General features: G+C 69.3%; 48 protein-coding genes (1 of these 48 cut by a window edge). 22 read left to right on the forward strand and 26 right to left on the reverse strand.

The features are described from left to right. Positions 1–128 precede the first annotated feature (128 nt). Complete coding sequence (locus ACEN2M_RS09330) at positions 129–1,361, forward strand: DUF4192 family protein (RefSeq protein ID WP_441647841.1); 1,233 nt, start codon at positions 129–131, stop codon at positions 1,359–1,361. Here the strand turns inward: ACEN2M_RS09330 and ACEN2M_RS09335 are convergent. From ACEN2M_RS09335 to ACEN2M_RS09355, 5 genes are all read right to left on the reverse strand, one after another. Continuing rightward, entirely contained in the window at positions 1,358–1,816 is a 459-nt protein-coding gene (locus ACEN2M_RS09335) for a hypothetical protein (protein WP_441647842.1), read from the reverse strand. The two genes, ACEN2M_RS09330 and ACEN2M_RS09335, sit on opposite strands and share 4 nt — an antisense overlap. Positions 1,817–2,356: 540 nt before the next feature. After that, the gene (locus tag ACEN2M_RS09340; protein ID WP_441647843.1) at positions 2,357–2,773 is read right to left on the reverse strand and encodes a VOC family protein; all 417 of its coding nucleotides are present in this window, start codon (positions 2,771–2,773) and stop codon (positions 2,357–2,359) included. A gap of 10 nt (positions 2,774–2,783) precedes the next feature. Beyond that, positions 2,784–3,224 carry a helix-turn-helix transcriptional regulator gene (locus ACEN2M_RS09345; RefSeq protein WP_441647844.1) on the reverse strand — a complete coding sequence of 147 codons (441 nt, stop codon included), beginning with the start codon at positions 3,222–3,224 and terminating at the stop codon, positions 2,784–2,786. 32 nt (positions 3,225–3,256) lie between these two features. Then, complete coding sequence (locus ACEN2M_RS09350; RefSeq protein WP_441647845.1) at positions 3,257–4,681, reverse strand: aspartate aminotransferase family protein; 1,425 nt, start codon at positions 4,679–4,681, stop codon at positions 3,257–3,259. Positions 4,682–4,686: 5 nt separating this feature from the next. Beyond that, a complete protein-coding gene (locus ACEN2M_RS09355) occupies positions 4,687–5,169 on the reverse strand; it encodes an Lrp/AsnC family transcriptional regulator (RefSeq protein ID WP_441647846.1) in 483 nt (160 codons plus the stop codon). A gap of 123 nt (positions 5,170–5,292) precedes the next feature. Between ACEN2M_RS09355 and ACEN2M_RS09360 the strand changes: the two genes are divergently transcribed. The 10 genes from ACEN2M_RS09360 (at position 5,293) to ACEN2M_RS09405 (ending at position 24,383) form a co-directional block, all read left to right on the forward strand. After that, positions 5,293–6,720, forward strand: a complete 1,428-nt coding sequence (locus ACEN2M_RS09360; RefSeq protein ID WP_441647847.1) for a gamma-aminobutyraldehyde dehydrogenase — start codon at positions 5,293–5,295, stop codon at positions 6,718–6,720. A 65-nt stretch (positions 6,721–6,785) separates the two neighbouring features. Next, entirely contained in the window at positions 6,786–7,784 is a 999-nt protein-coding gene (locus tag ACEN2M_RS09365; protein WP_441647848.1) for an FHA domain-containing protein, read from the forward strand. A gap of 48 nt (positions 7,785–7,832) precedes the next feature. Beyond that, on the forward strand, positions 7,833–8,627 hold the full coding sequence (locus ACEN2M_RS09370) for a PP2C family protein-serine/threonine phosphatase (RefSeq protein ID WP_441647849.1): 795 nt from the start codon (positions 7,833–7,835) through the stop codon (positions 8,625–8,627). Between the two features lie 115 nt (positions 8,628–8,742). Next, the gene (locus tag ACEN2M_RS09375) at positions 8,743–10,191 is read left to right on the forward strand and encodes a serine/threonine-protein kinase (protein WP_441647850.1); all 1,449 of its coding nucleotides are present in this window, start codon (positions 8,743–8,745) and stop codon (positions 10,189–10,191) included. 32 nt (positions 10,192–10,223) lie between these two features. Next, positions 10,224–16,097, forward strand: a complete 5,874-nt coding sequence (locus ACEN2M_RS09380; protein WP_441647851.1) for an Ig-like domain-containing protein — start codon at positions 10,224–10,226, stop codon at positions 16,095–16,097. A 59-nt stretch (positions 16,098–16,156) separates the two neighbouring features. Then, positions 16,157–17,137 (forward strand): AAA family ATPase, encoded by a 981-nt coding sequence (locus ACEN2M_RS09385; RefSeq protein WP_441647940.1) that lies wholly within the window; start codon positions 16,157–16,159, stop codon positions 17,135–17,137. Then, entirely contained in the window at positions 17,127–18,314 is a 1,188-nt protein-coding gene (locus ACEN2M_RS09390; protein WP_441647852.1) for a DUF58 domain-containing protein, read from the forward strand. The genes ACEN2M_RS09385 and ACEN2M_RS09390 overlap by 11 nt, the downstream gene beginning before the upstream one ends. Further along, positions 18,311–20,677 (forward strand): transglutaminase-like domain-containing protein, encoded by a 2,367-nt coding sequence (locus ACEN2M_RS09395; protein WP_441647853.1) that lies wholly within the window; start codon positions 18,311–18,313, stop codon positions 20,675–20,677. The genes ACEN2M_RS09390 and ACEN2M_RS09395 overlap by 4 nt, the downstream gene beginning before the upstream one ends. Further along, positions 20,674–21,315 (forward strand): FHA domain-containing protein, encoded by a 642-nt coding sequence (locus tag ACEN2M_RS09400; RefSeq protein WP_441647854.1) that lies wholly within the window; start codon positions 20,674–20,676, stop codon positions 21,313–21,315. The genes ACEN2M_RS09395 and ACEN2M_RS09400 overlap by 4 nt, the downstream gene beginning before the upstream one ends. A gap of 92 nt (positions 21,316–21,407) precedes the next feature. After that, positions 21,408–24,383: an FtsK/SpoIIIE domain-containing protein gene (locus ACEN2M_RS09405; RefSeq protein ID WP_441647855.1), complete on the forward strand. Its 2,976-nt coding sequence runs from the start codon at positions 21,408–21,410 to the stop codon at positions 24,381–24,383. A 9-nt stretch (positions 24,384–24,392) separates the two neighbouring features. On the opposite strand, the gene ACEN2M_RS09410 is transcribed toward ACEN2M_RS09405, so the two are convergent. Together ACEN2M_RS09410 and ald are read right to left on the reverse strand one after the other, a co-directional pair. Continuing rightward, positions 24,393–24,791, reverse strand: coding sequence for a hypothetical protein (locus ACEN2M_RS09410; RefSeq protein WP_441647856.1), 399 nt, complete (start codon positions 24,789–24,791; stop codon positions 24,393–24,395). Positions 24,792–24,821: 30 nt separating this feature from the next. Continuing rightward, positions 24,822–25,937, reverse strand: a complete 1,116-nt coding sequence (gene ald / locus ACEN2M_RS09415; protein WP_441647857.1) for an alanine dehydrogenase — start codon at positions 25,935–25,937, stop codon at positions 24,822–24,824. Between the two features lie 241 nt (positions 25,938–26,178). On the opposite strand from ald, the gene ACEN2M_RS09420 reads away from it, so the two are divergent. From ACEN2M_RS09420 to ACEN2M_RS09435, 4 genes are read left to right on the forward strand one after another with little or no spacing between them, the layout of a single operon-like run. Then, a complete protein-coding gene (locus ACEN2M_RS09420; protein ID WP_441647858.1) occupies positions 26,179–27,393 on the forward strand; it encodes an ABC transporter substrate-binding protein in 1,215 nt (404 codons plus the stop codon). 3 nt (positions 27,394–27,396) lie between these two features. Then, complete coding sequence (locus ACEN2M_RS09425) at positions 27,397–28,599, forward strand: ABC transporter ATP-binding protein (RefSeq protein WP_441647859.1); 1,203 nt, start codon at positions 27,397–27,399, stop codon at positions 28,597–28,599. A 2-nt stretch (positions 28,600–28,601) separates the two neighbouring features. Beyond that, positions 28,602–29,519, forward strand: a complete 918-nt coding sequence (locus ACEN2M_RS09430) for an ABC transporter permease (protein ID WP_441647860.1) — start codon at positions 28,602–28,604, stop codon at positions 29,517–29,519. After that, positions 29,516–30,325 carry an ABC transporter permease gene (locus ACEN2M_RS09435; protein ID WP_441647861.1) on the forward strand — a complete coding sequence of 270 codons (810 nt, stop codon included), beginning with the start codon at positions 29,516–29,518 and terminating at the stop codon, positions 30,323–30,325. Before ACEN2M_RS09430 ends, ACEN2M_RS09435 begins: the two co-directional genes overlap by 4 nt. Here ACEN2M_RS09435 and ACEN2M_RS09440 read toward each other — a convergent pair. After that, complete coding sequence (locus ACEN2M_RS09440; protein ID WP_441647862.1) at positions 30,322–32,031, reverse strand: BCCT family transporter; 1,710 nt, start codon at positions 32,029–32,031, stop codon at positions 30,322–30,324. The two genes, ACEN2M_RS09435 and ACEN2M_RS09440, sit on opposite strands and share 4 nt — an antisense overlap. Positions 32,032–32,164: 133 nt before the next feature. On the opposite strand from ACEN2M_RS09440, the gene ACEN2M_RS09445 reads away from it, so the two are divergent. Beyond that, the gene (locus tag ACEN2M_RS09445; RefSeq protein WP_441647863.1) at positions 32,165–32,812 is read left to right on the forward strand and encodes a cob(I)yrinic acid a,c-diamide adenosyltransferase; all 648 of its coding nucleotides are present in this window, start codon (positions 32,165–32,167) and stop codon (positions 32,810–32,812) included. Positions 32,813–32,844: 32 nt separating this feature from the next. Here the strand turns inward: ACEN2M_RS09445 and ACEN2M_RS09450 are convergent, their stop codons facing one another. Further along, positions 32,845–33,882 carry an asparaginase gene (locus ACEN2M_RS09450; protein WP_441647864.1) on the reverse strand — a complete coding sequence of 346 codons (1,038 nt, stop codon included), beginning with the start codon at positions 33,880–33,882 and terminating at the stop codon, positions 32,845–32,847. A 2-nt stretch (positions 33,883–33,884) separates the two neighbouring features. Continuing rightward, on the reverse strand, positions 33,885–35,267 hold the full coding sequence (gene gabT, locus ACEN2M_RS09455; RefSeq protein ID WP_441647865.1) for a 4-aminobutyrate--2-oxoglutarate transaminase: 1,383 nt from the start codon (positions 35,265–35,267) through the stop codon (positions 33,885–33,887). An 89-nt stretch (positions 35,268–35,356) separates the two neighbouring features. Between gabT and ACEN2M_RS09460 the strand changes: the two genes are divergently transcribed. After that, positions 35,357–35,845, forward strand: coding sequence for an OsmC family protein (locus ACEN2M_RS09460; protein WP_441647866.1), 489 nt, complete (start codon positions 35,357–35,359; stop codon positions 35,843–35,845). Positions 35,846–35,932: 87 nt separating this feature from the next. On the opposite strand, the gene ACEN2M_RS09465 is transcribed toward ACEN2M_RS09460, so the two are convergent. The 5 genes from ACEN2M_RS09465 to ACEN2M_RS09485 all read right to left on the reverse strand — a co-directional run bounded on the left by ACEN2M_RS09465 (position 35,933) and on the right by ACEN2M_RS09485 (position 40,861). Next, positions 35,933–37,276 carry an aminotransferase class III-fold pyridoxal phosphate-dependent enzyme gene (locus tag ACEN2M_RS09465; protein ID WP_441647867.1) on the reverse strand — a complete coding sequence of 448 codons (1,344 nt, stop codon included), beginning with the start codon at positions 37,274–37,276 and terminating at the stop codon, positions 35,933–35,935. Positions 37,277–37,359: 83 nt separating this feature from the next. Then, on the reverse strand, positions 37,360–38,160 hold the full coding sequence (locus ACEN2M_RS09470) for a hypothetical protein (RefSeq protein ID WP_441647868.1): 801 nt from the start codon (positions 38,158–38,160) through the stop codon (positions 37,360–37,362). Beyond that, positions 38,150–38,716: an RNA polymerase sigma factor gene (locus ACEN2M_RS09475; protein WP_441647869.1), complete on the reverse strand. Its 567-nt coding sequence runs from the start codon at positions 38,714–38,716 to the stop codon at positions 38,150–38,152. The genes ACEN2M_RS09470 and ACEN2M_RS09475 overlap by 11 nt, the downstream gene beginning before the upstream one ends. A 49-nt stretch (positions 38,717–38,765) precedes the next feature. Continuing rightward, positions 38,766–39,842, reverse strand: a complete 1,077-nt coding sequence (locus tag ACEN2M_RS09480) for a hypothetical protein (RefSeq protein ID WP_441647870.1) — start codon at positions 39,840–39,842, stop codon at positions 38,766–38,768. Positions 39,843–39,922: 80 nt separating this feature from the next. Further along, entirely contained in the window at positions 39,923–40,861 is a 939-nt protein-coding gene (locus ACEN2M_RS09485) for a DMT family transporter (protein WP_441647871.1), read from the reverse strand. A 72-nt stretch (positions 40,862–40,933) separates the two neighbouring features. Between ACEN2M_RS09485 and ACEN2M_RS09490 the strand changes: the two genes are divergently transcribed. Beyond that, positions 40,934–41,836, forward strand: coding sequence for a LysR family transcriptional regulator (locus ACEN2M_RS09490; protein ID WP_441647872.1), 903 nt, complete (start codon positions 40,934–40,936; stop codon positions 41,834–41,836). A gap of 18 nt (positions 41,837–41,854) precedes the next feature. Here the strand turns inward: ACEN2M_RS09490 and ACEN2M_RS09495 are convergent, their stop codons facing one another. Together ACEN2M_RS09495 and ACEN2M_RS09500 are read right to left on the reverse strand one after the other, a co-directional pair. Then, positions 41,855–42,322, reverse strand: coding sequence for an SRPBCC family protein (locus tag ACEN2M_RS09495; RefSeq protein WP_441647873.1), 468 nt, complete (start codon positions 42,320–42,322; stop codon positions 41,855–41,857). After that, a complete protein-coding gene (locus ACEN2M_RS09500) occupies positions 42,319–42,678 on the reverse strand; it encodes an ArsR/SmtB family transcription factor (RefSeq protein ID WP_441647874.1) in 360 nt (119 codons plus the stop codon). The genes ACEN2M_RS09495 and ACEN2M_RS09500 overlap by 4 nt, the downstream gene beginning before the upstream one ends. 141 nt (positions 42,679–42,819) lie before the next feature. On the opposite strand from ACEN2M_RS09500, the gene ACEN2M_RS09505 reads away from it, so the two are divergent. Continuing rightward, positions 42,820–43,080, forward strand: a complete 261-nt coding sequence (locus ACEN2M_RS09505; RefSeq protein ID WP_441647875.1) for a hypothetical protein — start codon at positions 42,820–42,822, stop codon at positions 43,078–43,080. 96 nt (positions 43,081–43,176) lie between these two features. Here ACEN2M_RS09505 and ACEN2M_RS09510 read toward each other — a convergent pair whose 3' ends face one another. Next, positions 43,177–43,860 (reverse strand): lysophospholipid acyltransferase family protein, encoded by a 684-nt coding sequence (locus tag ACEN2M_RS09510; protein ID WP_441647941.1) that lies wholly within the window; start codon positions 43,858–43,860, stop codon positions 43,177–43,179. 214 nt (positions 43,861–44,074) lie between these two features. Here ACEN2M_RS09510 and dxr point away from each other — a divergent pair, with 214 nt between their 5' ends. Further along, positions 44,075–45,163, forward strand: a complete 1,089-nt coding sequence (gene dxr, locus ACEN2M_RS09515) for a 1-deoxy-D-xylulose-5-phosphate reductoisomerase (RefSeq protein ID WP_441647876.1) — start codon at positions 44,075–44,077, stop codon at positions 45,161–45,163. A 13-nt stretch (positions 45,164–45,176) separates the two neighbouring features. On the opposite strand, the gene ACEN2M_RS09520 is transcribed toward dxr, so the two are convergent. From ACEN2M_RS09520 to ACEN2M_RS09540, 5 genes are all read right to left on the reverse strand, one after another. After that, the gene (locus ACEN2M_RS09520) at positions 45,177–46,091 is read right to left on the reverse strand and encodes an NAD(P)-binding domain-containing protein (RefSeq protein ID WP_441647877.1); all 915 of its coding nucleotides are present in this window, start codon (positions 46,089–46,091) and stop codon (positions 45,177–45,179) included. Between the two features lie 60 nt (positions 46,092–46,151). After that, a complete protein-coding gene (locus tag ACEN2M_RS09525; protein WP_441647878.1) occupies positions 46,152–46,784 on the reverse strand; it encodes a hypothetical protein in 633 nt (210 codons plus the stop codon). Continuing rightward, complete coding sequence (locus ACEN2M_RS09530; protein ID WP_441647879.1) at positions 46,781–48,124, reverse strand: protein kinase domain-containing protein; 1,344 nt, start codon at positions 48,122–48,124, stop codon at positions 46,781–46,783. Before ACEN2M_RS09530 ends, ACEN2M_RS09525 begins: the two co-directional genes overlap by 4 nt. A 76-nt stretch (positions 48,125–48,200) precedes the next feature. Continuing rightward, on the reverse strand, positions 48,201–48,680 hold the full coding sequence (locus ACEN2M_RS09535; protein WP_441647880.1) for a hypothetical protein: 480 nt from the start codon (positions 48,678–48,680) through the stop codon (positions 48,201–48,203). Continuing rightward, a complete protein-coding gene (locus tag ACEN2M_RS09540; RefSeq protein ID WP_441647881.1) occupies positions 48,677–50,026 on the reverse strand; it encodes a serine/threonine-protein kinase in 1,350 nt (449 codons plus the stop codon). The genes ACEN2M_RS09535 and ACEN2M_RS09540 overlap by 4 nt, the downstream gene beginning before the upstream one ends. A gap of 103 nt (positions 50,027–50,129) precedes the next feature. On the opposite strand from ACEN2M_RS09540, the gene ACEN2M_RS09545 reads away from it, so the two are divergent. Together ACEN2M_RS09545 and ispG are read left to right on the forward strand one after the other, a co-directional pair. After that, positions 50,130–51,497, forward strand: a complete 1,368-nt coding sequence (locus ACEN2M_RS09545) for a M50 family metallopeptidase (RefSeq protein ID WP_441647882.1) — start codon at positions 50,130–50,132, stop codon at positions 51,495–51,497. 69 nt (positions 51,498–51,566) lie between these two features. Beyond that, positions 51,567–52,727, forward strand: a complete 1,161-nt coding sequence (gene ispG, locus ACEN2M_RS09550; RefSeq protein ID WP_441647883.1) for a flavodoxin-dependent (E)-4-hydroxy-3-methylbut-2-enyl-diphosphate synthase — start codon at positions 51,567–51,569, stop codon at positions 52,725–52,727. A gap of 97 nt (positions 52,728–52,824) precedes the next feature. On the opposite strand, the gene ACEN2M_RS09555 is transcribed toward ispG, so the two are convergent. The 3 genes in view from ACEN2M_RS09555 to ACEN2M_RS09565 are tightly spaced (at most 4 nt apart) and all read right to left on the reverse strand, a layout consistent with a single transcriptional unit that may run on beyond the window. Further along, positions 52,825–54,510 carry an endo-1,4-beta-xylanase gene (locus ACEN2M_RS09555; RefSeq protein ID WP_441647884.1) on the reverse strand — a complete coding sequence of 562 codons (1,686 nt, stop codon included), beginning with the start codon at positions 54,508–54,510 and terminating at the stop codon, positions 52,825–52,827. Then, positions 54,510–56,294 carry a polysaccharide deacetylase family protein gene (locus ACEN2M_RS09560; RefSeq protein WP_441647885.1) on the reverse strand — a complete coding sequence of 595 codons (1,785 nt, stop codon included), beginning with the start codon at positions 56,292–56,294 and terminating at the stop codon, positions 54,510–54,512. Before ACEN2M_RS09560 ends, ACEN2M_RS09555 begins: the two co-directional genes overlap by 1 nt. 4 nt (positions 56,295–56,298) lie before the next feature. After that, on the reverse strand, positions 56,299–57,671 hold the 3' portion of the coding sequence (locus ACEN2M_RS09565; protein ID WP_441647886.1) for a polysaccharide deacetylase family protein. It continues 424 nt past the right edge of the window; only the last 1,373 of its 1,797 coding nucleotides appear in the window; the start codon falls outside the window, past its right edge; its stop codon occupies positions 56,299–56,301.

The following is a 57,671-nucleotide window of genomic DNA, read 5'->3' on the forward strand; positions in this document are numbered from 1 at the left end:
TTCTGAGATTATCAGCCGCCCCGGTCGCGCCAGGCCCGGCCGAAGTGCACAGGCCGCCGGCCGAACGGGTTCTGCACAGGTTGGCCGGCGACCGGTCGCCCTGGCCGGTTCCGGCGCAGAGTCGGCGCATGCAGAAGACAATCGTGAAGACCCCGACTCCCCAGGATTTCCTCGCCCTCGTGCCCCAACTCGTGGGCTTCCTCCCCGCCCAGAGCCTGGTGCTCGTCGCGTTCCGCGGCAACCGTACCTGCGGCGCCCTGCGGTTCAACCTGCCCAACCCCGACGCCGGGCCGCAGGAGTTGCGCCGCATCGCCGGCGCGCTGCTCGGCACCCTGTGCAAGATCCCCGGCGTCGACGCCCTGGTTCCGGTGACTTACACCGACGAGTCGATCGGCGATGACCCGGCCCTGGGCGTCGCCGACCTGCCGCAGGGGGCGTTCCTGCGGGCGATCCTCACCCGCGCCGGCCAGTCCGGCTTTCTCGTGCGCGACGCGCTGTGCGTGGCCGCGGATGGCTGGGCCTCCTACCTCGACGACGCTCCCGCCCAGGGCGGCCGAGCGCGCCCGACGCCGCTGCGGCATCCGCTCAGCGAGATCGCGGACTCCGGCGTGGCCGAGGCGATCCCGCTCGACGCCCGCAGGGAGCTCGCCAGGTTGCACACCGGCGCCGAGCTGCCCAGGGTCGACCTCACCACCCGGGAACGCTGCGCCAGGCGGTTAGCCCGGTTCCAGCGGCTCGGTCCGGGCCCAGGGCCGATTCCGGAGCTGATCGAAATGGTCGGCGACATGCTCGATCCCGTGGGCACCGCCGAGACCGCCCTCGGGCTGAACCCGGCGGAACTCACCGTCGACGAGGCCGCGGCGCTGCTCTTCCTGATGCAGGGACCGGCCACCCGGGACCAGATGATGCTGCAGTTCGCGTTCGGTGAGGCGGAGGGTCATCGCAGTCTGGCCCTGAACCGGCACTATGCCCGCAGGCAACGGGAGACCGGCCTGAGCATGGACGACGTCGTGGCAGCCGACATGGCGGCCGGCCGGGCGCTGCAGGAGACCGAACCGACCACCGGAGACCTGATGCTGGGCATGAGTGCGGACCGGCCGGACCCGGTGCGGGTGGAACGGGCCATCGGGTTGCTCAAGCTGCTCGTGGCGATGGCGCCGAGGTCGGCCAGGCCGGCGCCGCTCTGCATGCTGGCGTGGCTGAGCTGGACTCTCGGCCGGGGATCCGTCGCGGGCATCCACATCGACACCGCCCTCGATATCGACGGCGAGTACGGCATGGCACTGCTGCTCCTGCAGCTGATCGGTAGCGGCCGTCTGCCGGAGTGGGCGTTCGCCGTGCCGGATGAGACGGAGCTCTAGGGGTGCCTGCTTGCCCTTCGGGCCGGCGGTGCTTCCCGCTCCCTCACCAGCGCGAGTACCTCAGTGTCGGTGAGACGGCTCCAGTGCTCGGCTGCCGGGAACTCTCCGGCCCACTGTCTCGCCGTGGGATCGTCATAGATCAGGAACCAGCCGCAGGCGCAGACGTAGAGGCCTTGCGTGGCCGCGACGTTGAGAAGCCTCATCTCCTCTGCCGTTCCAGGGTGGAGGCCATGCTCGCGGCGCACCCGCCGTTCCGCCTCAAAGACCGCGGTGAGGTCAGGACGTGTCTCGAGCACCTCGCGGCCGGCCTGGGTGATGACGGCCTCGGCCTCGCTCTGCGCGGCGAACCCGCGCTCGACGAAGTCGGAGAGGTGGAAGAGCGATTGGGGCCAGCCCGGCACCCGGTAGCCCTCGTTCCGCACCGCCGGTGGGCCCCCTTGATCGGTGCTCGCCACGTCTTGTCTGGGTAAGGCCGGACCGTCCCGATCAAGAAGCCACAGTTGGCGGCAATAGCTTTCCGCGAGGAACCAGTCTCCCGCGATATGGCGCAGAAGCCAGGCGGGCCTGGTCCGGTCGAACAGGGCCGAGGTGCTCAGCGACGTGATCTGAGGACGCGGCCGGTGCCGGGCTGCGACGGGGGACCGCAGTGCCCGCCTCCCGCGGGCCGTGAGAGTCAACGGTCTCGCTCCGGGAACGTGCGAATCTGGGCCTGGTCCGCTGGGCCGGAACGGGGACGCCCTGACCATTCCACCGTCGACCAGAGCGGCCGCAGCACTGTTGTTTCCAGGGATCCCGTCCCAGAGGTTGTGAAAGCGGATGACCGGACCGTCCGGCGTCAGGGCGAAGACCGGCGTGCTTGCTGAGATCTGCCACAACGTACGCCACTCCAGGCTCGTCATCGGGTGACCCCTGGGGTGGGTTCGACGTGGCGGCCAGTTCATGTCATCATTCTGGCCGAATTCGCCAGTGCCCCCGGTCGGGGCTGAGGCGCCGGGCTAAGCCGCCGGGGCCTGCGCGATGCGCACGGTGTTTCCGGACGGATCCCGGAAGGCGCAATCGCGCGGTCCCCAGGGCTGGTCGGTGGGCTCCTGGAGCACCTCGGCGCCGGACGCGCGCACGGTCTCGAAGGTGGCGTCCACGTCGTCGGAGCTGAACACCAGCATCGGCAGTACGCCCTTGGTGAGCAGCTCCTGCATGGCGTCGCCGTCGGCCCGCGACCGGCCCGCGTGCGGTTCAGACAATACGATCTCGAGCCCGGGCTGGGCATCGCTGCCCAATGTGACCCAGCGGTATTTGCCGGATGGCACGTCGCTGCGCACCTTCAAGCCGAGCGCGTCGCCGTAGAACGCGATCGCCTCGTCGACGTCGTTGACCGTGACGTTGCAGTACTGGAGTGAGATTGTCGGTTCCATACCCGAGAATCTAGGCCGCGGCGCGGGTGTTCGCTTCTTCGATCCTGCTCGGTGTGTTCCGCACCGGGCGGGTGCGGGTCTGGGCGACACAGGCCGGCATCGCCGCGACGGCGTGGTGGGTGCGGGCCCGGTAGGCGCTCGGAGTCTCGCCGACGATCTCGGCGAACCGGGAGCTGAACGAGCCGAGCGAGGTGCAGCCGACGCTCATGCAGGCATCCGTCACGCTGCTGCCGCCGCGCAACAACGCCATCGCCCGCTCGATCCGGCGGGTCATCAGGTATCGGTACGGTGTTTCGCCGTATGCAGCCCGGAACCGACGGGAGAAATGCGCTGGTGACATCAGCGCCCGCCTCGCCATGGTGGGCACGTCGAGCGGCTTGGCGTAGTCCCGGTCGATCAGGTCCCGGGCCCGGCGCAGGCAGGTGAGGGTGTCAAGCTCCTGCGGAGTCATGATTTCACGCTAGCACCGGGCGCCGGAGGCGACTAGAGATGCTTCGGCGCCTCCGACAGCACGCCGTGCAGGATGTCGCCGATCTCACGGATCTCGGCCGGCCCGATGGTCAGCGGGGGCGCGAGTTGCACCACCGGATCGCCCCGGTCGTCCGCCCGGCAATACAGCCCGGCCTCGAACAGGGCGCCGGAGAGGTAGCCGCGCAGCAGCCGCTCGGACTCGGCGTCGGTGAAGGTCTCCTTGGTGGCCTTGTCCTTGACCAGCTCGATGCCGAAGAAGTAGCCCTCGCCGCGCACGTCGCCCACGATCGGCAGGTCGAGCAGCTTCTCCAGCTCGGCCCTGAACACCGGCGAGTTCTCCCGCACGTTCTCGTTCAGTTTCTCCTCGTCGAAGATGTCGAGGTTGGCCAGGGCCACGGCGGCAGACACCGGATGACCGCCGAAGGTGTAGCCGTGATAGAACGCCGTGTCGCCGTGTTTGAACGGCTCGTAGATGCGGTCGCTGATGATGGTCGCACCGATGGGGGAGTACCCGCTGGTCATGCCCTTGGCGCAGGTGATCATGTCGGGCTCGATGCCGAAGGTGGTCGAGGCGAACATGTTGCCGATCCGGCCGAACGCCGTGATGACCTCGTCCGCCACCAGCAGTACGTCGTAGGTGTCACAGATCTCGCGCACCCGCTTGAAGTAACCGGGCGGGGGCGGGAAGCAGCCGCCGGAGTTCTGCACGGGTTCCAGGAAGACCGCGGCGACGGTTTCGGGGCCCTCGAACTGGATCATCTCCTCGATGCGGTTCGCCGCCCACAGCCCGAAGGCCTCCACGTCGTCACCGTGGCCGGAGCCCATCTCATCGGCCCGGTAGAAGTTGGTGTTCGGCACCCGGAAACCGCCGGGGGTGACCGGCTCGAACATCTCCTTCAGTGCCGGGATGCCCGTGATCGCCAAGGCGCCCTGGGTGGTGCCGTGGTAGGCGACGGATCGGGAGATCACCTTGTGCTTGGTGGGCCTGCCCTGCAGCTTCCAGTAGTACTTGGCCAGCTTGAACGCCGTCTCCACGGCCTCGCCCCCGCCGGTGGAGAAGAACACCCGGTTCAGGTCGCCGGGAGCGTGCTCGGCGAGCCGGTCGGCGAGTTCGATGGCGCTCGGGTGCGCATACGACCAGAGCGGGAAGAACGCGAGTTCCTCGGCCTGCGCGGCGGCGGCCTGGGCCAGGCGCTTGCGCCCGTGCCCGGCGTTCACCACGAACAGCCCGCTCAGTCCGTCGATGTACCGCTTGCCCGTCGAATCCCAGATGTGGTGGCCCAGGCCCTTGGTGATGATGGGAACTCCCTGGCCGGATTCCATCACCGACTGGCGGGCGAAATGCATCCAGAGGTGGTCCTTCGCCTTCCGCTGCAGGTCGGCGTTCTCGGCGTCGGTGTAGACGCGCGGACCGGTGCTCTGTTCTGTGGTGGTCATCTCGGTTACCGTGTTCCCCAGTTGTACAACTGTTTGTGAAGCTTGAGGTAGACGAAGGTCTCGGTGGAAGCGACCCCCTCAAGCGCGCGGATCTGTGAATTGAGCAAGGCGATCAGTTCGTCGTCGTTCTCACAGACGACCTCGGCCAGGATGTCGAACGAGCCGGCGGTGAGCACGACATAGTCGACGGCGGGAATCTCGGCGAGCCGGTCGGCCAGGACGCGGGTATCGCCGGTGGCCCGGATGCCGATCATGGCCTGACGGAAGAAGCCCAGCTGCATCGGATCGGTCACCGCGACGATCTGCATGACGCCGGCTTCGGTGAGCTTCTGCACCCGTTGGCGCACGGCCGCTTCGCTCAGGCCCACGGCCTTGCCGATCTCCGCGTACGAGCGGCGGCCGTCGACCTGTAACTGCTCGATGATCTTCTTGGACACATCGTCCAGTTGCGCGGGTCTGCCCGCACTGCCGCGTCCGCTGCTGCTCATCACCCGATTGTGACAGCCGAGGTGCCTTGCGGCAAGTGAATCAGTCGTGAAACACGAGTTTCACAACTGATTCCTCTTACTTGACGCTGGTCGCCCGGATGCCGGGCGGCTAGGCTGGCGCGCATGAGCGCGCTACACAACTTCATCAACGGCGACCACGTCGAGTCCACCGCCGAGAGCACGATCGACCTCATCGACCCGTCCACAGAGCAGAGCTACGGCACCAGCCCGGTCTCGACGGCCGCCGACGTCGACTCCGCCTACAGGGCCGCCGCAGCCGCGTTCGAGGGGTGGGGCGAGTCCACCCCGGCCGAACGACAGCTGGCCCTGTTCCGCATCGCCGACGCCGTCGAGGCGCGCGCCGAGGAGTTCGCCGACGCGGAGTCCAGGGACACCGGCAAGCCGCGCAGCACCCTCGTCGACGATGAGATCCTCGTGTCCGTCGACCAGATCCGCTTCTTCGCCGGTGCCGCCAGGGTGCTCGAGGGGCGCAGTGGCGGCGAGTACCTCAAGGACCACACCTCCTTCATCCGCCGCGAACCCATCGGCGTCGTCGGGCAGGTCACCCCGTGGAACTACCCGCTGAACATGGCCGTCTGGAAGTTCGCCCCGGCGCTCGCCGCGGGCAACACCACTGTGCTCAAGCCCTCGGACACCACCCCGAGCGCCACCCTGCTGCTGGCTGAGGTGGCCGCAGAGTTCCTGCCGCCCGGCGTGCTCAACGTGGTGATGGGGGACCGCAGCACCGGGGCGGCGATGATCGACCACGCCACCCCGCAACTGGTCTCGATCACCGGGTCGGTGCGCGCGGGCATGGAGGTGGCCAGGGCCGCCGCCACCGACCTCAAGCGCGTGCACCTCGAACTCGGCGGCAAGGCGCCGGTCATCGTTTTCGACGACGCCGACATCGAGCAGGCCGTCGAGGGCATATCCGCGGCCGGCTTCTTCAACGCCGGTCAGGATTGCACCGCCGCCACGAGGGTGCTCGTGCAGGAGGGCATCCACGACGAGTTCGTGGCGGCGCTCGCCGCCCATGCCGCCCACGCCGCCCGCACCGGAGCCCCGAGCGAGGAGGGCATCCTGTTCGGCCCGGTGAACAACCAAAACCAGCTGGCGCAGGTGACCGGGTTCATCGACCGGCTGCCCGACCATGCCGTCGTCGAGCTCGGCGGGCACCGGCAGGGCAGCGTCGGGTACTTCCACGAGGCCACGGTGGTCAGCGGCCTGCGGCAGACCGACGAGGCCGTGCAGCGGGAGATCTTCGGCCCCGTGATCACCGTGCAGAGCTTCACCGACGAGGCACAGGCGCTGGCCTGGGCCAACGATGTGCAATACGGATTGGCCTCCTCGGTGTGGACCAGCAATCACGGTCGGGCGATGCGGATGGCCAAGCGGCTGGACTTCGGCTGCGTCTGGATCAACACGCACATCCCGATCGTGGCGGAGATGCCGCACGGCGGGTTCAAGCACTCCGGTTACGGAAAGGACCTGTCGATGTACGGCTTCGAGGACTACACCCGCATCAAGCACGTGATGAGCTACATCGGCTGAGCGAAGCCGGTCGTCGCGTTCCCCCGGTGCGGCCGGGTCTAGCATCGAAGGAACGAGGGAGCCTGATGCAACTGGGACGGGTCGGGTGCGAGACCGCGCCACTGGAGAATGCCGAGTGGACGTTCGTGGTCGGCCGTGGGTTTCTGGCCGTGGTGCCCGCGACCACCGCAACCCCCGTGGTGGCGGCCCTGCATGCGCTGGCGGCCGACGCTGCCGTGGCCGTCGAGGCGCTGGTGGCCCTGATCCCGCTCGGCGGCCCCGACGACACCGATTCGTTCGCGGTGATCGTGCCGGGTACCCGCCGCCCCGGCGACGAGGTCGACGGTGACGGTCTGGCCCATGACGGCATCCCGGTGCACGCCGTCGTGCGCGGCGCCATCGCCGTCGACGTCTTCTCGATCGGCGGATCCCGCCGGTTCACCGACCGCAACATCAGGCCCTGGCTGCTGGCTGAGTTCCAGGCGGTGACCGGGCTTGTGATCGGGTCGCCGTTGGCCGGTGTCGCCCGCTCCGACATGCTCGGTTCCGGTCGGGTGCTCGGCACCGGAATCGACGCCGGTGACACCCTGTTCTGGTCGGTCGCCGGTCGGCCGGTCGACGCCGCAGACACCGTGCTGCGGCCGCGACGGATTCTCGACGACACCGTGATGTGGGACCGGGGGCTACCCGCGCGAGCCGCCGAGCCGGTGGCCGAGCTCACCATCGAAGCCGTTGAGCTGCCCGGACGCTGCGGGTTCAGGCTGGCCACAGGCGACGAGGTGCGCCTGGACAGGGTGTACCGGATCGGGCGCAGCCCCAGGCCCCGCCGCATCCCGACCGGGGAACCGGTGGAACTGCTCGTCGTGCAGTCGCCGACCGAAATCGTGTCGGCCAGTCACCTGGAAATCCGCCAGGACGGCACCGCCGTCGTCGTCACCGACCTCGGGTCGACCAACGGAACCATGGTGCATTTTTCGGCAGGCCGGACCCAGCGGTTGCGCTCAGGGGCGTCTCTGACGGTGCTGCCCGGTACGACGGTGGACATCGGTGACGGTAACCTGATCGAGATACTCCCAGCGGGCTGACCGTCGTCCGCTCTGTTGCCGCACGTTTGTATTCGGAAGGCACCACCCGTGACCCAGATAGGTCAAGGCTCACCCAGCCACACGATCGCGCTCCCCGCGGTGAAGAAATCCGTCACCCTGGCGTGGGCCGCGCTCACCGATGTTGGGCACCGCCGAGAAGTCAATGAAGACAGCCTCGTCACCCGATCGCCCATTTTTGCGGTTGCCGACGGCATGGGCGGCCACTCCGCCGGCGATGTCGCCAGCAACGCCGTGGTGACCCGGCTCGCCGAGCTGGGCGGCGACGCCGACACGACGGCCGAGGCCATCAACACGGCTCTCGCCCTTGCCGTGGACGACATGAAGGCCGGCGAAGGCGTCACCGACCTCGGCACGGGCACCACCGTCACCGGCGTCGCCGTGGCCATAGTGTCGGACGCCCCGCAGTTCATCGCGTACAACATCGGCGACTCCAGGGTCTACCAGCTCACCTCCGGGGTGCTCGAGCAGGTCACCGTCGACCACTCGGTGGTGCAGGAGCTCGTTGACGCGGGCCGGATCACCCGTGAGGAAGCCGATGTGCACCCGCACGGCAACGTGATCACCCGGGCTGTCGGATTCCACGAACCCCCGGTGCCCGACTATCGCATCCTGCCGCTCACGGCGGGTCTGCGCATCCTGGTCTGCTCCGACGGGCTCACCAAGGAACTCACCGCGTACGGCATCCGGCATTTCCTCATGTCGAACCCGAAGGCCGACGACGCCGTGGCGGCACTGGTGACCGCGGCGCTGGAGAACGGCGGCCGCGACAACGTGACCGCGATAGTGCTTGACGTGCTGAGCGTCGACGACCTCGACGTCTAGAATTGGGCAGGATCGTCGATACCCGTGAAGACGACCGCATCCTGCGCCCAGGCAGGTAACCAGACAGGCATTCCGGCTGCTTTCTAGCCGTTCTAGACGATCCACGGGAGGCGCCATGGCGGTACGACTGCCGTCGACGCCGCCGCTGTTGCCGGGTTTCTCCTACCTGCGGCCACTGGGCTCCGGCGGATTCGCCGACGTGTTCCTCTACGAACAGAACCTGCCGCGCCGCCAGGTGGCCGTGAAGGTGCTGCTCGCCGAGGTGGTCAGCGACCCGGTTCGACGCCTGTTCCAAGCCGAAGCGAACCTGATGGCGCAGATGTCCGCACACCCCTCTGTGCTCACGGTGTTCCAGGCCGGAGTGTCCGCCGACGGCCGGCCATACCTGGTGATGGAGTACTGCTCCAACGCCCTCGACCAGCGTTACAGATCCGGACGGCTGCCGGTCTCCGAGCTGCTCCGGATCGGGGTGACCATCGCCAGCGCGGTGGAGACCGCGCACCGGGCCGGGGTGCTGCACCGCGACATCAAGCCGTCGAACATCCTCCTCACCGCCTATGGCCATCCGGTCCTCGCCGATTTCGGCATCGCGGCGACCCTCGGCGAGCTGGAGGAAGCCGACCAGGTGGGGCTCTCGATCCCGTGGTCGGCGCCGGAGGTGCTGTTCGACGAGAGCCCGGGGTCGGTCGCCACCGAGGTGTGGGCGCTCGGCGCGACGCTCTACACACTGTTGGCCGGACGCTCGCCGTTCGAGCTGCCCGGCGACAAGAACAGCCCGGTCCAGCTGATGGCCCGTATCCAGAAGACGGCGCTACCGGCTATCGGCCGCGCCGATGTGCCGCCCCGCCTGGAACTGCTGCTGGCCCGCGCTCTCTCCAAACGACCCGAGCGGCGCCAGGCGAGTGCGATCGAGCTGATCCGGGAACTGCAAGCCGTCGAGGCCGAGCTCGGCCTGGCCCAGACCCCGCTCGAGCTCGCCACCGCCGAGTGGGAGGCCCAAGCGGCCGGGGACGCCGCCGACCAGACCCGGATCAACGGACCCGTCACCGTGGCTGCCCAGCCGGTGCGCCGCCAGCGCCGGGAGCCCGGCGCCGGCCTGTCCCGCACCGGCCTGTCCCGCACCGGCCCGTCCGCCAGCGGCCCCCGACCTGCCCCGCCCCGACCGGACCGTCGGTGGCGCACCGTCGCGGCCGTCGTCGCGGGCGGTCTGCTCGTGGTGGGGCTCGGCGTTGTCGCCGGCGCCCTGCTGCTCGGCCCCGTGCTCTCCGGCGCTCCGGCCGACACCGGGGACGCAGCGCTTCCCACGGTCAGTGACGTGGCCGGCCGGGCCGGCGACGGCACCGTGGTGTTCAGCTGGGCCGACCCGGGTCTCACCGACGGCGACAGCTACGTGGTCAACCTGCCCGGCGGTGAGAGCAGCATCCAGCGCGGCACCGAGTTCACCGTGCAAACCGGTGCGACGCAGGAATCAGCCGTGTGCATCACGGTGAGCGTCAACCGTGACGGCCGCACCGGCGCGGCCAGCGCCGAGAAGTGCGTCGACCCCGCCACGGGAGCGCAATGATACGACGATGGCTGAGCGCGCATCGCTCTGTCGTGGCCTCCCTCACCGGTGGAACCCTGGTCACCGCGCTCGTGGTCACCGTCGCGGTGGTGTCCGGCGGCTACCCGGCCCAGAAGGTCGACCTCGGCGACGCCGCCGTGTGGGTGGCCAGCGAGACCCGGCAGCTGGTGGGCCGGGTGAACACCGAGATCGCCGAGTTGAACACCGTCGTGCCCGTCGAATCCGCCGACAGCGCCCTCGTGCAGGACGGAGCCACGGTTCTCGTGGTCGACCAGGGCAACGGCACCCTCGGCATCCTCGACCCCGCCACCGCGACCCTCACCGACAGCGTGGCCCTGCCGCCTGACGCTCCCGAGGTGCGGCTGGCGGGCGACGTCGCCGCCATCTCGGCCGACGGGGATCTGTGGACCGCCAGCACCGCCGGTCTGCCGGCCTTCGACAGCACCGTCGATCCGGCACTCGCGCTGGGCACCGGAACCCTGTTCAGCCTCGATCCGGCCGGGGTGCTGTTCGCGTTCACCCCGGCCACGAACACCCTCGTGCAGATCGACCCCGAGCACCCCGACACCGTGGTGGAGACCATCCCCGTGGCGGCCGGGGACCCCGCCGACGACTACCAGCTCAGCCAGGTGGACGCCGCCTGGGTGCTGCTGAACGTGACCACCGGCGAGCTGCACCTGCCCGATCGCACGGTCGATCTCTCTGACAGCCTCGCCGGCCGGCCCCGCGTGCAGGAGCCGGCTGCGACCGGCGATCGGGTGCTGATCGCCCACAGCGCCGGCCTGGTCAGCGTGGGCCTGGACGGCGGCGCACCGACCGAACTCCTGGCCGGCGACGCTGCCGCCGGCACCCCGACCGCCCCGGTGACGAGCGGCCGCTGCTCGTACGCCGCATGGTCGGACGGCACCGCCTGGCAGGCCTGCGGCATCGGCACGCCGGCGGGTAGCACGGCGACCCTGGCCGGCCTGGCCGGCGACGCCAGACTGGAATACCGGCAGAACGGCACCAGGCTGTTGCTCAACGATGCCCGGAACGGCACCACCTGGAACGTGCAGCGGGACAACGAACTGATCGACAACTGGGACGACCTCGTCGAGCCGGTCTCCGACGAGCAGGAGGTGACCCGGGCCACCGACGACACCCCGCCGGAGTACGAGGACACGCAGGCGCCGCCGGTGGCCGTCGACGACGAATTCGGTGCCCGTCCCGGCCGCGCCGCGACCCTGCCCGTGCTCCTGAACGATTACGACCCGAACAACGACGTGCTGGTCATCGACACGACAGACCAGCCGCCGGCAGACCAGGGCCGTGTCGACCTGGTCTCTGGCAACCAGCAGCTGCAGCTGACCCTCACCGCGGAAGCCTCGGGCACCCTCAGTTTCGGCTACTCGATCAGCGACGGCCGCGGCGGCACCGCGGACGCCACGGTCACGGTCACGGTGCGCGCCGCCGGCGAGAACTCCGCTCCGGTGCAGGCACGACAGACCCGCGCCACCGTCGCAGCCGCAGGCAGCGTCTCCAGCCAGGTGCTGGGCGATTGGATCGACCCTGACGGCGACCCGTTCTACCTCACCGGCGCCACGGCCGTTGCACCCGACTCAGCGACCTCGACGCCGGCCGGCGCCGTGCTGTTCACGGATGCCGGCGACGGCGGCGACACCGCCCCGGTCGGCCTCAGCGTGTCGGACGGCAGCCTCACCGGGACGGGCACCCTCGACGTGACCGTGCGACCGGCCGGCACCGTGCCCATCGTCGCCGACGCCTTCGCCGCCCGCGCCACGGCGGGCAGCGAGATCACCGTCGCGCCGCTGGAACACGCGCGCGGCGGTAACGGCCCGCTGCGCCTGGGCGCCGTGCCCGACAAGCCCGGGGTCACAATCTCGGCGGACTTCGCCGGGGGAACCTTCCGCTTCGTCAGCGACACCGTGGGCGTGCACTACCTGGACTACGCGGTGACCGACGGCGTGACCACGGTGACCGGCTTGATCCGCGTCGACGTCGCCCCGGCCCCGGACAGCCCTGGCCGGCCCATCACGGTGCCGCACACGGCGTTCCTGCGCGCCCAACAGCCCACCGTCATCGACGTGCTCGCGACCGACTTCGACCCGGCCGGGGGAGTGCTGCTGGTCACCGGGAGCCTCAACGTGCCCGCCGGCAGCGGGCTGACCGTCGAGGTCCTCGACCAGCACCTCCTGCGCGTCACCCTGACCCGTCCGCTCGAGGCGGGATCGAGCAGCTTCGACTACACGGTGAGCAACGGCCTCGCCTCGGCCACCGGCACCGTGACGGTCATCGAGATCCCTGCGGCGACCACCAAACAGCCACCGGTCGCGGCGCCGGACACGGTGTCGGTGCGGGTCGGCGACACCATCGACATCCCGGTTCTCGCCAACGACGAGCACCCGGACGGCGACACGCTCAGCCTCGACCCTGTGCTCTCGACCCCGCTGCCCGAAGGCGCCGGGTTGCTCTTCGCGTCCGGCCAGGTGCTGCGCTACCTCGCGCCGGCCAGCACCGGCAACTTCACCGCCGTGTACAGGGTGAACGCCCCGGACGGTCAGTTCGCCAACGCCGAGGTGCGCATCTCGGTGCGGGAGCGGGATCCGGCCAGCAACAACCCGCCGCTGCCGCCCACCGTCACCGCCCGGGTCCTGGCGGGCGACACCGTGCGCATCCAGATACCCCGCACCGGGATCGACCCTGACGGCGACTCAGTGCAGCTGATCGGGCAGGAGACCAACCCCGAGAAGGGCACCGTCACCGCTTCAGACGCCGACTCGCTCAGCTATCGGGCCGGCGACTACTCGGCCGGCACCGACACCTTCACCTACGCCGTCATCGACGCGCTCGGGGCGCGGGCCACCGGAACCGTGCGGGTGGGCATCAGCGCCCGCCCGGACGGCGCCCGCAACCCCGTCGCCGTCGCCGATGAGGTCGCGGTGCGGCCCGGCTCCAGGCTGTCGGTGCGGGTGCTCGGCAACGACTCCGACCCCGACGGCGGAAAGCTCAGCCTGACCGCCGTCGAGCCGACCGCCGCCGATTCGGGCACCGCCGTCGTCGACGGCGACCTCGTCGTGGTGCGCGCCCCGAGCGCCGCCGGCCGGTACGGGTTCGTCTACGACATTCAGAACGAGCGAGGCGGCACCGGCTCGGCCTTCCTCACCGTGATCGTGGCCAAGGACGCCCCGCGGGCCTACCCCGAAGCATCCGACACCCGGTTGACCCTCTCCGACGTGCTCGGCCGGGACACCGTGGACGTGGACGTGCTCGCCAGGGTGTTCTTCGCCGAGGGCTCGGCGCGGTCGCTGAGACTGGCCGTCCTGCCCGGCTACGACGGGGCAGCCACGGTCACCGACAACGCCCGGATCCGCGTCACCGTCACAGCGTCCAGCCAGATCATCCCCTTCAGCGTCACCCACCCCGATGACAGCGCGGTCGTCTCCTACGCGTTCGTCTGGGTGCCCGGAACCGACGATGCGCTGCCCCAGCTGCGGGCCGGCGCCGCCAAACTCGTCGTCGCCAGCGAAGCGACCCTCACCATCGACATCAACGACTACGTCGTGGCCGTGGGCGACAAGCCCGTGCAGCTGACCGACCGCAACACCGTGCGGGCCACGCACGCCAACGGCGCCGAACTCGGCACCGGCGCCCGCACCCTCGCATTCACCAGCGCCGACCAGTACTTCGGGCCCGCCTCCATCTCGTTCGAGGTGACCGACGGCGCCAGCGCCACCGACCCGGCAGGCCGCACGGCCACGATAGTGTTGCCGATCACGGTGACGCCGCGCGAGAACCAACCGCCGGCATTCGACGGTGCCGTGATCGACCTCGAACCCGGCCAGACCAAGGTCATCGACCTGACCAAGCTCACCTCATACCCCTACCCAGAGGACCGGGACGAACTCGCGTTCACGGTGCTCGACCCGCGCCCGACCGGGTTCGGGTACACCCTCGACGGCGGCCTGCTCACCGTGACCGCGCTGGACGGCACGCCGAAGGGCAGCACCAGCGCCGTGACGATCGGGGTGCGCGACGACCTCAGCGCGGGCAAGGCCGGCCGCGTCGAGCTGCGGGTCGTGGCCTCCACCAGGCCCCTGGCGATACCGGCGACGGATGCGGCCATCGCGCCCCGCGACCGCAGCACCGTCATCGACGTGCTCGCCAACGACGGCGCCACCAACCCGTTCCCCGCGGTCCCGCTGCGGGTGCTCGCGGTTCGCGGGCTCGACGCGGCCGGGCTGCCCGCCGGCGTGTCGATCACTCCCAGCGCAGACAACAGCCGCCTCACCGTGCGGGTGTCCCGCGACGCGCAACCCACCGACACCACGCTGCAGTACCAGGTGGCCGACGCCACCAACGACCCCGACCGGTACACCTGGGGCACCGTGCGGGTGTCGGTGCAGGACGTTCCCGACGCCGTGACGGGACTGCGGGCCACGGGTTTCGCCGACGGCCGGATCACCGTGGCGTTCAATCCCGGTGCGGCCAACAACTCACCCATCAGCGGCTACCAGCTCACCACCGTCGACGCCGCCTCCGGCCGCACCCTCGGCAGCACGGGGTGCGCCGCCACGTCGTGCACCCTCGCCACGCCCGGAAACGGCAAGGCCAACGCGGTGCGGATCAGCGTTGCCGCCCACAACGGCGTCGGGACCGCACCGGCCAGCAGCCTGGGCGAAACCGTCTGGTCGGATGTGATCCCCGCGGCCCCGACCGGACTCACCGCCGCACCCGTCGACGGGGGTCTGCTGCTGGGCTGGGACGTCACCACACCCACGGGCGGCGGCACCGACATCCGCGGCTACCTGGTCAGCGTGGCCGGCGGGGCCGCACGCGAGGTGAGCGCCACCGGCTCGGCCTGCACCGCCGGCCGGTGCAGCCTGCGCGTGGACGGCCTGGCCAACGGCACCAGCGTCGGCTACACGGTCAGCGCCCGCAACGACGCCTACCCGGCGCTGTCAAGCTGGAACTCCGCCGCCGCCACCGGTACGCCGTTCGGGGCGGCGGTGGCCGGGGGGATCACGGCCACGGCGACGAACGCCGACGGCGCTGTCACCGTGACCTGGGACGGCTTCGCCGACCGCGGCGACGCCATCGGCGGCTATGTCGTGCAGCGCATCAGCGGAGGCAGCGTACCCACCGGCGCGCAGGCCTGTTCGGTCTCGGCCCCCGCACCCGGCACGCTCAGCACGCCGCGCACCGGCGGGGTCGTGCTCGAACAGCAGAGCGTGGCCGCCGGCGGGCGGAGCGCGGTGTTCAACGGCCTGCTCGCCGACGACGGCACCTACTCGTTCGTGGTCTGGGGCTACAACCGGGCCGGCTGCACCGCGACCTCGGTGGCCACGGTGCTGGTGCGGCCGGCCCCCGGCGCCATCACCGACGTGCGTGGCACCATGGAGCCGCGTGGTGAGGGCTGGGACTACCACCTCACCGCCGTGAGCCCGGCCGCCGGCGTGGAGCACTACAACATCCGGGCCGCGGACGGCTCCGGTGCCGTGCAACGGATCGGTGGCACCGCCTGGCCACGTGAGATGTTGGGCCTGCCGTTCGGGTCGGCCGTGGCCTTCCAACTGCAGGCGTGCACACTGTGGGGCACGTGCGGGCCGTGGTCTGCCACGACCACAGCGCCGGAGGCATCCGTCAGCTTCACCGTGACCGGCCTGGCGTATGACAGCGCGGCAGGACAATTCTCCTGGACCGACACCCCCGAAAACGGCGACCTCCCGGCCGGCTTCGCCTGCGCTGTCGCCGGCTCCGGCCAGGCGCCGACCCCCGCAGACAGCGCCACGACCTGCACCCTGCCCGCCCCGCCACCCACAGCGGGCACCGTGCAGCTCACGGTCACTGTGAACGGCCGCACCTTCGACTTTTCCCGCCCGATCCCGACGAAAGCGATCACCCCATGACCCTGACCCCCGATCGCGTGAGCCCAGGGCAGCCGGGTGCGCGCCGAGACGCCGAGCTGATGAGCCCCGAAGAGGCCGGCCAGTTCGCGACCCTCTTCGACAGGCTGGTGCGCGGCGTCGAGGAGGTTGTGCTCGGCAAGCAGCACGTGATCAGGCTGGCGTTCACCGCGCTGTTCAGCGAGGGGCACCTGCTGCTCGAGGACGTGCCGGGCACCGGCAAGACCTCGCTGGCCCGAGCCATCGCGCAGAGCGTGCGCGGCAGCCACAACCGGGTGCAGTTCACCCCCGACCTGCTGCCGGGGGACATCACCGGGGTGAGCATCTTCGACCAGCGCACCGCCACCTTCGAATTCCACCGCGGCCCGGTGTTCGCCAACATCGTGCTCGCCGACGAGATCAACCGGGCCAGTCCCAAGACCCAGGCCGCGCTGCTCGAGGTGATGGAGGAGGGCCAGGTCACCGTGGACGGGGTCACCCACCAGGTGACGGGCCCGTTCATGGTGATCGCGACCCAGAACCCGATCGAACAGGCCGGCACCTACCGGCTGCCGGAGGCCCAGCTCGACAGGTTCCTGATGAAGACGTCGATCGGCTACCCCGACCAGGCCGCCACCGTGCGCATCCTGGAGGGAGCCAGCCGGCGGGGCCAGGACATCCGGGTGGCACCTGTGCTCTCGGCCGAGTCCGTGGTGGAGGTGGCGGCGCTGGCCCGTACCGTGTTCGTCGATGCGACCATCAACGATTACGTCGCCCGGCTCGTGGATGCCACCCGCACCAGCCCCGAGGTGCGGCTGGGCGCCAGCGTGCGCGGCGCCCTCGCGCTGATCCGCACGGCCAAGACCTACGCGGCGTCGCAGGGCCGGCACTACGTGACACCCGACGACGTGAAAACCCTCGCCGAACCTGTGCTCGCACACCGGCTGCTGCTGGACACCGAGGCCGAGTTCGACGGGGTCACCCCTTCGAGCGTGATCGGCCGGATCCTGGTCGAGACGCCGCCGCCGCGCAGCGGGGAGGACCAGCGGGCGGATGTCGTCTAGAACCCGGATGCTCGGGGCGGTCAAGGTGCTCGGCGCGGTGACGCCGCTGGGCTGGAGCGTCGCAGGGTGCGCCGCAGTCATGCTCGGAGCCGGCTACGGCCTGGGCTGGGCCGAACTGACGGCGATCGGTTGGGCGGCGCCGGTCCTGGTGCTCGGCGCGCTCGCGCACCTGTTCGGGCAGAGCGCCCACGACATCACACTGCGCGTGCCCGTCGACAGGGTCGTTGTGGGGGAGCGGGTGCCCGGGCAGGTCGACGTGTACAACCCGACCGGTCGCCGCCTGGCCGCCGTGACGGTGCAGGTCCCGGTGGGCGCCGGGCTGGCCGAATTCCCGATGCCGTCTCTGGCGCCGCGCACCGGTCTGGACGAGGTCTTCGTGGTGCCGGCCGAACGGCGCGGCATCATCCCGATCGGCCCGGTGCACACCGTGCGCCAGGACCCGGTGGGACTGGTGCGGCTGGAAACCGTTCTCGCCCAGAGATTCGACCTCTATGTGCACCCGCGCACCATCGCCATCCCGAGCATGAGCCAGGGCTTCGTGCGCGATCTCGAGGGACAGCCCACCAGGGACCTCACCACGAGCGACGTGGCCTTCCACGCCCTGCGCGAGTATCAGAGCGGCGACGACCGGCGCAGCATCCACTGGAAGAGCACCGCCAAGACCGGCAGGTTCATGGTGCGCCAATACGAGCAGACCCGTCGCAGTCACCTGCTCGTGGCGCTGAGCCTGGCCAACGCCGACTTCGCCGCCGACGAGGAATTCGAGCTCGCGGTCAGCGTGGCGGGGTCGCTGGGCATCCGTGCGATTCGGGACGCTCGCACAGTGTCGGTGCAGGTGAGCTCCAGGTCGCTCGCGACCCTCACCCCCACCAGGCTGCTCGACGATTTGAGCGGCATCGACCTGGCCGCGGACGCCGCCGACCTGCGGGCCCTGGCTCGGCAGGCCGCCACAGCTGTCGCGGGCCTGTCCGTGGCCTTCCTGGTCTGCGGGTCTGCGACACCGCTGGCTGCACTGCGCGCCGCCGCCGCCGGATTCCCGCTCGGCGTCGAGGTCGTCGCCGTGGTGTGCGACCCAGGCGCCCGCCCCGGGCTCCGCAGGGCCGGCGCGCTGAGCGTGCTCACCATCGGCTTCCTCGACGACCTGCAGCACAGCCTGGCCAGGGGAGCCGCCGTATGAGCGTCACCCGCTCTGCCGCGCCGGCCGGCCGGACCCGGTTCATGATCGGCAACACGCTTGCCCTGCTCGCCGCCACCGGGGTGGCCGCCGCATCGCTCTGGCCCGTCTACCAGAGCGGCGCATTCGTGATTCTTGTCGGCGTCGCCGCGGCGCTCGGCACCGGCATCGCCATCGTCGGAACCGTGTTCCGCTGGCCGGCCTGGCTGGTGGGGGCAACGACCATCGGCGGCTACCTCCTGGTCGGGGTTCCGGTGGCCATTCCCGGCCACGCCCTGTACGGCGTGCTGCCCAGCCTGACCGGCCTGGCCGAGCTGCTGCCCGCCACCGCGCTCGCGTGGAAACAACTGGTCACCATCGTGTTGCCGGTCGGGAGCTACCAGGCCCTGCTGGTGCCCGCGCTGATCCTGGTGCTGCTCACCAGTGTCGCCGGGCTCTCCGTGGCCCTGCGCAGCAAGGCCGCCGAACTGGCCCTGCTGGCCCCGCTGCTGCTCTTCGTGGCGGGCATCGTGCTGGGCCCGCGCCAGGCCACGACACCCACCCTGCTCGGCCTGGCGCTGTTCACCGTGCTGGTGCTCTGGCTGTTGTGGCTCAACCTGGAACGACGCCGTGGCCGCCTGCTCGTGTCGGCGACCTCCACCCGGATGCCGGCGGCCGACCGGCGCCTGGGCGCGGCCAGGTCGGTCGTGGTCGCGGCCCTGGCGTTGATCGTGGCCCTCCTGGCCGGCGCCGTGGCCGCGGTGGCCGTGCCGCCCACCGCGACCAGGGACGTGCTGCGCACCCGGGTTCAGGCGCCGTTCGACGCCAGGGCCTACCCGAGTCCGCTCACCGCTTTCCGCAGCTACCTGCAGCCCGAACAGGCCGACGCCGTGCTTTTCGAGGTCGACGGCCTCTCGGCCGGCGGCCGCATCCGACTGGCGACCCTCGATGCCTACGACGGTGTGGTGTACGCGGTGGGCAGCGCGGATGCCCAGGCGGCCGGGCCGGATTCGGGCACCTTCACCCGGCTGCCTTACCGTCTCGACCAGAGCGCGGTGCGCGGCGACGAGGTGACCCTGACCGTGTCGATCCGGGACTACGAGGGCGTCTGGGTGCCCGGTGTCGGTGCGCTGGAGCAGATCGAGTTCACCGGCCCCACCGCAGCCGACCGCCAGGAATCGTTCGTGTACAACGACCTCGGCGGCACGGCTGCCGTGGTCTCGGGCCTCGAGCGGGGCGACAGCTACACCAGCACCGCCGTGGTGCCCGCACTTGTGGGCGATCTCAGCGACGCGCTGCCCGGTTCGGCTGTGTTGCCGCCGGTCGCCGTGCTGCCCGACGGACTCGAGCGCACCCTGGACGGGTATCTCCGGCCGGGTCAGACCCCCGGAGAGAGCCTGCAGGCCGTGCTCGATTCGTTGGCGGCGACCGGGTATGTCAGCCACGGCACCGCCGGCGAACCCCTCAGCCGGTCCGGGCACGGCGCCGACCGGATCGGCGAGCTGCTCGACGACCAGCCGATGCTCGGCGACGCCGAACAGTACGCCGTGACGGCGGCGCTGATGGCCAGGCAGATCGGTTTTCCGGCACGGGTTGTGATGGGCTTCGTTCCCGCAACCGACGGCGGAACTGCCCGCGTGAGCGGCGCCGATGTGTCGGCGTGGATCGAGGTGCAGACCCAGGCCGACGGCTGGGTGGCACTGGACCCCACCCCTCCGGTGCGGGACATCCCAGAGAGCGAACCCGAGGAGCCCACAGTCGTCTCCCGTCCGCAGACGGTGCTGCCACCGCCGGCGCCTGACGCCGCCGAGCAACCCGAGCCCACCCAGCCGGAGAGCGTCACCGTGGACCCGCCGCCCGCCGCTGACCCGTTCTGGGCCATCGTCAGGGTGGCCGTGACGATAGCCGCGTGGTCGTTACTCGGGCTCGGCATCCTGGCCGCCCCCTTCCTCGGCATCGTCATCGTCAAGTGGCGCCGCCGCCGCCGGCGCCGCCTGGCGGCGCGGCCGATCGACCGGATCGTCGGCGGCTGGCAGGAGTTCTCCGACAGCGTGACCGATCACCGTGTCTGGGTGCCGCCACTGGCGACCCGCGCCGAGCTGGCCCGCTCCGTGGGCGGGGTGCGCGCGCTCTGGCTGGCCGGGGAGGTGGACCGGGCTGTCTTCGCCCCCGAGGGGGCCGCCGACATCGACCCCGACGGCATCTGGGTGGCCGTGCGGGAGCTGGGAAACACGCTGCGCCTGGGCCGTACCCGCCGCGAGCGGCTGCTCGCGGTCATCTCGGTGCGGTCATTCGGTCGCTACGCTAAGAGAACGGCCGGGCGGGACGGCCGGCACACGCGCACGCTGGGGGAAGCTGGCGAGAGCACGAAGGGAACCGGTCAGTGAACTGCCAGATTTGCGGAGCGCACCTGCCGCACGGCGCGATGTTCTGCGGCGGCTGCGGAAGCTCGACCTCGGCGACCCCGATGACCCGCAAGCGGGCGGACCCCCGACCCAGCGACACGACCATCATCCAGCCGCTGGCGCCCAGGACCACGGTGATCTCGGTGCCGTTGTTGCCGGACGGCAGCGTCCAGGCCCCCGCCGCTGCACTGCCCGCCGCTGCCGGGAATGACGCGGCCGGGAACGACGCGTCCGGTACCGGGCCGCTGCGACCGGGCGGCGCCCACGCGGCCCCGCCGCCCGTCTCGGCGGAGCCCGCCCGGTTCACGCTGCAGTTCAGCACCGGCGAGACCGTCTCGGTGCGCGGCACCGGCCTGATCGGCCGGCGACCCCTGCCCCAGCCTGCCGAGGTATTCGACCACCTGATCCAGATCACCGACCTGGGCATGACGGTGTCGAAGAGCCACCTCGAATTCGGCCAGCACGAGGGCGAGTTCTGGGTCAACGACAGGTTCTCGGGCAACGGCACAATCGTGCGCCGCGCCCAGGCGCCGGCGCTGCGCTGCGAACCCGGCCGCCGCTACCTGGTGGCCCGCGGCGCCAGGGTTGAAATCGGCGACCAGTTCTTCATGGTGCTCTAGCCCCGGCTCCTCCACATCCCGACGAGTGCCGGTTTTCCCACCGCCCTCGCCGAACCGGCGGTGCCGGTGGTGGATGGAGGTCTGCTGGGGGAATGACAGTCGCCCACGACCTGCCCGCCATCGAACCGATCAGGCTGCCTGACCGGCCCACCCCGCCGGGGCGGCCGGCCTTTCCCCTCATCGCCTGCGTGGCTCCTCTGCTGGTCGCCGGATTGCTCTGGTGGATCACCGGGTCGGCACTGGTGCTCGTCTTCGCGGTCCTCAGCCCGGTCCTGGCCGTCGGAGGCCTCGTCGATGGGCGTCGGTCCAACTCCAGGCAACACCGCCGGGACGCCGCACTGTACGCCGACGGGATGCTCGAAGCGACGGCTGCCGTCGATCGGGGTCTGGCCCGGTTGCGGCGCGACGCGTGGGGCGCCGCGCCGGCGGTGCACCGGATGCTCGACAACGTCCACGACCCGGCCCGCTGGGCCGATTCTGAGGTCGTGTCTGTCGTGCTCGGGGCCGGACCCCGGCCAAGCGGCCTGCGGCTGGAGGGCGGAGACGGCCCCGAGCAACGGGAATTGCGAGCCAGGGCGGCGGTCCTCCGCGACGCCCCCATCATGGTGGACCCGGCCGGTGGGATCGGGATCATCGGACCTGGTCTCATTGTCGGGTCGCTCGCCCGCAGCCTGGTGGTGCAACTGCTCGGTCAGCTCAGCCCCCGCGCCCTGGGCGTGAGAACGCCGGCCGGCGAGGACTGGGCCTGGGCGCGCGGAGTGCCGCACTGCTCGGCGCTCGCCCCGGCCCGCTGGCTCACAATCAGCCAACCCGGGCACCCTGCACAGCCCGGTCAGGCCGACCCCTCCGAGCGGTCAGGCCGAGGCGGCAGTGACATCCGGATTGCGCTCGCCCACGCCGGGGCGGCGCTTCCGCCCGGCTGCGCCACCATCGTGCGGGTGCACGGGGCCTGTGGCGCGGAGATCGTGCGATTGGACGGGCAGCCGGTGCGCCTCTGGTTTGTGCCGCAGCTCGTGGCCGGGCAGCAGACCCGCGGCTTCGACGTGAGGCTGCGCCGCGACGCCGAGGCGGCCGGGTTGACCGGCACCGGCGACGCGCTGCCCGGGACGGTCTCGTTCGCGTCGCTCACGTCCGGCGGCACGACCGCACCCGGCAGGGAAACCGACGTCTCCGTCGGCACACCGGACGGCCTCTCCTGTGCCATCGGGATCGGGGAAAGCGGTCCCCTTTCCGTGGATCTGGTGGCCGACGGGCCGCACGCCCTCGTCGGTGGCACGACCGGCAGCGGCAAAAGCGAACTCCTGGTGACCTGGGTGACGGCGATGGCGGCACTCTACCCGCCGGGCCGGGTCACCTTCCTGCTCGTCGACTTCAAGGGCGGGGCGGCCTTCGACGCGGTGCGGGAGCTGCCGCACTGCGTGGGGCTGATCACCGATCTCGACGAACGCGAGGCCCTGCGGGCACTGGCCAGCCTGGCCGCCGAACTGCGCCACCGGGAGCGGGTGCTGCGTGACGTTGGAGGCCGTGACGTCGCCGACCCCCGCAGCGCCGGTCGCCTCCCGCGGCTGGTGATCGTCGTCGACGAGTTCGCCACCATGCTCGACGCGTTCCCCACCCTGCACGCCCTGTTCGTGGACATCGCCGCTCGCGGGCGGTCGCTGGGAGTGCATCTGGTGCTCTGCACGCAGCGACCGGCCGGGGTGGTGCGCGACGCCCTGCTGGCGAACTGCAGCCTGCGTTTGTCGCTGCGGGTGAACAACACGGCCGACAGCCAGGCCGTGATCGGGTGCGACGACGCCGCCCGGATCGATGCCGCACGACCTGGGCGCTGCGTGGTGCGCCGGGGACCAGCGGCGCCGCAACCCTGCCAGGTGGCGACAACGAGCGACGGCGACATCCGGGGCGTGCTGACCGGTCGGCCGGTCGGCGCCCGGCCACCGCGACGTCCCTGGGTCGATCCGCTCCCTCGGCTGCTGACCGCCGAGAATGCCGCCGCGCTCGCCGAGGGAGGGGTGCCGGCGCCGGGGGTGCTGCTGGGGCTGCTCGATGAACCAGAGCTGCAGCGTTACAGCCCCGCCGGGTACGACCCGGACGCCGACGGCCACCTTCTCGTGGTGGGCGCCTCCGGCACCGGAAAATCCAGCCTGTTGGCGGCGCTGGCCGCCCAGGCCCCCGGTCGCTTCGACCTGATCCCCGGCGACGTCGAGGGCACCTGGGACGCCCTGGTGAGGGCGAGGGCGGCACTGGACGGGCGGGACACGCCGGAACGACGGGTCGGCCGGCATCACGACGATGATCCGCACTGCCCGGTCCTGCTGATCGACGATATCGATGCGGTGCTCGCCCGCTGGGGCGAGGAACACCGTGCGGCGGCCGTCGACCTGCTCACCGGCCTGCTGCGCGACGGCGGCCAGAGCGGGCTGCGCCTCGTGCTGACAGCGCAACGGCTCACCGGCGCGCTACAGGCCTTGCCGGCACTGTGCCCGAGCAGGCTGGTGCTGCGGCTGCCCACCGTGTACGAGCACCAGGCCGCTGGAGAACCGGCGGCGAGCTTCGATCAGACCCTGCCGCCCGGGGGAGGGCACTGGCGGGGCTCGCGCATCCAACTCGTGCTGGACGAAGGGTCCCGTCAGCAGGGCGCTCCGGTCGAACCGATCGCCGTGCCGTCGGTGCTGCACGCAGCGCCCGGGTCCATACCGGTGCTGCTTGTTGTCGCCGGGTCGCCCGTCCGCTCCGCTGCCGCGTTCCGGGCAGCCGGCTCCCCGGCCTTCTCTCAGGTCATCGAGCTCGGGGTGCTGCCGACGGCTGGGACGCAGGGCGGTCGCCTGGAGGTCTCAGACGTCGCCGCGGGAACCGTGCTGGTGGGCGACGCCGACACCTGGCAGGCGCACTGGTCACTGTTGGCCGGGCTGCGCGGGCTGGCGCCGCTGGTCTTCGACGGAGCGAGCCTGGCCGACTACAGGCTGGTAACGCGCCGTCGTGACCTGCCACCACCGCTGGCCCCGGCCAACTCGCGCGGCTGGCTGGTGCGGCCCGATGGCGGCGTGCTGCGAGTGAGCGTGCCGTAGTCCGACCGGTTAGCGGTCGGCGTCTGCCGTGCCGTCGGCGTGATCAGTTCCGTCGGAATCATCGGTTCCGTCGGCATCAGAACCAGCGTCGGAGAGTTTGGCCCGATCCTCAGCGGAGGACTCCCGGTCGTCTTTGGCGAGTGACCGGTCGATGGCCGCCGCTCGACGTTCCCCATGGCCGGAATAGGTCTCGCCGACATCGAGGAAGGCCTGCAGATCAGCAGCCTCGGAACGCTTGTCCGACTCGTCGTCACGGAGGTTCGCCGCATCGTCGCGCTGCTGGGCGTCCGCCAGAATTTTCCGGGTTCTCTCCTGGCGGGCTGATGCCGAATCCTGCTCATGCCGGTCGCTCCGCGCGCCCTCGTCGTCCTGATGACGCGGATCGGTCGGTGTAGCCACATCATCCATCTAACACCACGCCTCGTTCGATTGGTGTGGTCAGGCGAGAGCCTCGGCCACCGGCCTGAACGGCAGCGCGTTGGCGGTGGCGACCGGCGCGTTGGTGAGGGCGCCGCCGTAGGTGTTCAGCCCCAGGGCGAGCGCGGCGTCGCCCCGCAAGGCATCCCGCCAGCCCCTGGACGCGATGGCGCGCACGTAGGGCAGGGTGGCGTTGGTGAGCGCGTAGGTGGAGGTGCTCGGTACCGCGCCAGGCATGTTGGCCACGCAGTAGAACAACGAGCCGTGCACCGTGAAGGTGGGGTCGGTGTGGGTGGTCGCGTGGGTGTCGGCGAAACAGCCGCCCTGGTCGACCGCAATATCCACCAGAACGCTGCCCGGCTTCATCCGCGACACCAGGTCGTTGCTGACCAGCTTGGGAGCCCTGGCACCCGGAATCAGCACCGACCCGATCACCAGGTCGGACTGCACCAGGGCAGTCTCGATCTCGAACGCGTTCGACGCGATGGTCTTCACCCGCCCGTAATACTGGGCATCCAGTTCGCGTAGGCGGAACAGGTTGGTGTCCAGCACCGTGACCTCGGCGCCCAGGCCGATCGCCACCTGCATCGCCGCAGTGCCGGCGACGCCGCCGCCGAGAATGGTGACCCTGGCGGGGTGGGTGCCCGGCACTCCCGGCACGAGCAGACCGGGCCCGCCATTGGGCTTGAGCATGGCATTCGCGCCCACGATCGGGGCCAGGCGTCCGGCGACCTCGCTCATCGGCGCCAGCAGCGGCAGCGCCCGGCCTGGCAACTGCACGGTTTCGTAGGCGATGCCGGTGACGCCCGCGGCCAGCAGCGCGCGGGTGAGGGCCGCTTCCGCCGCCAGGTGCAGGTAGGTGAAGAGTACGAGGTCGTCCCGGAAGTAGCCGTATTCGCTGGGCACCGGCTCTTTCACCTTGAGCAGCAGCTCGGCGCCGGCCCAGGTGGACCCGGCATCCGGCATGATCGTGGCGCCTGCCGCCCGATACTGCTCGTCGGTGATCGACGAACCCACCCCGGCGCCGGTCTCGACGAGTACCTCATGGCCGTGCAGCACCAGGTCGTGCACGCCGGCGGGGGTGATCGCCACCCTGAATTCGTTGTCCTTGATCTCGGATGGGATTGCGACGCGCATGACGCTCCTGCCTGGTGGGGGACAGCCTGGGAGCACAGCCTACTGCGAGCGGATTGCCGATTCCGAGGGTGCCGACCGCGGGCCAACGACGATATCGGTTGAAAATTGCAGGAATGTTAACGTTTTGCACATTTTGTGGCGTGTTTGGTTCCGACTGTGCCACTATCGGTCCACTCGTCACGCAGCGGGCCGGGCTCGCTCGACGCTTCCGAAGTCGCTGAAGAATGCAAGGAGATCGTTCATGACGCCGAGGCCCATGCCCGCAGACCCGATGATCCAGCAGCTCGTTCGCCAGGCCAGGCAGGCTCAGCTGGGCCGGCGCACCCTGCTCACCGGCGCGGGTGCCGGGGCCGCGGCGCTGGCGCTCGCCGCGTGCTCCACCGGAAGCGCCGCGCAGCCGACCGCGGCCGCCGACGTGTCCGGCGACGAGAAGACCCTGCGCTGGGACAACTGGGCGCTCTACATCGACGTGGACGACGCCGGGAACTATCCGACGCTGGAGGCCTTCACCGCCGAGGCCGGCATCACGGTGAACTACACCGAGGCCGTGGACGACAACAACACCTATTACGGCAAGGTGAAGGACCAATTGGCCCTCGGCAAGGACATCGGCGCTGACGCCGTGTGCCTGACCGACTGGATGGTGGGCCGGCTGGCCAGGTTCGGCTACCTGCAGGAACTCGACCACAAGAACATCCCCAACCTGGCCAACCTGCTGCCCACGCTGAAAGACGTGGACTTCGACCCCGGCCGGGCGCTGTCGGTGCCCTGGCAGGGCGGCTTCGCGGGCATCTGCTGGAACAAGGAGAAACTCCCGGACGGCATCGGCTCGGTCGAGGAACTGTGGAGCACCCCCGAGCTCAAGGGCCGGGTCGGCGTGCTCTCGGAGATGCGCGACACCATGGGGCTGATCATGCTCGACCAAGGCGTCGACATCTCCGGCGACTGGGGCGACGACGAGTTCACCGCAGCGATCGAGGTGCTCAAGAAGCAGGTCAGCGATGGCCAGGTGCGCAACATCAAGGGCAACTCCTATAAGGAAGACCTGGTCAACGGCGACAGCCTGGCCGCGATCGTCTGGTCGGGCGACATCGTGCAGCTCAACGCCGAGAACGGCGACAAGTGGGGCTTCGTGGTGCCGGACAAGGGCGGCACCATCTGGAATGACAACTTCGTGGTGCCGATCGGCTCCGCGCACAAGGCCAACGCCGAAGCCCTGATCAACTACTACTACGACCCGGCCGTGGCCGCCGAGGTCGCCGCCTACGTGAATTACATCACCCCGGTCGCCGGGGCCAAGGAGGCGGCGATGGAGATCGACCCCGAACTGGCCGAGAACCAGCTGATCTTCCCCGACGACGCCACCCTCGCGAAGGCGAAGGTGTTCCGCACCCTCACCGGCGCCGAGGAGCAGACTTACGGCGCGCAGTTCCAGAGCATCCTGCTGGGAGCCTGAGCCGTGTCCTCCGGCGCCTTCGCCGACCGGGGCGCCGACCTCGTGCTGGTCGGCATCCAGAAGCGCTTCCCCGGTTTCACCGCCATCGAACACCTCGACCTCGTCATCCCGGCCGGTTCGTTCTTCGCCCTGCTCGGGCCGTCGGGCTGCGGCAAGACCACCACGCTGCGGTTGGTGGCGGGCCTGGAAGATCCCACGGGTGGGCGCATCCTGATCGGCGGAGAGGACGTGACCACCCAGAAGGCCTATCAGCGGCCGGTGAACACCGTGTTCCAGAGCTACGCGCTCTTTCCGCACATGACCGTGCTCGAGAACGTGGCCTTCGGGTTGCGCAGGCGCAAGATCGCGGATGCCCAGGGTAAGGCCCATGAGGCCCTCCGGCTGGTCGAACTCGATCACCTGGCCGCCCGCAAACCCGTGCAGCTCTCCGGCGGCCAGCAGCAGCGAGTGGCCCTGGCCCGCGCTATCGTGAACCGGCCCGCCCTGCTGCTGCTCGACGAGCCGCTCGGCGCGCTCGACCTCAAACTGCGCCGCCAGATGCAACTCGAGCTCAAGACCATTCAGGAGGAGGTCGGTCTCACGTTCCTGCACGTCACCCACGATCAGGAGGAGGCCATGACCATGGCCGACACCATCGCGGTGATGAACAAGGGCCGAATCGAGCAGCTGGGCGCGCCCGAGCAGCTCTACGAATTACCCAAGACCGCGTTCGTAGCGAACTTCCTCGGCCAGTCCAACCTGTTCACCGGGCCGGTGCTGGGGGAGACCAGCACCGCCATCGCCGTGGACATCGCCGGCCGCAGCATCGTGGTTCCCAAAACCCGTTCGCACCGGCACTCCGGCGACGTCACCATCGGGGTGCGCCCGGAGAAGCTCACCCTGCACAAGCAGAAGCCGGTGCCCGACTCCTCGCACAACGTGATGGGCCCAGGCCGGGTCACGGACGTCTCCTTCACCGGGGTGAGCACCCAATACCTGGTGCTGGTGCCCGGCGTCGGCACCCTCATCGTCTTCGCACAGAACCGTGCCTTCGGTCCCGTCGAGGGCGAGGGGGACGAGGTCTGGGTGACCTGGAACGTTGAACACGGCTTCGGCCTCGACGACGACCCCGTCGCCCCCGACCCCAGATTCGTCGCCGACACCAGCACGAAGAGCATCGCCGCCCAGCGCCGCGCCGCTCTCGTCACGGAGCTCGAGGAGGCCTAGGAATGGCCTTCGCCGCCTTCGCCAGCATCACCGCACCACCCACCGACGCCGCGGCGCGCCGCCGCAGCCCGGTTGCCCTGCTGCTGCTCCTGCCGGGCATCCTCTATCTGGTGCTGTTCTTCCTCGCCCCGCTGGTCTCGTTGATCCTCACCTCGCTGCAGGCGCCGAGCGAGTTCGGTGACATCGGCATGTACAGCTACGCGTTCCGCTGGGAGAACTACGTGGTGGTCATGGAACAGTACTGGCCGCACATCCTGCGCTCGTTCGGCTACGCGCTGATCGCCACGGTGCTGGCGTTGGCCTTCAGCTACCCGTTGGCCTACTTCATCGGAGTCACCGCGCGAAAGTGGCCGCTGCTGCAGAGCCTGATGCTGGTGCTCGTGATCGCCCCGTTCTTCATCAGTTTCCTGTTGCGCACCCTGGCCTGGAAGCAGCTGCTCTCCGATGAGTCGTTCCTGGTGACCTCGCTGAAGGCGGTGTCGCTGCTGGCGCCGGACGCGCACCTCACCGGCACGGCGTTCTCGGTGATCTTCGGCCTCACCTACAACTTCATCCCATTCATGACGCTGCCGCTCTACACCACCCTGGAGCGGCTCGACCTGCGCTACCTCGAGGCCGGTAACGACCTCTACGCCAACGGATTCCACACCTTCCGCACCGTGACGATCCCGCTGTCGATGCCCGGCATCGTGGCTGGCACCCTGCTCACCTTCATTCCCGCGGCCGGCGACTACATCAACGCCAGCCGGGACTTTCTCGGCGGGGCGGATACCCAGATGATCGGCAATGTGATCGAGGCGAACTTCCTGGTGTTGCTGAACTATCCGGCGGCGGCGGCGCTGTCGATCATCCTGATGACGGTGATTCTGGTGATCGTGGGCGTCTACGTGAAGCGAAGCGGAACCGAGGAGCTGCTGTGACCCGGATCTCGCTTGGCAAATGGTTGCTGCCGCTGTACACGGCGCTGGCCCTGATCTTTCTGATGGTGCCGATCGTGTACACCTTCATCTTCTCGTTCAACGATTCGCTGAAGTCGAACATCACCTGGCGCGGTTTCACGTTCGACAAGTGGCTGAACGTGTGTGCGGTGCAGAACGGGGCGGTCTGCGAGGCGTTCGGCAACAGCCTGGTCATCGGGCTGGCCGCCACGGTGCTCGCCACGACCCTGGGCACCATGATCGCGATCGCCCTGGTGCGCTACAGGTTCAAGTTCCGGGCCGGCACCAGCCTGCTGCTGTTCCTGCCGATGGCCACCCCCGAGGTGGTGCTCGGCGCCGGGCTGGCGGCCCAGTTCCTCTCGCTCGGGGTGCCCAAAGACATGCTCACGATCATCCTGGCGCACACGATGTTCTGCATCAGCTTTGTGGTGGTGACGGTGAAGGCCCGCGTGGCCGGCCTCGACCCGGCGCTCGAGGAGGCGGGCCGGGACCTGTACGGGTCGCCTGCCCAGGTGTTCGCGCGCATCACGTTCCCGCTGCTGCTGCCGGGCATTCTCGCGGCGGCGCTGCTGTCGTTCGCCCTGAGCTTTGACGACTTCATCATCACCAACTTCAACTCCGGCGCCGTCACCACGTTCCCCAAGTACATCTACATCTCGGCGTCCCGCGGCATCCCGGCCGAGGCGAACGTGATCGCCTCGGCCGTGTTCATCCTCGCGCTGGTGATCGTGGTGACCGCCCAGGTGTCCAGCGCCGCCCGCGCCAAACGCCAGGCCCGCCTCGGCTAGTCCAGTTTGTCGTCGGAGGGCGGGGACGCGGCGTCCGCCGGGGTGCCGTCGCCGTCACCGTCGGTGGCCGGCCTGGTGAACGGCACCGTGCCGAGAACCTCGGAGGACGTGCGGACCGGCCCGACCGTGCGTTTCCGCAACGGGTCCCGGCGCAGGTCCACGTACAGAGACACGCACAGGCCGATGATGATCAGCACGAACGGGGTCGCCGCCAGGATCGTGAAGGTCTGCAGCGCGCCCAAACCGCCCACGAACAGGAGCACCGCGGCGACGGCGCCGGTGAGCACCGCCCAGAAGATCACCAACGGCTTCCACGGTTCCTTGCGGCCGCGGCTCGAGAGCGTACCGAGCACGAGGGCGCCGGCATCCGCCCCGCTGACGAAGAACACCGCCGTGAGCACCATCACCACCAGGGCAGAGCCGATGAAGAACGGGTACTGCTGCAAGGCGGCGAAGAACCCGGCCGCCTCACTGCCGGTGCCGGCGATGTCGATGCCGCCCAGCTGCAGGTGCAGGCCGGCCCCGCCGAACACGACGAACCAGAGGATGCTGACCGCTGTCGGAACCAACAGCACGCCGAGGACGAATTCGCGGATGGTGCGACCGCGGGAGATCCGGGCGATGAAGGTGCCGACGAACGGGGTCCAGGAGATCCACCACGCCCAGTAGAAGATCGTCCAGCTGGCCAGCCAGTCGCTACCGCCGAACACTGCGGAGTGGAAACTCATCGGCACGAGATCGGCCAGGTATGCACCGACGGCCGACGGCAGCAGGTTCAGGATGAACACCGTCGGGCCGACCACGAAGACGAACACCACGAGCACGGCGGACAGCACCATGTTCGTGTTGCTGAGCCATTTGATCCCCTTGGCGAGCCCGCTCGCGGCGGAGAACACCACGCCCACGGTGAGCACGCAGATGATGATGATCGGCAAGGCGGTGCCCGGGTCGTCGGCGAACTTGCCGGTGGTCAGCAGCGAGAAACCGGCCGCGATCTGCAGAGCACCCAGCCCGAGGGACGTCGCGGAGCCGAACTTGGTGCAGATGATCGCCAGGATGTCGATCGGCTTGCCCCAGCCCTTGTTGACGATGCGGTCCCTGCCGAAGATGGCCTGGAAAGGGGAACTCATCAGGTTGCCGCGTCCCATCCGGTACGTCGAGTAGGCCAGCGCCAGGCCGACCACCGCGTAGATCGCCCACGGATGCAGCCCCCAGTGGAAGAAGGTGTACGCCATGGCCGCGTTGGCGGCCTCCGGGCTGTTCGGCTCAGCGTCGACGAACGGCGGCGGCGACGCCAGGTGGGTGACCGGTTCGAACACCCCGTAGAACATCAACCCGATGCCCATGCCCGCGCTGAACATCATCGACACCCAGGACAGCGTCGAGAACTCGGTTTTCTGCCCTTCACGGGAGAGCGGGATGCTGCCGTACCGGCCGAACGCCAGCACCAGCGCGAAGACCACGAAGCCGGACGCGCCCAGGATGAACAGCCAGCCCAGGTTGCTGGTGACCCAGCCCAGGGCTGCTGACGCGCCGGCGCCCACGGCGTCGGTGAAGAACACGCCGAGCAGGCAGACCACCAGGATGATGCCGGCGGAGACGCCGAAAACCGTCTTGTCGACAGTGGCCCAGCCTGTGCGGGCCGGTTCGTCGACCGCGTCCCCGAGCGCTGACTCGATGTCGTCGTCGGATAAGCCTCTGGACATGGTGCTCCTTGCCGACCGAACAGGCTCCGATCACCTTCCATTGTGCACAATTGGTGGCGGAGTGGCGAAAGTGCTGGCCCGTGGTCTGCCTCCACGGTACGTGGATTCAGGGGACATTACTATAGTGGCGGCTATGGCTGAACTCGATGAATCCGGAACCGCTGGGCCCTCTTTGTATACCGGGCGAGGTGATTCCGGTCGCACCACCTTCGGTCGGCACGGCGACGTGGCCAAGACCGATGTGCGGGTGGCCGCCTACGAGGAGTGTGACGAGGCCAACGCGCAGGTGAGTGTGGTGATGGCCGTCGGCAACCTGCCGATCGGGATCACCTCCACCCTGGCGAGCGTGCAGAACGACCTGTTCGACCTGGTCGCCGACCTGGCCGTGCCGCTGGACGCTGCCGAGCCCGCGACCGCGCGCATCCAGGAATCCCACCTGACCCGCCTGGAGCGGGCGGTCGACCACTTCGAGCCGGATGCCGCCGACCTCAGCGGCCGAGTGCTCCCCGGCGGCACCGTCGCCGCCTCGTTGCTCTACCAGGCGCGTGCCGTGGTGCGGCGTGCCGAGCGGGCGGTCTGGGTCGCCGTTGAGGCGCATCCTGCAGTGGTCAATCCGTTGTGCGCGCGCTACCTGAACCGGTTGTCGACGCTGCTGTTCGTGCTCGCCAGGGGCGCGAACGCCGAGCACGGCGACGTGCAGTGGGTGCCGGAGGCCTCGGCGCTGGCCATGGACCAGGAAGACGGCACGGACCCCGCCGCGGACCCCGCCACCCTGGCCTGATCAGCGCGCAAGTAACGCTTTCGCGAACGGGGTTAGACGTAGCTGGCGCGGATCTGGCCGATCGGGTTGCCGCCGCCGAGCACACCGAGCTTCAGTTCGGGCACGATGGCGTCGACGTCGGCGCGGGCCACGGCCCCGGCATCCGCCAAGAGGCTCAGCGCCACGATGGTGGCCGCCCGCAGGTTGCCGTCGAGGATCTTCAGCGCCACGGTGGTGCCGTTCTGGGCGGAGGCCACCATGATGCCCTCTGCACCGCCCTTGACGAACAGGCCCAGCCGTTCGATCGCGATCGAGTCCGGCAGGCCGGGCCCGGCGATCACCCAGCCGTTCTCGCGCACCGCCTCGGCCAGGAACCCGGCCTCACGGTAGATGGCGAACGGTGAGCTCGACTTGGATGTGGCGATCCGCGCGATGCCGCGCGCCAGCGCCGTGAGCGACAGCGCGTGCACGGGGGCGCCGCAGCCGTCGACGCCGCTGGCAGCGGGGCGTTCGCCGGTGAACCGCTCGACGACGTCGAGGATGCGCTTCTGCAGCGGGTGCTCGGGATCGAGGTAGCCGTTGGTGACCCAGTGGTTCTGGACGCAGGCCACGAGCATCGCCGCGTGCTTGCCGGAGCAGTCCGAGTAGATCGGGGCGGGCCCGTTGCCCTGCCGCACCAGGTTGTCGCGGGTGGCGGAGTCGCCCGGCCAGGTGGGCGTGCAGCCCAGGTCGGCTTCGGAGAGCCCCGCGCGGGCCAGGAGCCCGCGCACCAGGTCGGTGTGCTTCTGGGTGCCGGAGTGGCTGGAGGTCGCGATCGCGGCATCCTCCCCGCGCAGCACCACGCCGCTGGCCATGACCGCGATGGCCTGGAACGGTTTCATCGAGGAGCGCGGGAACACCGGGGCGTTGACATCGCCGAGGGCCCGGAGCACGGCGCCGTCGCCGCTGAGGACCACGGCCGCCCCGGCGTGGCGGGACTCGATGAAGCCGGAGCGTTCGACGACGGCCAGTTCCACCGAGTCGATGACCTCGATGGTTCCCGCGGTGGATGGCGCCGCCGCGCCGAAGGCGGCCGGAGTCGACGTCGTCACGATTACAGCGCCGCCATCGCGTCGTCGATCACCGATAGGGCATCGGCCAGCAGCGCATCCGTGACGGCCAGGCTGGGCAGGAACCGGAGCACGTTGCCGTAGGTGCCGGCCGTGAGCAGCAGTACCCCGTGCTGCGCCGCGTATGCCGCGATGGCGGTGACCGCGGCGGCGTTGGGAGCCTTGCTGGTGGTCTGGGTGCCGGGCTGCACAAGCTCGATGGCGATCATGGCACCGCGGCCGCGGATCTCGCCGATGATGTCGTACTTGTCGGCCAGCGTGCTCAGGCCCGCGCGGAGGGTCTTCTCGATGCGCTGGCCTTCGGCGAGGAGGTTGTTGCGTTCGATGGCCTCGAACACCGCGATCGCGGCGGCGCAGGCCACCGGGTTGCCGCCGAAGGTGCCGCCGAGCCCGCCGGGCTGGGAGGCGTCGAGGATCTCGGCGCGGCCGGTCACGGCGGCCAGCGGCATGCCGCCGGCGATGCCCTTGGCCACCAGCACCAGGTCGGGCTCCCAGCCGAAGTGCTCGCTGGCGAAGTAGGCGCCGGTGCGGGCCATGCCGCTCTGGATCTCGTCGGCGATCATCACGACGCCGTTGGCGGTGCACCACTCCTGCAGCAGCGGCAGGTAGCCCTCGGCCGGAACCATGAAGCCGCCCTCGCCCTGAATCGGTTCGACGACGAGGCAGGCCAGGTCGCTGGCGCCGATGACCTTCTCGAGGTAGGCGATGGTGCGGGCGGCGGCTTCAGCGCCCGACAGGCCGTCGTGATACGGGTAGGAGTTGGGCGCGTGGTAGACGTCGCTGGCCAGCGGGCCGTAGCCGGTGGCGTACGGAGCGGCCTTGTAGTTCATTGCCATGGTGAGCACGGTGCGACCGTGGTAGGCGTGGTCGAGCACCGCGACGGCGCGGCGACCGGTGTACTTGCGGGCGATTTTCACGCCGTTCTCCACGGCCTCCGCACCCGAGTTGATCAGCACGGTCTTCTTGGCGAAGCTGCCGGGGGTGTGCGCGGCGAGCAACTCGGCGACCCGCACGTACTCCTCGTACGGGGTGATGGTGAACAGGGTGTGCACGAAGTCGTTCAACTGTCCGGTCGCGGCGGTCACGACGCTGGATTCGGAGTGCCCGACCGTCGTCACGCCGATGCCGGCGCCAAGGTCGATGAACTGGTTGTCGTCGAGGTCGACGATGATGGCGCCACTGGCCTTCTTGATGTAGACCGGAAGGGCCGAGCTGACGCCGGAGGACACCGCGGCCAGACGTCGCTGGTGCATCTCGGTCGAGCGCGGGCCGGGGATGGCCGTCACGATCTTACGTTCCTGGGTCACCGTGTAGACCGGGGACGAGGGGGCGGAAGCGGCAGCGGAATCAGTCAGCGTGTCAGTCATGATCGCGCCAGTTTACCGCCCGCGGGAGCGAGCACCCGGGCTATTCCCTGCCAGAATTGGCAGTAAGCGTGAAACCCGAAGGAGACGCCATGATCGGTGTACATCACTATGCCGTGCAGATCCATTGGACGGGCAACCGCGGCACCGGCACCAGCAGCTACCGCGCCTACGGTCGCGATCACGTTCTCACCTCGGCAGGCAACGAACCGATCGCAGGATCGGCCGACCGCACCTTCCACGGTGACGCCGACCGGTGGAACCCCGAGGAGCTGCTGCTGGGCGCGCTCAGCCAATGCCACATGCTCTCGTACCTGCACGTGGCCGCCACGCACGGGGTGGTGGTGGTCGGTTATTCCGACGACGCCATCGGCACGATGGCGCAGACCACGGATGGCGGTGGCCACTTCACAGCCGCCACCCTGCGTCCCCGGGTCACCATCGCCGATCCCGACCAGGTGGAGCTGGCGCAGAGCCTGCACGCCGAGGCGGCCAGGGCCTGCTTCATCGCCGCGTCGGTGAACTTCCCGGTCGGCCACGAATCGGTGACCACCGTCGCGGAACCGGCGTCGCTGCTCTAAACCCGCCCGCCTCAACCGCGAAAGCGGCCCCGTGGTTGCCTCCGCAGAGCGGAGGTGACCACGGGACCGCTTTCGCGGGCTGCCGCCTTACTTCTGAGCAGCGGCGAACAGGGTGAAGGCCTCTTCGAGCACCGAAGCGGCGTCGTCGATGAGGGCATCGGAGATGACCACAGACGGCATGATCCGCAGCACGGAGTCCCAGCTGCCGGCATCCAGCACGATCACGCCGTTGGTGGTCGCGTGCTTGAGCACGAAGGAAAGCGCCTCGGGGAACGGCTTCTTGGTGCCGGGGTGCACGAGCTCGACGCCGAACATGGCGCCCTTGCCGCGCACGTCGCCGACGATGTCGAACTTATCCGCCCAGTCGCCGATGCGGGCCCAGAGGGCCTTCTCCACGCGCTTGGCCTCATCAAGCAGGTTGTCGCGCTCGATGATGTCGAACACGGCCAGGGCTGCCGCGGTCGAGACCGGGTTGCCACCGAACGTTCCGCCGATGCCGCCGGGCTGCACGGCATCCATGATCTCGGCGCGGCCGGTGACGGCGGCCAGCGGGAAGCCGCCGGCGATGCCCTTGGCGGTGGTGACCAGGTCGGGCACGACGCCGTGGTGCTCGATCGCGTACCAGGCGCCGGTGCGGGCGATGCCGGCCTGGATCTCGTCGGAGACGAAGACGATGCCGTTTTCGGTGCAGAACTCGCTCAGCCGCTTGAAGTAGCCGGGGGCGGGGATGACGATGCCACCGTCGCCCTGGATCGGCTCGACGAAGAACGCCGCGATCTCGGAGGCGCCGATGTGGGTCTGGATGTAGTCGATGGTCTTCTCGGCCGCTTCCTCGCCGGACAGGCCGTCCTGGTAGGGGTAGCTGGTGGGCACGCTGTAGATCTCACCGGGGAACGGGCCCATGCCCACGCGCTCCGGCCAGGGGCGGTAGGTCATCGCCATGGTGAGGTTGGTGCGGCCGTGGAAGGCGTGGTCGAGGCTCACGATGGCGCGGCGGCCGGTGTACTTGCGGGCGATCTTCACCGCGTTCTCCACGGCTTCGGCTCCGGTGTTCACCAGGATCGAGTGCTTCTCGAAGTCACCGGGGGTGATCTCGGCGAGCTTCTCGGCCACGCGCACGTAGTTCTCGTACGGGGTGACGGTGAAGAGGGTGTGGGTGAGCTTGCCGGCCTGCGCGGCCGCGGCCGCGGCGACCTCCGGGTGGGCGTGGCCGATGGTGGTCACGCCGATGCCGCAGCCCAGGTCGATAATCTGGTTGCCGTCCACGTCCACCAGGATCGCTCCCGCGCCGTGGTCCATGTAGATGTTGGCAAGGGTGCCGGCCCCGGCAGACACGGCGCGAACGCGTCGTTCCTGCAGCGCGATTGACCGTGGGCCCGGGAGGGCGGTGACGAGCTTGCGCTCCTGGCTGACCGAGAAGGAAGAAGACATGCCCCCAGCTTACGGAGGTCGGCTGGGTGGCCGCCCCGCAGCACCCGCCGGCACTGAACGGATGCGCACCGGCCGCGATGCCCTCAGGGCCCGTTCGCCGCGGTCGACTGTTGCCACGCAATATCGATCGATCTGAACTCGGCCGCGTAGCAGGCCCCTTCGCTGCCCGAATCGACAGCGGCTCCGCTGGTGGAGTAGCTGATCAATGGTCCCGCTGCGTCGGCCACATCGACGGGATACCCGGCGTCGGCCATGCACTGCTGGAAACGCTCGAAGCCCTCCTGATACTCGGCTTCAGTCACGGTGCCATCGGCCATCGTCGCAGACTGTTCCGCCGACGCCTGGGCTAGGACTGCGCGAGCGGACCAGGACGCCCACAGCACGTATCGACCCTCTCCGGCTACCTTGATGGCGTGCGGTGCAGCGCCTGTCACCGCGCGCCCGCCCCCGGAATTCAGACTGGGGCCGTCGCAGGAGTAGATGCCTGACACCGACCCGTCGATCGAGGTGGTGTAGGTGCCCGCGTCCAGGCATCCGAACGAGATGAAGAGCTCGGTAGCGCCTTCCGGAATCACACCGACATTCAGCGTCGAGGCACCGGCTCCGTCCTCGATGCGGAACGGCTCCCCGACAAGCTGAGTGTCGCCGGGTACCAGCGCGGCGAGCATCGAGGTCGTCGGCGTCTGGCGGGAGATGGTTGCCCGTTCCGCGGTCAGGACAGCGGCAGCAGCGGATACCGCGGCTCCAGTGAGGGCCCCGGAGATGGCGAAGACCGTGAGCATGGCCAGCAGCTTCGGACGTCGACGAGTCAGCGGGGCGGAATCAGCGAGAGCAACAAGCATGCGACGCTGCATCTGATCCCGGGTGGTTGCGTCACGAGGCATTGGGCACACCTTCCGATCGGACCCCGGGTGGTTGGAGTTCGGGAGATTCATCTCGCAGACGCGATCGCGCACGCGACAGCCGGGATCGGGCCGAAGATGCACGTATGCCCAGGAACGAGGCGGCTTCTTCAGCCGAGAGCCCTTCGAGCACGCAGAGCGTGATGATCTCCTGATCAGGGGCGCCCAGACGCCGCATCGCGGCGAATATCGTGCCGTCGTCGCCACGTTCCGGGGGATCGTAGCTCGGCTCCGCGGCCGGCAGTTTGCTCAGCGCGATCCGATGCCGCCGCTCAGAGCGCGCCAGATTCAGACACGTGTATGTGGCGGTTTTCAGCAGCCACGGCAGTATCGACCGGTCGACGAACCGGATCTTCTCTCGTTTGCGCCAGGCCTCGAGAAAGGTGAGGGAGACGACATCCTCCGCCTCACCGGGCGTCGGGGCGAGTCTCAGGGAATGGCGACGCACGCGGTCACGATGCCGGTCGAAGATCCGCCCGAAGGCCTCACCGTCGCCGGCCACGACGAGCGCCCAGTCATCTTCATCGGAGACCCTCATGCTCTGTAATGTCCGCTGCACAGGAATTCGCTGCATGCCCGTGTGATTGTCACGACGTGGTTTGCGCAATGAGAAGGTCGCGCACGTCGGCCGGGAGCGCACGCGAGCCGCTTCCGTCGCGGTACAGCAGCTCGCAACCGTCGAGTTCGGCGGTGAAGGTCATGTCGAGGTCTTGCCCGCCCTGGCTCGGCACGAGTACCAGAAACATCGCTGCCGTCGCATCGCAGGATCGCGGTACCGGTTCGGACGCGGCCACATCGGCCACCAGCCGGGCGGTCGCCGTGTCGAGTGTGCCACCGGCGACGAACCGGCCGGTGCGAAGGGTGATCGCCCCCGGGATCGCCGTCGCCGCGCCCGACTCGGGCGGGTCCGTCGGTAGGGCCTCGACCGCATAGCGGCACCAGCGCATCCCGTCGATTTCGGTCGGTGCCGCGTCGGTCGGCACCGTGGCGGCACGCGGGGTGCCGGGAGCCGGCGTTACGTCCTCAATGCCGGGGAGCGAGCCGGTCGACTGGAGGAGCGTTTCCCCATCGAACGGAGCGGTCCACTCCGTCGCGCAGCGGCTGTCGATCGCGGCGCGCGGTTCAACCAGCGTTTGCTTCAACGTCGTGCTCTCGCGCACGGTCAGCCCGGCGAGGGCGTCGCGCACCCCGGGCTTCGTCTTGCCGCATCCGGTGCTGGGGTAGTGCGCGTTGATCGCCCGACCGATCGCGTCGACGAGCCAGAGCGGCGGTACGAGTTCCATGTCGGCGGTGCACGGGCCGAGCCAGGGGGCGTCGTTCGGCTCGGCCAGGGCTGCGAGGAGTGGGGTGAGATCGCCCGTGAGGGTCACCGCGGTGACGCCGCTCCACCTTCCCTCGGCGTCCTCGATGCTCGCCATCAGGTCGCACCGCACGGCCAGGGTCGGGGTGAAATCCGCCGGCACACGACCCGCTGCCGGCGCGTCCGGATGCTCGGGATCGGGTGTGCCGGTCTGGTCGGGAGGGAGCACCCAGCCGCCCAGGTTCGGCGCGAGGCAATCGTAGCCATCGACGATCGTGGCGATCTCCGTGGCTTGCGCGTTGCCGCCGGGGGCGCCGGCGCATCCGGTGAGCAGAACTGACACCGTCACTGCGCCGAGCAGCACCCGGCTCCGGGCCGAGAATCTGTCTGTCGGTTTCGGTGGCTGCATGGCTCCACCATGCCCGGGGCGGCGGGCCACGTCGATCAGTGGGGCGCGTTCGTTACCGGAACGGAAGACTCGAGTGCTGGGGTGAGGCGGCTTCGTTCCTCGATGGACCGGCCCCACGCGGTTCCGGCGAGGATCAGCGCGATACCCACGTAACCGGCCAGGGCCACGGGGTCACGAGCGATCGTGATGCCCACGAGCGCGGCCCAGACCGGCTCGGTGCCAAGCAGCAGGCTCACCCGGGAGGGCGAGGTGCGCCGGACGGCCCAGGTCTGCACGAGGAACGCGAAGACAGTGCACACGAGCACGAGGTAGAGGAACAGGGCCGCGCGGCCGGGGTCGAGCCGGGCCAGGAAATGCGGGATCGAGTCGCCGTAGAACAGGGAGGCCACCGAAAAGAGCGTCGCGCAGGTGGCCAGTTGCACCGTGGTGAGGTGAAGCGAGTTCATCGGTGTGTTTCCGGTGAGGGCGTACATCGAGGTGACGTGCACGGCCCGAACGATTGCCGCGACGAGGATGAGCAGGTCGCCGAGGCTCGGCGCCTGAAAGACACCGTTGCCGGCGAGCAGGGCCACCCCGGCAACGGCAATCGTCGCGGCCAGGAAGAACCTGCCGGGCAGTCGGCGCCCGGATACCGCCGAATCAAGGATCGGGGTGAGCACGATTGTCAGGCTGATGATCAGTCCGGCATTCGTGGCGGAGGTGTGGGCTATCCCGAAGGTTTCGAAGGCGAAGACCGCAGCCAACACAATTCCGAGCAGCACGCCCGCTCGCAGTTCCGCTGCAAGGATCCGGGTGCGTCGAACGGCCACGATGGCTGCCAGGAGGGCCGCGGCGAGCAGCATCCGGAGTGCGAGGAGGGCCACGACGGCTTGAGGCGTGACAAGTTCTTTGGCCACCAGGTAGGTCGACCCCCAGGTGGCGGCGACCAGGAGCAGGAGCAGGTCAACACGGAAACGGCTGAGGATGGCGGGCATTCCACCATCGTCCGGTCCGGCATCACATAAGACAAGGGAGCAGTTTCATGTTGAATGCTTTAGTTTGAACTTATGGAACTGGGTCAACTTCGCGCGTTGAGAGAGCTGGGCGACCGGGGCAGCATCACCGCCGTCGCGGCGGCGTTGTACGTCACGCCCTCGTCTGTGTCGCAGCAGATCAGCGCCCTGCAACGGCACTCGGCCGCTCCGCTGACCTTCCGAGACGGGCGCCGGACCGCTCTCACCGACGCGGGGCGGGCCCTGGCGATGGCGGCGATCGACGTGGAGGTGGCGCTCGAGCGCGCCGCCCAGGCGGTGGCTCGTTTCCAGGGCGATCAGTTGGGCACAGTGTCGGTGGCGGCCTTCCACAGCGCGGGCCTGGCCGTCTTCGGGCCCTTGCTCGCCGCGTGCGCGGGTTCTGACCGGCCCGACGTGCGGCTGACCGACTTCGATGTGGCCCAAGAAGACTTCCCCCGGCTGGCGGCCGATCATGATCTGGTGCTCGCGCACAGGCTGGCCGGCAGCCCGCCCTGGCCGGGGTCGGTGCGGGTGGAACCTCTCGTGTTCGAGCCTTTGGACATCGCCGTCCGACGCGATCACCGACTCGCGGCGAAAGCGGCGATCGAACCGGCGGACCTCCACGACGAGGCCTGGGTCGCCGTCCACGAAGGCTTCCCGCTCGAGCAGGCCCTCTCGGTGATTACGGGGATAGGGGGGAGAGAGGCACGCATCCTGCACCGGATCAACGAGTTCTCCGTTGCGGCCGCCGTTGTCGAAGCGAGCGGTTCTGTGGCGCTGATGCCCCGGTATACGACCGACCTGCGCGAGCACCCGCAGCTGGTGCTGCGTCCGTTCACGCGCCCGGAACTAGGCCGGCACATCGACTGCCTGGCTCGTCCCGAAACCCTGGAGCGTGCCAACGCGCAGACGGTCCTGGCAGAGATCCGCACCATCGCCGCGGCGCTCACCAGGTGACCGGCCCGGGTCAGGGTGCTACTCGACGAAGTCGGCGAGCTGACGGATGACTGTGCCCCAGCCGTCGTGGAAGCCGAGCTCCTCGTGCCGGTCACGGTCGGTCACATTGCGGTGCATGGCCGTGGCGGTGTACTCGGTGCCCTCGGGGTGGTCTGCCAGGGTGATCACGGCTGTCACGAACGAGGCCTCTGACGGACGCCAGCCGGCCACAAGCGCATCCGTGTAGACGATTCGCTCGAGCTCGTCGACAGCCAGGAAGCAACCGGTGATGTGCGGGCCGAACTCGAGCCCGTCGTCGCTGATCTCGGTGCGGAAGGAGCCGCCGGCACGCAGGTCCATCTCGCGCACGCGGCACAGGGTGGGGGCGGGTACCCACCACTGCTCAAAGCTGGCCGGGTCCGCCCAGGCGTTCCAGACGCTGGCGCGCGGGGCCTTGATCAGGCGCGAGACGGTGAGGTCGAGTTCGGGGTGAGCGGATGCGGTCATGCGGAGGTCTCCTTGTCGGGCCTGACGTCGGGGGTGGGGGCGGTGACGAACTGCTCGAGGCGGTCGGTGCGGCCCGCCCAGATGCTGCGCTGCTCGCTCAGCCAGCTCTCGATCAGGGTGAATCTGTCACGTTCGATCGTGCACATGCGCACCCGCCCGATCTTGCGAGTGGTGATCAGCCCATTCTTTTCGAGGTAGCGGATGTGCTTCATGAACGAGGGGAGCGCCATGTCGAAAGGCGCCGCCAGCTCGCCGATGCTGGCCGGCCCTGAGCCGAGCCGGCCGAGCACCGCACGCCGGGTGGGGTCGGCGACGGCCTGGAAGACACCGTCGAGTGTCGAGAGTCGCTGAGCCATGCGGATAAGTTAGCCCGTGCTCGTCACTAAGCGCAAGGGCTAAGTGTGAAGCTGGCCGAGGTCAAGGCGGACAGCCTCGTCGCGGCACGTGGTCCGTTCCGTGCATGTACGCGACAATGACCTAGACGAGAAGGGCTTCTGATGACCGGTGGCTACGATGTGCAAGTGCTGTTTCCCGAGCTCTTCGAGGGGGTCGACTCTGAGACGGCTTGGCGTGTGGCGAGCAACTTCGGAAGCGACGCGCACGAAGGGCGCGAGGCATCCCGGCGCGACGTTGAACTGATGCTCCTGCTGGCGACCGGCACGATCACCCACGATGAGTTCGTGGCACTCGCCCTGGCCGACATCGGGCTGCCCGCCGAGACAGCGCAGTTGCTCCACAAAAGGATTACGAAACTGTAGAGGGAACTCGGAACTCCAGAAGGACGACCTACCGGATTCCGTCCTTACTTGCGCGCGAAGTCATTATTTGCGTTGCGCAAACCGGCGGGGGTGCGGCTAACGCAGCTCGCGCCACCAGATGGCACGCTTGACCCGCTGCACCACGGTGGTGGGCGGTGATTCGTTGTAACTGTGCGCGAGTTCCTGACCGGTCAGGTCGTGAATCGCGGCCATGATCTCGTCGGTGGCCTTGCGGCGGGCCCGGCCGGAGTCCGCGGCACCGTGCACGCTCACGTCGATCGGTTCACCGAACTTCACGCTGATGCGGCGGATGCGCGGCATCTTCGAACCCACCGGCATGATCTCCTGGGTGCCGATCAGGCCCACCGGCACCACCACCGCGCCGGTGGTGAGGGCCAGCCAGCCCACCCCGGTGCGGCCGCGGTAGAGCCGGCCGTCCAGGGAGCGGGTGCCCTCCGGGTAGATCGCGAAGGCGCTGTCGGATTCGAGGATGTCCTTGCCGGCGTCGAGAGCCACCTGAGCGGCCTGCCCCGCACCGCGTTCCACCCCGACGGCGCCGATGGAGGTGAAGAACTGGCGGGAGACCCAGCCCTTGAAGCCGGTGCCGGTGAAGTAGGTGGACTTGGCCAGGAACTGCACCCGGCGGGGAGCGGTGAGCGGGATGACGATGCTGTCGATGAACGAGAGGTGGTTGCTCGCGAGGATCACCCGGCCCTCGCGCGGGATGTTCTCTTTGCCGGTGATCCGGGGCCGGAAGACCAGCCGGGCGATGGGCGCCATGATGCCGTAGCCGAGGAAATAGACGAACCCCGGCCGTTTGGCTTTGGCGGGTAGCTCGACGATCTCGTCGTCGGCCGGCACCTGTTCGACGGGGGCTCCCGGCGCGGTTTCGGGCTCGGATGCTGGGTCGTGCTTGGCTCCGGTCACTCAACGACCCTACAGCGCAGGGTCAGTCGCGCCCGGCATATATCCGCGGTGCGCCTACCATGGGGGCGTGCAGCGAATCATCATTCTCGGGTCCACGGGCTCGATCGGAACCCAGGCGCTCGACGTCATCAAGGCCAATCCCACCCGGTTCGAGGTGGTCGGCCTCTCCGCGGGCAGCAACCGCGAACTGCTGGCCGCACAGGCCGCCGAGTTCGCCGTGGACGACACCGCCGTCGGTGCTGCAGAGGCCGAACAGCTGGTGCGGGATGTCGACGCCGACGTCGTGCTCAACGGCATCACCGGTTCGGTGGGGCTGGGTCCGACCCTCGCCGCGCTCAAGGCGGGCCGCACCCTCGCCCTGGCCAACAAGGAATCCCTGATCGTGGGCGGCGACCTGGTCAAGGCGCTCGCCGCGCCCGGCCAGATCGTGCCCGTCGACTCGGAACACTCCGCCATCGCCCAGGCCCTGCGCTCCGGCACCGCCGACGAGGTTCGCCGGCTGGTGCTCACGGCATCCGGCGGCCCGTTCCGCGGCCGGTCGCGCGCCGAGATGACGAACGTCACCCCACGTGAGGCTCTCGCCCACCCCACCTGGGACATGGGCCTGGTCATCACCACCAACTCCGCGACCCTGGTGAACAAGGGACTCGAGATCATCGAGGCCCACCTGCTCTTCGACGTGCCCTACGAGAGCATCGACGTCGTCGTGCACCCGCAGTCGCTCATCCACTCGATGGTGGAGTTCATCGACGGCTCCACCATCGCCCAGGCGTCACCGCCGAACATGCGCCTGCCGATCTCGCTGGGCCTGGACTGGCCGAACCGGGTCGTCGCCGTCGGTGTGCCGATCGACTGGACCACCCCGCACACCTGGACCTTCGAACCTCTCGACGACGAGGCGTTTCCCGCCGTGGAGCTGGCCAAGCAGGTGGGTCGGGCCGGCGGCACCTACCCGGCCGTGTTCAACGCGTCCAACGAGCAGGCGGTGTTGGCCTTCCACGCCGGCCGGATCGGCTACCTGGACATCGTCGATACGGTGCAGCGGGTCGTGGAGGCCCATGAGACGCAGGGCGAGCTCACCCTCGAATCCCTCGCCGAGGCCGAACGCTGGGCCCGCGCGGCCGCGGACACCATCATCGACACCATCGCCCGCTGACCCGGGTGTGTCCCTAGCTGCGGTAGCTCTCGGCCACGGTGATCAGCGCCTCGTCCCACGGGGTGGCGGCCACCCCCAACTCCCGCTGGGTTTCGGCGGAATCGATCACATACGGCACCCGGAACTGATAGCTGGACTTGTCTACCTCGCGCATCAGCGGGCTGACCAGGCCGAGTGAGCGCAGCATCCACTGGGGGTAACCGGCCACCGACCCGTGGCTGCCGTAGTGCGCATTCAGCTGGCCGGCGATGTCTGTGCGGCTGTGTGCGCCGCTCGGCACATGCCAGAGTCGACCCCACGCGCCGGTAAGGTCGGCCGCCGCGATCATGGTCGCGGCGATGTCCGGGAGATAGCTCCAGCTGTGCACGAGGCCGGGGAGACCGACACCACGGGCGGTCTTAGAGGCCAATACCGGGCCGAAGAAGGCCTGGCCGAGGTGGGCGTTTCCGCTCACCCCGGCCCCGAAGTAGTCGCTCGCGCGCACCTCCACGGCCCGGATATCACCGCGCTCGTGCGCCTCGAGCACCCGATGCCAGCCCTCCCGTCGAATCACGCCCTTCGATTCGGTCGTGGTCTCTGGGCTGTGTTCGCTCATCGGCCCGGAGGGCGAGCCGTAGGGGTAGAGATTTCCCATCACGACAAGGTTGGCACCGCTGACGGATGCCGCGGCGATGGCCGCGGCGAACACCGGCGGCCACCGGCGGGCCCAGTCGGGGTACGGGGGATTGGTGCACAGGAAGATGGTCTCCATCCGCTCGGCCGCGAGGCAGAACGCCACGGGATCTGACGCGTCGAGGACCCGGGCCGTGGTGCCGGCCAGGGTTGTGCCGGAGCGGGTGGCGACGGTGACGTTGTCACCTCTGGCCGCCAGTTGGCGGGCCAGTTCGCTGCCGATCCAGCCGGCTCCGACGACGAGATGCTGGGGCATGGGATCCTCCGACACGTGGGTTGACGGGGACAGACTACCGGGGTGGCCGCGCTTCGGCGTCTAGTCGTCGATCAGATCTTCCTGCCCGGGCTCCTCCGCCGGCGGTGCGGGCGGCTCGGCCTCCGGCACCTGTGTCGGGGCCGGCGTCGGCTCGGGAGTGGCCGGCGGTGTCGGTTCCACAGTCGGGGTGGGTTCGGGCGGGGGTGGCTCGGTCGGCTCGGCGGGCGGCGGCTCGGTGGGTTGAGGGGGCTCAGGCTCGGGCGTCACCGGGGGCGGATCCGGGAGCTCGGGCTCGGGGGGAGGCGCCACCGGTTCGTCCGTCTCCGGCGGCGGGGCAGCGGGTGGTGTGCTGGGTGACGGGGTCTGGGGAGTGAGGAGGGCGACCAGGTCCGCCTCGACAAGGGCGATGGCAGCTTGAATGTCGCTGGCCCGGCCCGCACTGAGCCTGTCCTCCTCGGTGGCCGTGGCCAGCACCGCCTTCAACGACTCGAGGGCATCTTTCGCACCGGCGAAGTCGCCCGACGCCGCAGCGGTGCTCACCGACAGCACGGCGGCCTGCAACTGGCCCGCGGTCTCGGCTTGCAGGGTGGGCGCCGTGCTCGTGCAACCGGCCAGCAGGGTCGCCACCAGAATCACGCCGGCCGCAGTCAGGCGTGCCCCCGGTCGATGCGCCTTCGGGCTCTGCCGGTTCATGGGTTCACACTCTCCTGCAGCTGCTCGAGGTGTTCACCCAACTCGCCCTCCACGGCCGGGTAAGCGGGCGGGGTCGGCGCGGGGTCTTCCCTGGGCACCGTGAGCAGCGCCGCTGCCACGCCGAGGACAGCCACCAAGACGCCGCCGAGCACGAGGCGCCAGCGCGACCGGCGGGGCGCGTTCCGGTGCCTGGCCCCGGTGGATGGCGCGGTTTCGGCTAGGGGAGTGGGCTGCGTCACCGGCGCAACAGCGGGCTGGGCCTCGGGCGGTTGGGCCTCGGGCAGCTGAACGGCGGGCAGGTGCATGGTGGGCAGGTGAACGGCGGGCAGCACCGCTGTCGGGGCGTCGGTGCCAGGTTCGGGAGCCTCGCGCGGGTCAACCAGGGGCGACACGATGGCCCTGGTGGTGTCGTCGTCTGGTGCGTTCGTCGGCGGGACCAGGGCGAGCAGGCGCGTTGCGGCATCCGCGGCGGGAAGCCGGTGCTCGGCCTCCCGCACGGTCATGCCGGTCAGCAGATGGCGCCAGCCCTCGCCGAGCCACGGCGGCACCTCCGGCTGCCGGTGCAGCCGGGCCAGGGCGGATTCCGTCGCGGTGCCGGGGTAGCACTGCTCGGCCGTGAGGCTCTCGAGCAGCACCAGACCCAGCGAGTACACGTCGCTGGCCGGGCCGACGTGCTGGCCGCGCGCCTGCTCGGGGCTGAGATAACCGGCTGTTCCGATCACCGTTCCCGGCCTGGTCTGATGGGCGGCGTCGACAAGCCGGGCGATGCCGAAGTCGGCAAGCTTGGCGTGCTGGCCGCGTCCCGGAAAATCGGACGGTGCCAGCAGTACGTTCGCCGGCTTGATGTCCCGGTGGACGACGCCTTGGGAGTGCACGTAGGCCAGGGCTGCGCAGAGGTCGGCGCCCAGCCTGGCCACCTCGCCCGGCTCGAGCGGGCCCTCCTGGATGCGGCCGCGCAGATCCACGCCATCGATGAACTCGGTCACCAGGAAGGAGCGGGGCACGCCGTCGATGACCGCGGTGCCGGCGTCGTACAGGGTGACCAGGGCGAAGTGATTGAGATGCGCCAGCACCCTGACCTCGTCGTTCAGCCGGCCCCGCCGGGCCTCGCCAGACGCGGTATCCCCAGACGCGGATGGGCCCCGGGGATCGAGGGTCACGAGCTTCACGGCGACGGTGCGGTCCAGGGCAAGATCGGAGGCCTCATAGACCTCCGACATGCCGCCCGTGCCGATCAGCCGGGCGAGGCGGTACCGGTTCGCGAGGATGAGTCCGAGCGAACTATCGGTGGGCGCCGGTTCCCGAACCGGCTCGGCGGATGCAGACAGGCGGGCCTCCAAGAAATGGCTTGGGGCAATTCTTTGCCTCGCTCCGAGGTCCGTCAAGGTGCGCGCAGCGGCACCCCGCTAGCGAGTTTCAGTCGCAGTCGTCCTTCTTCTCGCACCCCTTGGGAGACTTGTCGTCTTTGCCGGGCTTCTCCGGCTTCCCGGGTTTCTCGGTCTTCTCGTCGTCCTCGTCGTCCTCGTCCGAGGTGCTGACCGGAGTCGGCGTGGCCGGCGTTTCTGCGGGGGTGTTCGCCGTGATCGCGGCGGTGAGGTCGGCGTCGACGAGGTCGATGGCGGTCTGGATCTGCCCGGCTCGCGCCGCCGTCACGGTGTCGGCGGCCGACGCCGTGGTGAGGGCGGTCTGCACAGTGCCGAGCGCCGTCTGCGCCGTCGCGTAGTCTCCGGCGGCCGCCGCGGTGCTCACCGCGAGTACCCCCTCCTGCAGTTCGGCGGCGGTACCGGCGTTCAGCGCGGGCGGGCCGGCCGCGCAGCCGGCGAGCAGGGCTCCGGCCAGGCCGATGCCGGTCACGGCCAGAACGACGCGAGTGCGGAGAGTTCGGGTGGCGCTCATGGGTTCACGCTTTCCTGAAGCTGCTGCAGGTGGGTGCCGAGGTCGCCATCGACAGCGGGGTAGGCCGGGGGCTCCGACGCGGGATCGGTGGGCTGCAGGGCGAAGACCAGCGCGATCACCGCGGCCACCGCCACCAGCGCCCCGATGATCAGCGGCCGGCGGCGCACCCGCGGCCGGGACCTTCGGGCCGGGTTCGGCCGGGCCGGCGGCGTCACCGGGCTCAGCCTCTCGGTCTTCGCGGTCTGTTCAGTGGGCAGTTCCGCCTCCGAGCGGGTCAACACCTGGGTCGGTTCGTTGCCGGTGGCAGCCGGGAACAGCTTCGTGGCTGCCGTGCCCTCCGCGGTGGCAGCCGGGAGCAGCGTCGTGGCTGCCGTGCCCTCCGCGGCGGCGGTGAGCAGCTCTGTCGGTGCGTCGGCCGAGGCCGGGTCGGGGCTGGGCCCCGCGCCGGCCGATCCCGCCGGTACGAGATCGCGCAGTCGCACCGCGGCATCCGCCGACGACAGGCGCTCGGCCGGGTCGCGGGCGGTCATGCCGGCCAGCACCGCTCCCCACTCGGCGCCGAGCTCCTCGGGGATCTCGGGCTGACGCTGCAGCCGTGCCATGGCCGATTCGATTGCCGTGCCCGGGTAACTGCGGGTGCCGGTGAGGCTCTCCAGCAGCACCAGGCCGAGCGAATAGACGTCGCTGGGCGGTCCGATCGGCTGGCCGAGTGCCTGCTCGGGGCTGAGGTAGCCTGCGGTGCCGAGCACCGCGCCGGTCTTGGTGAGGTGGGTGGCGTCGAAGAGCCTGGCGATGCCGAAGTCGGCCAGTTTCGCGTGCGACACCCGACCGGGGAAATCGGACGGGGCCAGCAGGACGTTCGCCGGCTTGATGTCACGGTGGATGATGCCCCTCGCGTGCACATAGTGCAGGGCTTCGGCCAGGTCGGCGCCCATCCTGGCCACCTCGGCGGGCGCCACCGCGCCGTCGTTGATGCGGCTGCGCAGGTCGGAGCCGTCGACGTACTCCATCACGATGAACGAGCGGGTCACGCCGTCCACGTGTTCGGTGCCGGCGTCGAACAGGGTGACCAGTGCGAAATGGTTCAGGCTGGCGAGCACCATGACCTCACCGCTCTGCCGCTGCGGCCCGGCGTCGTCGGCGGTGTCCATGCGGAACAGCTTGAGCGCCACTGTGCGGCCGAGTGCCAGGTCGGCGGCCTCGTAGACGGTGGCCATGCCGCCGGTGCCGATCAGGCGGTCCAACCGGAACCTGTCGGCGAGAACCAGCCCGATCAGGCTGTCTGACCGCGACGGATCGCGCAGCGGTTCGGTCGGAGCAGACAGGGCGGGCCTCCAGTGGTGCACGTGGGATGGATCGGGTGCTGGCAATTCTCGGGTCTTAGCTCGGTGCCGGTCAACGACCAGCCGACTTGCAGCAAGAGAAGGCTAATCTACGGATGTGGAAACCGTGCTTCTATACATTCTGGGCGTAGCCGTGGTCGTCGTGGGCCTCGCGCTCTCCATCGGTCTGCACGAAATCGGCCACCTCGTTCCGGCCAAGCTGTTCGGCGTCAAGGTCACCCAGTACATGATCGGCTTCGGGCCGACCCTGTGGTCCAAGCGTAAGGGCGAGACCGAGTACGGCGTCAAGGCCATCCCCATGGGTGGCTATATCTCGATGATCGGCATGTTCCCGCCGTCCAATGATGGCGCCGCCCGCCCCAACAGCACCGGCTTCTTCAACCAGCTTGTGCAAGAGGGCGAACCGGTCAAGAAGCCGAGCGCCCTGGGCACCCTGGTCGACGACGCCCGCCAGGCCAGCGCCGACACCATCGGCGAGGGCGAGGACCACCGCGCCTTCTACAAGTTGCCGGTGTTCAAGCGCATCATCATCATGCTCGGCGGCCCGTTCATGAACCTGCTCATAGCCGTGGTGCTCTTCGGAGTGCTGCTGATGGGCTTCGGCAGCACCCAGGCCAGTACCACGGTCGGCAGCGTCAGCGCCTGCGTGCTGCCCGCCACCAGCGACCGGCAGACCTGCGCGGACGGCGACGAAGCCGCCCCTGGCGCGGCGGCGGGCCTCGAGCCCGGCGACCGCCTGGTGAGCATCGACGGCACCGAGATCACCAGCTGGGAGCAGTCCACCGCGATCATCCGCGAGTCCTCAGGCACCCCCCTGCAGGTGATCGTCGAACGCGACGGCGCCGAGCAGACCCTCGTGATCACCCCCAAGCTCACCGAGCGCTACGTCACGGATGACGCCAATCAGATCATCACCGACGCCGGCGGCGACCCGCAGACCGTCGAGGTGGGCTTCGTGGGCATCGGCCCGGCCGGCGAACTCGTGCAGCAGCCCGTCACAGCGGTGCTGCCCGCCGTCGGCGAGAACATCTCCGGCGTCTTCCACATGATCCTGAACCTCCCGCAGCGCCTGATCGACGTGGCCAACGCCGCGTTCGGCCCGGGGGAGCGCGACCCGAACGGCCCGATCAGCGTGGTGGGCGTCGGCCGGGTGGCGGGCGAGATCGCCAGCATCGACACCATCCCGTTGCAGACCAAGGCGGCGAGCCTGATCGGCCTGCTCGCCTCGCTCAACATCGCCCTGTTCGTGTTCAACCTGGTGCCGCTGATGCCGCTGGACGGCGGGCATGTGGCCGGAGCCCTGTGGGAGGGCATCCGCCGCTGGTTCGCCAAGCTGTTCAAGCGCCGCGACCCGGGCCCCGTCGACACGGCCAAGCTGATGCCGCTCACCTTCGCCGTCGTGGTCGTTCTCGGCGGTATGAGCCTGCTGCTCATCTACGCCGACATCGTCAAGCCGGTCAACCTGTTCGGCTGAGCTCCGCGCCGCAGCCGCGTCTGGGCAAGGGTTCAGCTTCCTGGGATCGTGCACGCGTAAGCTACATTCGTGGCCGCAATAAACCTGGGTACGCCCAAAGTCCCCGTAATCCTCGCTCCCCGACGCAAGTCCCGCCAGATCAAGGTCGGCAAGGTCCTCGTCGGCGGCGACGCGCAAGTCAGCGTGCAGTCGATGACAACGACCCCGACGACGAACATCAACGCGACGCTGCAGCAGATCGCCGAACTCACCGCCTCCGGTTGTGACATCGTGCGTGTTGCCGTGCCGAGCCGCGACGACGCCGAGGCGCTGCCGATCATCGCCAAGAAGAGCCAGATCCCGGTCATCGCCGACATTCACTTCCAGCCGAGCTACGTCTACCAGGCCATCGACGCCGGTTGCGCGGCCGTGCGGGTGAACCCGGGCAACATCCGCAAGTTCGACGACCAGGTCGGCAAGATCGCCGCCGCCGCCAAGGCCGCCGGCGTGTCGATCCGCATCGGCGTCAACGCCGGTTCGCTCGAGCCCAGCCTGCTGCAGAAGTACGGCAAGGCCACCCCGGAGGCTCTCGTCGAGAGCGCCGTGTGGGAGGCCAGCCTGTTCGAGGAGCACGACTTCCACGACTTCAAGATCTCGGTCAAGCACAACGACCCGGTGATCATGGTCAAGGCCTACCGGCTGCTCGCCGAGCGCGGCGACTGGCCCCTGCACCTCGGTGTCACCGAGGCCGGCCCGTCGTTCCAGGGCACCATCAAGAGCGCCACGGCGTTCGGCATCCTGCTCGGCGAGGGCATCGGCGACACCATCCGGGTGTCGCTCTCGGCCCCGCCCGCCGAGGAGATCAAGGTGGGCCTGCAAATTCTGCAGTCGCTGAACCTGCGCGAGCGCAAGCTGGAGATCGTCTCCTGCCCCAGCTGCGGCCGGGCCCAGGTGGATGTGTACAAGCTCGCCAACGACGTCACCGACGGCCTCGAGGGCATGACGGTTCCGCTGCGCGTGGCCGTGATGGGCTGCGTCGTCAACGGACCCGGTGAGGCGCGCGACGCCGACCTGGGCGTGGCATCCGGCAACGGCAAGGGCCAGATCTTCGTGCGCGGTGAGGTCATCAAGACCGTGCCGGAATCCGAGATCGTGGCAACCCTGATCGAGGAGGCCAACCGTATGGCCGCCGAGATGCCGCCCAGCGAAGACTCCCTCGGTTCCCCCGTCGTGACGGTCGGCGCCAACTAGCCAGCCAGCCAACTCCATCGGCTAACTGTTCCCGTTGCGGACACATGGTCCCGGCGTGCCGGGTCCATGTGTCCGCACGGGTAACAGTTGCCGCCGGTCAGCCCAGCGCACGCCTCAGCGCGTCGTACGCGGGCGTGGGCTGCCCGTCGTCGAACACGAAGTCGTGGCCCTGCCGCAGGCTGCCGTCGTCGTCGAGCCACCAGTTGTAGCGGTTGTCCACACCCCAGGTCGTGTACGAGATGCAGGCAGGCGAGCGCAGGCAGGTGGACAACACCGTGGCATATTGCTCTGCTTGGGCGGACGGCCCCCGGTCGTCGGTGACATCGTTCTCCGAGATGCGCACGCGCAGCCCAGCGTCATCGAAACGGGCGAGCGTGGCGCCGAGGTCGTCGGCGGAGATGGCGTCGGTCTCCAGATCGTAGACGTGCGCCTGGAGCCCGACGCCGTCGATGTGCCCGCCCAGCGCGTTGGTATCCAGGGCGAGCTTGAGCAGGGCGTCCTGGCGGTGCCCGGGCACGTCGGCCCCGTTCTCGTTGATGAACTGCTTCACCTCCGGGTCGGCTTCGTGGACGACACTGGAGATCACCGCCGGGTAACTGGGCCCGAAGACGCGGTACCAGATGTTCTGCTGGAAGCTGGTGCCCTGGTCGACGTCGAACGGCTCGTTGACGACGTCGAGGGAGTCGAGCCGTCCTTTGAAGTGGGTAACCACCGTGGTGACATAGTCGAGCAGGGTCTCCGCGCTGGCCCGGCGCTCCAGCTCGGAGCCGGTGGGCAGCTCCCGCATCCAGCGGGGCATAGCCTCGGTGAAGGCGATGGTGTGCCCGTGCACGGCCATGCCCTTGCTCTCGGCGATCGCCAGCATCGCGTCGGCCTCCTCGAACGTGTACACGGCCTGCTGTGGTGAGAGGAACTGCGGCTTCATGGCGTTTTCCGGCGTGAGCGCCCCGAAGTTGCCGACCAGCTCCCGGGCGTATTCAGGGTCGGAGGCGAGCGGACCGAGGGCCACAGCCGCACCGATTGTGAAGTCGGGCCGGGTCCGGGCGGCCAGGGCCTGCAATCCGTCCTCCGACGGCTCGGCCTGGGCTACCGCGGGGCCCGCGGTGGTCACCGAGGAGCCCGTGGGAGCGGCGGCGGTGAGGGAGCCGACCCGGAAGGAGCCTCCGGTGCTCGACAGCCCCAGCCAGAGCTGTCCGGACTCGAACACCCCGCCCAGGGGCACCGACGACACGGTGTCCCCGCCGCTCACGATCTCGAGCGTGTTCCCGGACCGGTGCACTGAGAGCTCGGCTGCCGGATCCGGGACCGTCACGTGCTCGTCGTGCGCCGGGCGGGGGGCGGTCACCTCCTGTTGGGGCGAGCCGTCGAAGACCGCAACCTCCAGATCGTCGCCACGGAGGGTCAGGCGCAGGCCCGACGGCTCGATCCGGAACTCATCGGCGATCACCGGTGGGCTGTCGTACACGCCCCAGGACACGTCGGCGGTCACGTCGGTGAACGTCGCACTGAGCACGAAAGCCCCGGTGGCCTCGAGGTGCGTGCCGGCCAGGTTGACCGGTGGGTTCGGCTGGCCTCCCTCGCCATCCTGCTCGACTATCACCGGGGCGGTGGCAACGACCTGCAGCCCGTCGCCGTCGACCGTCACCCCGGGGGTCTGCCAGTCCTGCTCGAGCAGGTCAACGACAGCGTCGGGCGTCGCTGTCGTTTCGCTCGAGGAACAGCCCGCGAGCACGAGCACAAGGCCGGACGCCAGCACGATCAGCACGTGCCGGCGTCCGGCCATCAGGGCCGCCACCAGCGGACGTCGTCCACGTAGGCCAGTACTCCGGAGTTGCCGGTCACGTACACCTGCAGACTGGCCTTCGCCACGCTGGTCGAACTCGGCGAGTACGTCAGGTCGACGTTGGAGACGCCGACCACGGTGCTGGCGAGCTTCCACTGCCCGGAGATCCAGTTGCCGTTCGCGTCGTACTCGTCGATGTACCAGCCGACCTCACCGCCGGTGCGGTTCTTGATGTTGAGGTACGCCGAGATTGTGTAATTGCCCGGCGTCACGGCGACCTGCGGCGAGAACAGGTGGCCGTTGGCCGCCGTGCCCTGCAGCTTCACCGAGTTCACGGGATTGGCCGGGGCGCCGTTGCCGGCGCTGTCGGCCACGATGGCTGTCGGCGCGTCGGTTGCCCAGCCGCCGCCGATGCCGGCGTCGAAGGTGCCGTTAGCCACCAGGTTATTGGGCGTGGGCGGTGGGGTCTCCGCCCCGAGTGCCAGCAGTTCCACATTGTCCAAATACGCCGTGATGCCGGTGCCCGCAACGATCACCTGCAGACTGGCCTTGGCCACGCTCGTCGAACTCGGCGTGTAGGTGAAATTGAGCTCCTCCACCCACCGGGAATTCTCTCGCTTGCGATACTGCCCGGAGACCCAGGCCCCGGCCGCGTTGTACTCGTCGACATAGAACGCCACCTCGCCGGTGGTCAATGCGGAAACGTTGAGGAAGCTTTTATAGAGGTAGTTCGTGCCAGGGGAGACGGCGACCTGTGGTGAGAACAGGTGCGACGTGCTCGCGCCGGATACCAGCTTGATCGACCGGGTGGGGTCGGGGTAGCTGCCGTTGCCGTTGACGTCCGTGGTGATGGTCGCGGGAGCGTCGGTCTGCCAGCCCTCGCCCACGCCCGAGTTGAAGGTGGCGTTGGGCATCTTGTTGGGGGTTCCGGTCACGAGGCCCTTGGAGACGGTGACGTTCTTGATCTGATTGGCGGTCACTTTGGTTTCCACGTAGGCGGCCAGCTCGGCCAGCTCAGCGGTGCCGAACTGGTAGTCGTCCGGATCGGTGCTCGGCGTCGGCACGATGTCGTGGAAGGTGAACACCACCCACGTCTTTGCCGCGATGGCCTCGTCGACCTTGGCCTTGAGGGTCGCAACAGTGTCGAGACCCTCTTCGACCGCGACGTTGTTGACCAGATAGTCACTCAGCGGCCAGAGGTTCACGCCCTCGTCTCTGAAGCCGCGCATGGACGAATAATACTTGGCCACCTTGGCCAGCACCGTCTGGTCATAGTCGCCGTACGGCGGGGCGAAGGCTGTCGCGGTGATGCCCTGCGCGGCCAGTGCGGACCGGCTGTTCGCCATTTGCGCGTCGACCTGGGCCGCAGTCAACTTGTTGGCCTGGCAGTCGTCGCCGGTTGACGCGAGGCACTGGTGGTCGACTCCGTGCGAGCCGATCTCCCAGCCGTACTGGGTCCGTAGTTGGGTGATCTGCGCCCAGGTCATGTACGGCACATCATTGTTGGCCCGGCACGAGTTCGGCACGGTCGTCATGCCGACGCAGTTGGTGATCACGTAGTTTGTGCCCGTCAGACCGTGTTCCTGAAGCGTCGGTGCGGCCTGGGTGAGGGAGCTGAGGGAGCCGTCATCGAAGGTGAACGACACCAGCGCCGATGGCTCGGGATTCTCCACCGCGCTCGCCACCGCGGGGGTCAACAGTGCGGCGGCCAGGGCCCCAGCCGTGACGACAACGGTCGCGAGTCTGGCTCGCCCCCGCACCAAGCGCGATCTGATTCTGGGCATGAGTTCATCCGTTCTCTTCGGGAATTGACGGGCCTTGCAACTGTTCGAACGCCCGAGCGACCGGTTGGACTTCGATGCCGCTGTCGTCGATGAGCTGCAGCTGGGCGGCGAGGACGTCGCTGGTGATGGTGCTCTGGACCGCCACGATGTCGTTCTTCTGGGTGCCGGTCGACTCGGGTGTCGCGATCTGGTGGTAGACGAAAATGAGCCATCCATTCACCCGGGATGTCTCGGCGAGTGCGTTGGCCAGGGTCTCCTGCGTGGTCTCGTCGGTCACGTAGAAGACCGACAGATCGTGCGGATTGAGGTTCTGCCGGGTGTTGATGCCCTGATCCGTTCCGCGCACGATGTCGAAGTACTTGCTCGCGTACCAGTCGACCTGGGCGTCGGACCGCCCGTACGGGGGTGCCAGGTTGTCGGTTTCGAGGCCGGCAGCGGCCAGCGCCTCCTCGCTCTTGCGCATCTCCTCGCGCACCCGGTCGGCGCTGATGGAGGTGAGATCGACGTGTTCGTAGCTGTGGGCCGCGAACTCATGTCCGTCTTCGTGCATGCGCTGCACTTCGGTTGCCTTCATGTAGTTCGGTGTTTCGATGGAGCTGGCGTTGACGTATTGGGTGGTCAGGAAGTCGTGCTCGTCCAGCAGCGGCACAGCGCGGTCGTACACCGACTGCCAGCCGTCGTCGAACGTGATCGAGACCATGGGCTGATCCCAGCGGAGGGGACCCGGTTTGGTGACGTCGGTCAGCGAATAGTCGCGAATGGCGGTGGTGCCGTCCCCGTGCGACACCAGGGTGACCATGGCCGTCTGCGCGCCAACGGGAGCCTGGAACGTCTCCCTGACCGTCGTCCAGTCTCCCGCCGGCTGCGCCGTCACCAGATTGTGGAACTCGCGCCCACCGTCCGCGAGCACAAACTCCGCCACCACGTCCACCTTGCGCTCGGACTGATAGGTCGCGACGAACTCGAAGGACTGGTCGGTGGTGACCGGGACCGGCTCGTACTCCCACTTCGCCTCGCCGCTCTCGTAGGCCGTTGTGCGGGTCCAGAGGAAGCGGCCGTCCTCATCCTCGCCGCGCCCCGACACCACCGTTGACGCCCCGTAGACGTACGGCGACCAGGAGTCCGGCGCATCAGGCTGTGCACCGGCGAGCTCGGCGTTGGGCACGAGGTTGGGGCCCGCCGCCCTGATGGGCCGCAGACTGACGTCGTGTGCCGCTTCGAGATATGCGCCCTCGACGCGGAGGGTGCCTGTCGATGCGAGCCTGAAGACGTACTCCACCGCGGTCGTTGTGTCGCCGCTGTCGAACGCGTCGCTCACCGTGAACGCCGCATCACCCGGCCGTTCGAGAGGGCTCGGAAGCTGCTCCAGAGTTACGC

Origin of the sequence: Cryobacterium sp. W22_MBD10_FK3 (assembly GCF_052113745.1) — a bacterium.
GTDB lineage: Bacteria > Actinomycetota > Actinomycetes > Actinomycetales > Microbacteriaceae > Cryobacterium.

Coding starts and splice junctions, on each gene's coding strand:
- ACEN2M_RS09330 (WP_441647841.1), top strand. CDS start 129: ATGCAGAAGACAATCGTGAAGACCCCGACTCCCCAGGATTTCCTCGCC.
- ACEN2M_RS09340 (WP_441647843.1), bottom strand. CDS start 2,773: ATGGAACCGACAATCTCACTCCAGTACTGCAACGTCACGGTCAACGAC.
- ACEN2M_RS09345 (WP_441647844.1), bottom strand. CDS start 3,224: ATGACTCCGCAGGAGCTTGACACCCTCACCTGCCTGCGCCGGGCCCGG.
- ACEN2M_RS09350 (WP_441647845.1), bottom strand. CDS start 4,681: ATGACCACCACAGAACAGAGCACCGGTCCGCGCGTCTACACCGACGCC.
- ACEN2M_RS09355 (WP_441647846.1), bottom strand. CDS start 5,169: ATGAGCAGCAGCGGACGCGGCAGTGCGGGCAGACCCGCGCAACTGGAC.
- ACEN2M_RS09360 (WP_441647847.1), top strand. CDS start 5,293: ATGAGCGCGCTACACAACTTCATCAACGGCGACCACGTCGAGTCCACC.
- ACEN2M_RS09365 (WP_441647848.1), top strand. CDS start 6,786: ATGCAACTGGGACGGGTCGGGTGCGAGACCGCGCCACTGGAGAATGCC.
- ACEN2M_RS09375 (WP_441647850.1), top strand. CDS start 8,743: ATGGCGGTACGACTGCCGTCGACGCCGCCGCTGTTGCCGGGTTTCTCC.
- ACEN2M_RS09385 (WP_441647940.1), top strand. CDS start 16,157: ATGAGCCCCGAAGAGGCCGGCCAGTTCGCGACCCTCTTCGACAGGCTG.
- ACEN2M_RS09390 (WP_441647852.1), top strand. CDS start 17,127: ATGTCGTCTAGAACCCGGATGCTCGGGGCGGTCAAGGTGCTCGGCGCG.
- ACEN2M_RS09395 (WP_441647853.1), top strand. CDS start 18,311: ATGAGCGTCACCCGCTCTGCCGCGCCGGCCGGCCGGACCCGGTTCATG.
- ACEN2M_RS09405 (WP_441647855.1), top strand. CDS start 21,408: ATGACAGTCGCCCACGACCTGCCCGCCATCGAACCGATCAGGCTGCCT.
- ACEN2M_RS09410 (WP_441647856.1), bottom strand. CDS start 24,791: ATGGATGATGTGGCTACACCGACCGATCCGCGTCATCAGGACGACGAG.
- ald (WP_441647857.1), bottom strand. CDS start 25,937: ATGCGCGTCGCAATCCCATCCGAGATCAAGGACAACGAATTCAGGGTG.
- ACEN2M_RS09420 (WP_441647858.1), top strand. CDS start 26,179: ATGACGCCGAGGCCCATGCCCGCAGACCCGATGATCCAGCAGCTCGTT.
- ACEN2M_RS09430 (WP_441647860.1), top strand. CDS start 28,602: ATGGCCTTCGCCGCCTTCGCCAGCATCACCGCACCACCCACCGACGCC.
- ACEN2M_RS09440 (WP_441647862.1), bottom strand. CDS start 32,031: ATGTCCAGAGGCTTATCCGACGACGACATCGAGTCAGCGCTCGGGGAC.
- ACEN2M_RS09445 (WP_441647863.1), top strand. CDS start 32,165: ATGGCTGAACTCGATGAATCCGGAACCGCTGGGCCCTCTTTGTATACC.
- gabT (WP_441647865.1), bottom strand. CDS start 35,267: ATGACTGACACGCTGACTGATTCCGCTGCCGCTTCCGCCCCCTCGTCC.
- ACEN2M_RS09460 (WP_441647866.1), top strand. CDS start 35,357: ATGATCGGTGTACATCACTATGCCGTGCAGATCCATTGGACGGGCAAC.
- ACEN2M_RS09465 (WP_441647867.1), bottom strand. CDS start 37,276: ATGTCTTCTTCCTTCTCGGTCAGCCAGGAGCGCAAGCTCGTCACCGCC.
- ACEN2M_RS09470 (WP_441647868.1), bottom strand. CDS start 38,160: ATGCCTCGTGACGCAACCACCCGGGATCAGATGCAGCGTCGCATGCTT.
- ACEN2M_RS09475 (WP_441647869.1), bottom strand. CDS start 38,716: ATGAGGGTCTCCGATGAAGATGACTGGGCGCTCGTCGTGGCCGGCGAC.
- ACEN2M_RS09485 (WP_441647871.1), bottom strand. CDS start 40,861: ATGCCCGCCATCCTCAGCCGTTTCCGTGTTGACCTGCTCCTGCTCCTG.
- ACEN2M_RS09490 (WP_441647872.1), top strand. CDS start 40,934: ATGGAACTGGGTCAACTTCGCGCGTTGAGAGAGCTGGGCGACCGGGGC.
- ACEN2M_RS09495 (WP_441647873.1), bottom strand. CDS start 42,322: ATGACCGCATCCGCTCACCCCGAACTCGACCTCACCGTCTCGCGCCTG.
- ACEN2M_RS09500 (WP_441647874.1), bottom strand. CDS start 42,678: ATGGCTCAGCGACTCTCGACACTCGACGGTGTCTTCCAGGCCGTCGCC.
- ACEN2M_RS09505 (WP_441647875.1), top strand. CDS start 42,820: ATGACCGGTGGCTACGATGTGCAAGTGCTGTTTCCCGAGCTCTTCGAG.
- ACEN2M_RS09510 (WP_441647941.1), bottom strand. CDS start 43,860: ATGGCGCCCATCGCCCGGCTGGTCTTCCGGCCCCGGATCACCGGCAAA.
- ACEN2M_RS09520 (WP_441647877.1), bottom strand. CDS start 46,091: ATGCCCCAGCATCTCGTCGTCGGAGCCGGCTGGATCGGCAGCGAACTG.
- ACEN2M_RS09525 (WP_441647878.1), bottom strand. CDS start 46,784: ATGAACCGGCAGAGCCCGAAGGCGCATCGACCGGGGGCACGCCTGACT.
- ACEN2M_RS09535 (WP_441647880.1), bottom strand. CDS start 48,680: ATGAGCGCCACCCGAACTCTCCGCACTCGCGTCGTTCTGGCCGTGACC.
- ACEN2M_RS09555 (WP_441647884.1), bottom strand. CDS start 54,510: ATGGCCGGACGCCGGCACGTGCTGATCGTGCTGGCGTCCGGCCTTGTG.
- ACEN2M_RS09560 (WP_441647885.1), bottom strand. CDS start 56,294: ATGCCCAGAATCAGATCGCGCTTGGTGCGGGGGCGAGCCAGACTCGCG.